Here is a 43,925-nt window from a genome sequence, read left to right on the forward strand (position 1 = left end):
TTCTCGAGCGATACAGATTCCTGGAGTTCAGACATTGCGGCGACGGACCCGGAGCCTGGCTCGCGCAGATACGTGCCGAGATCGAGGGACGCTTCTGGCTGCATCTCGGCGAGGGCTGGAGTTTTTTCGCGCCCGAGCGAGTCATACGCCGCCTGACCGCGGTGCTCGAAGCGGAACCAGAGGTCTGGCAAGTCGGGGTCAACTTCGGAGATGCAGCGAAGCTGAGTGGTACCTGCGTGGCAGAGGACGACGTGCGCCGGGCCGATGGTGCCGGCCGCTACGCCCTTACCGACGTGGTCGCAACCGGCCCGGCCATGTACGAGACCGCACGCCTGGACCGGGCAGGCGGTTTTGATCGAGACGACACGGATCCGATCGCAGGGCTCGGACGACGGGCGGCCACCGCCGGGCTGCGGACCGCGACCCTCGACGAGGTGCTCTGCATCAAGGATGGCTGGCGTTACGGCTCTTGTACGACTGTAGAAAAAATGTAACATCAGGGTATGTCGGACACGCATGTCGTCACCAATCAGGTTCCTCCGCTGGAGAACTACAACCCCGCCACGTCGCCCGTCCTGATCGAGGCGTTGATTCGCGAAGGCGGAGAGTGGGGCGTCGACGAGGTCACCGAACTCGGAGCGCTCAGCGGAACTCCGCAGGCGCAGCGCTGGGGTGAACTGGCCGACCGCAACCAACCGATCCTGCGCACCCACGACCGCTACGGTCACCGCGTGGACGAGGTCGAGTACGACCCCGCGTACCACGAACTCATGAAGGTCGCCGTCGGCCACGGTCTGCACGCGGCGCCCTGGGCCGACGACCGCGCGGGCGCACACGTGGTGCGCGCCGCCAAGACCTCGGTGTGGACGCCCGAGCCAGGGCACATCTGCCCGATCTCGATGACGTACGCCGTCGTCCCCGCGCTGCGCTCCAACCCGGAGCTCGCCGCCGTCTACGAGCCGCTGCTGACCAGCCGGAGCTACGACCCCGAGCTCAAGGTGCCCTCCACCAAGGCAGGCATCACTGCCGGCATGTCGATGACGGAGAAGCAGGGCGGATCCGACGTCCGCGCCGGAACCACCGAGGCCACGCCCAACGGTGACGGAACCTACTCACTGCGCGGACACAAGTGGTTCACCTCGGCACCGATGTGCGACGTCTTCCTCGTGCTCGCGCAGGCGCCCGGCGGACTGTCGTGCTTCTTCCTGCCGCGCGTGCTGCCCGACGGCACCCGCAACCGAATGTTCCTGCAGCGCCTCAAGGACAAGCTCGGCAACCACGCCAACGCGTCCAGCGAGGTCGAATACAACGGCGCCACGGCATGGTTGGTCGGCGAGGAGGGCCGCGGCGTGCCGACCATCATCGAGATGGTCAACCTCACCCGGCTGGACTGCACGGTGGGCAGCGCGACGAGCATGCGCAGCGGGCTTACCCGCGCCATCCACCACGCCCAGCACCGAAAGGCGTTCGGCGCGTATCTGATCGACCAGCCATTGATGCGCAACGTGCTCGCCGACCTAGCGGTCGAGGCCGAGGCGGCAACCATGCTCGCCATGCGCATGGCCGGAGCCACCGACAGCGCGGTGCGCGGTGACGAACGCGAGACGCTGCTGCGTCGGATCGGGCTGGCGGCGGGCAAGTACTGGGTGTGCAAACGCGCCACGCCGCACGCCGCGGAGGCGATGGAGTGCCTCGGCGGCAACGGCTACGTCGAGGAGTCCGGGATGCCGCGGCTCTACCGCGAGGCACCGCTGATGGGCATCTGGGAGGGCTCCGGCAACGTCAGTGCGCTGGACACGTTGCGCGCCATGGCAACTCGACCCGAATGCGTCGACGTATTGTTCGACGAGCTCGGCAAGACCGCCGGTCATGACCCGCGGCTGGACTCCCACGTGGCGACGCTGCGGACCGACCTCGACGATCTCGAGACCATCCAGTACCGCGCCCGCAAGGTTGCCGAGGACACCTCCCTGGCGCTGCAGGGCTCGCTGCTGGTTCGGTTCGGGCACCCGGCCGTCGCCGAGGCGTTCCTGGCCAGCCGGCTGGGCGATCAGTGGGGTGGAGCGTTCGGCACGCTGCCCACTGGACTCGACCTCGGGCCGATCATCGAGCGCGCCCTGGTCAAGGGATGACGCACGCGATTAGGCCCGTCGACTTCGACGACTTGAAGACGATGACCTACGAGGTCACCGACCGCGTCGCGCGAATCACGTTCAACCGCCCCGAAAAGGGCAATGCGATCGTCGCCGACACGCCGTTGGAGCTCTCCGCACTCGTCGAGCGGGCCGACCTCGACCCGGCCGTCCACGTCATCCTGGTGTCCGGGCGCGGCGAGGGCTTCTGCGCAGGGTTCGACCTGTCGGCCTACGCGGAGGGCTCGTCGTCGGCCGGTGGCGGTAATCCCTACAAGGACACCGTGCTTTCCGGCAAGACGCAGGCGATCAACCATCTGCCGGATCAGCCGTGGGACCCGATGATCGACTACCAGATGATGAGCCGGTTCGTCCGCGGATTCTCGAGCCTGATGCACTGCGACAAGCCGACGGTCGTGAAGATCCACGGCTACTGCGTCGCGGGTGGCACCGACATCGCCCTGCACGCCGACCAGGTGATCGCGGCGTCGGACGCCAAGATCGGCTACCCGCCGATGCGCGTGTGGGGTGTCCCCGCCGCCGGACTGTGGGCGCACCGACTCGGTGACCAACGCGCCAAACGCCTTCTGTTCACCGGGGATTGCATCAGCGGAGCTCAGGCGGCCGAATGGGGGTTGGCCATCGAAGCCCCCGAACCGGCCGACCTCGACGAGCGGACCGAACGCCTCGTCGAACGCATCGCCGCGATGCCAGTCAACCAACTGATCATGGCGAAGCTGGCGCTCAACACGGCGCTGCTCAACCAGGGCATCGCCACCAGTCGGATGGTCAGCACCGTCTTCGACGGCGTCGCCCGCCACACTCCCGAAGGGCACGCATTCGTCGCCGAGGCGAGGGAGCACGGCTTCCGCGACGCGGTGAAGAGCCGCGACGAGCCGTACGGCGACGCGGGACGCAAGACGTCCGGGGTCTGAATCATGTCCAGAACGCTCACTCGGATGACCGCGCGTTCGGTCGTGTTGAGCGTGATGCTCGGTGCGCATCCCGCCTGGGCCTCAGCTAGTGAATTAGTCGCGCTCACCGCGGATTTCGACATCCGCGAGCCGACGCTGCGCGTCGCCCTGACCCGCATGGTCGGCGCAGGGGACCTGGTCCGATCCGCCGACGGCTACCGGCTCTCCGACCGGCTGCTCGCCCGCCAGCGACGCCAGGACGACGCGCTCGACCCGAAGTTGCGACGCTGGGACGGCACGTGGACGACGTTGGTGATCACCAGCGTTGGCGTCGACGCGCGCAGCAGGGCGGCCTTGCGAACGACGCTGCACGACAAGCGGTTCGGTGAGTTGCGCGAAGGCGTGTGGATGCGGCCCACCAACCTCGAGGCAGAATTGCCGACGGCACTGCGTGACCGGGTCCGCGTGCTCAATGCCCGCGACGACGACCCGGCCGGGCTTGCCGCCCGGCTGTGGGACCTGGAGGCGTGGGCGAAGACCGGGCGGCGGCTGCTGAACGACATGTCAACTGCCACCGACGTTCCCGGTCGCTTCGTGGCAGCGGCAGGCGCGGTGCGTCACCTGCTCACCGACCCGGTGTTGCCTGACGAGTTGCTTCCGACACCCTGGCCCGGCGCGGCCCTGCGCCAGGCCTACCACGACTTCGCCGCGGAACTGGTTGCGCGGCGCGACGACACTTCACTGATGGAGGCGAGATGACCAAGGGTGGCGTACGGGTCGAGCGCAACGGCGCGGTGACCACGGTGATCATGGACCGACCCGCGGCGCGCAACGCCGTCAACGGGCCCGCGGCCGCGGAGCTCTTCGCCGCGTTCGACGAGTTCGACAAGGACGACTCGGCGTCGGTCGCGGTGCTATGGGGCGACAACGGAACCTTCTGTGCTGGAGCCGATCTCAAGGCGTTCGGCACGCCGGACATGAACCCTGCACATCGCACCGGCCCAGGGCCGATGGGGCCGACGCGGATGGTGTTGTCGAAACCGGTGATCGCCGCCGTCAGCGGATACGCGGTGGCCGGTGGTATCGAGTTGGCGTTGTGGTGCGACCTGCGCGTCGCCGAAGAAGACGCCGTCTTTGGGGTGTTCTGCCGCCGTTGGGGGGTGCCGCTGATCGACGGAGGCACCGTGCGACTACCGCGGCTCATCGGGCACAGCCGGGCCATGGACCTGATCCTCACCGGCCGGGCCGTCGATGCCCAGGAGGCGTTCGCCATCGGGCTGGCCAACCGCGTCGTGCCCAAGGGGCAGGCGCGGGAAGCCGCGGAGGCGCTGGCCGCCGAACTCGCCGCGCTGCCGCAGCAGTGCATGCGGTCCGACCGGCTGTCGATGATGGGGCAGTGGGGACGCTCGGAAGCCGAGGCGATCGACGTCGAGTTCGCCAGCCTGTCCCGGGTGGCCGCCGAATCCCTGGCGGGAGCAAGGCGATTCGCCGACGGTGCGGGTAGGCACGGCGCGAGCGAGTGATCCGGAGTGGCGTCAGCCCTTGGTGATCGAGTTGTTCGAGCCGACGTCGCTGACCTTGGGGTCGCCGTTGCGGTACACGACGGTGTTGTTGAGGCCGACGGTGGTGATGTCGGTCTTGACCGTATCCAGGTTGACCTTGTTGTCGGCGCCGCCGATGTTGACCGAGTCGCACGTCCCGGTCACGGTCAGCGTGTTGTTGGAGCCGCCGATCGTCAACGACTTGCCGTCCGCGCAATCGATGTTGGCCGTGGTTCCGACCGATCCGTAGTTGATGGTGTTGCCGATCTCGACCTGTGCGCCCGAGGGCCCCGCCGTCGCCGTCGGCGCGTCAGCATCGTCGCCGGAGCCACAACCCGTCAGACCGAGCAGCACGCCGCTGACGCCGATTGCCGCGACCAGTCCACGAGTGAGCGCGCGCATCTTCCCAGGCTACGCGGGAACCCGGTCGATCCGGTTGGTCATGCCGAGTTCACGACCGCGGTCCCACAGCGTGGGTGAGCCGTCGTGGAACAACACCGTCTGGTCGGATCCGTAGACCACGATGTCGTTGATGACGTTGTCGGCGATGACGACGTTCGACGAGCCCTGAACCGCGATGCCCCAGCAGGTTCCCTTGGCGGTGACGTAGTTACCCGTGCCCATCACGATCAGCGTCGACTCGTTGCAGTCCAGGGTCTGCACGATGCCCTGCCCGGAGATGTGGGTGTCGCCGTTCTTCGCCTGCGCGGCGGGGGCCACGGCCAACGTCGCGGACACCGCCAGCACGCACGCCGCGAGCGTCGTGCCAAACGCCTTGAAACTCACGATGGTCCCCTTCGCGTCCGCCGATCACAGCCCGATCGGGAGAAGCGTACGTTGCTGTGAGCCTCCAATGGCGGCGGTTCGCCATCCCGGGCGGCTCGCTCGATATCCATCGGTCGCCCAACCGGGGGCCCGCTGGGTACCGTGTGCAGCGATGAGTCGGCGGTTGAAACGGGCTTTGGCCTGGACGTACGTAGCGGTCACCGCGACGGTGACGGCCGTCGGGTGCACGCAGACCGTCGACGGCAGCGCCCAACGCGCGCGTCCCGCGGTCCCGGATCCGGGGCGCAACTACGGCTACGTCGACGACCGCTGCGGGCTGTTGCTGGACGACAGCGTCAAGGAGCTACTCCGGGCCGACAGCATCGTGCGGCCCTACAGCGGTGCGGTGTGCCAGTACGTGCTCTCCACCCCGGCTGGCCTCGTCGACGTGGTCTTCTCCTGGTTCGACACCGGCAGCTTGGAACGCGAACGCGCATTGGCCGAGCAGCGGGGAAGCCACATCACCGACAAGGACGTCGCGCGTCATCCGGCGTTCCTGGTGCAGCGCCCCGACAACGCGGCGGCGTGTTCCGCCACTGCCGCCGCCGGGCCCGGCGTGCTCAGCTGGTGGGTGCAGTTCCGGCCTCAGACCGGTGAAGATCCGTGCAAGGCCGCCGAGGACCTGCTATCCGCCACGTTGTCGGCGGACATGTGATGGCCAAGGTTGCGGGCTGGATCGCGCTGCTGGCGACGACGGCGTGCGCACTGATCGGGTGTGGGGACCCGGGGTCGCATGGTGCGAAGGGGCCGTCGACGCCGGCCGCCGTCTACAAGCCAGCCGACTGCGGCGGCGTCACGGACGCCGACGTCAAACAGGCCGTCGGCTCGACGCTGTTCACCAAAGTCGTCGTCAGCGACGCGGGCTGCTTCTGGCAGGAGAACACCGCGATCGGCACCTTCGGTATCGGCATGGGCATTTCGACGTGGTGGTACCGCGGGAGTGACCTCGACACCGAACGTTCCCTGGAACAGAAGGTGGGTCGCACGCTGACAGAGCTGTCGATCAACGGCAACAAGGGCTTCAAGGCCTACGACGACAACGCGTGCAGCATCTACGTCGCCAAGGGCAACGACGTCATCACCTGGTCGATCCAGACGGTCAACCCCGCGATGCTGCCCGATCTGTGCTCGATCACCGAGCAACTCGCCCAGCTGAGCCAGGATCGCGTGAACTGATCGGGCGCGTCGCCAACTAGAGTCATTAGTACGCTCTACCCTGGGACGACGCACCTAGCGAACAAGGAAACCGACGACATGGCACCTCGGCTGGACCAGCCCCTCGCGGGGGCCGCCAAGCGTTCGTCGGCGCGCACGACGAAGCTCAGCAGGGACGCCATCGTCAACGCCGCGCTGACGTTCCTGGACCGGGAGGGCTGGGACGCGCTCACCATCAATGCCCTGGCCACCCAACTCGGAACCAAGGGGCCGTCGCTGTACAACCACGTCGACAGCCTCGAAGACCTGCGCCGGACGGTGCGGATGCGCGTGGTCGGCGACATCATCGGCATGCTCAACACCGTCGGCGACGGCCGTACCCGCGATGACGCCGTCGTCAGCATGGCCAGCGCCTATCGCAGCTATGCCCACCACCACCCCGGCAGGTACTCCGCCTTCACGCGGATGCCACTGGGCGGCGACGACCCCGAGTACACCGAGGCCACCCGTGCGGCCGCGGGGCCGGTCATCGCCGTGCTGGGTTCCTACGGTCTCGACGGCGAGAGCGCGTTCTATGCGGCGCTCGAATTCTGGTCGGCCATGCACGGTTTCGTATTGCTGGAGATGACGGGCGTGATGAACGGCGTCGATACCGATGCCGTGTTCACGGACATGGTGGTGCGGTTGGCGGCCGGTATGGAAAGGCGCTGAGCGCTTCCGCAAGGCGTAGCGCATAACCTGCAGCGATGGCGGCTCTGACGCGCTTTGACCTGCGCCACCACGGGCGGGTATTGTGGTCGCTCGTGCCTGGCTAAGGCGCTTGCGTTCGAAGTTCCACTCGTAAGCACGCCTGCACGCCGGGCCAATTCGCATGTCCACGACGCATCGACGAGGTCGATGTTCCGGGCGCGTGCGACACGCCCGGTCGCGGGGTACGCGAGCAGGCGGAAACTGCAGTACACAGACTTGAAAACCACGAAGTAACGAAAAGCAACACACAGGAAGCCGGTACATGCCAACCATCAACCAGCTGGTCCGCAAGGGTCGCCGCGACAAGATCGCCAAGGTCAAGACCGCGGCCCTCAAGGGCAGCCCGCAGCGTCGCGGCGTGTGCACTCGCGTGTACACCACCACCCCGAAGAAGCCGAACTCGGCACTTCGGAAGGTCGCGCGCGTCAAGCTGACCAGCCAGGTCGAGGTCACCGCCTACATCCCGGGCGAGGGCCACAACCTGCAGGAGCACTCGATGGTGCTGGTGCGCGGTGGTCGTGTGAAGGACCTTCCCGGTGTGCGCTACAAGATCATCCGCGGCTCGCTGGACACGCAGGGCGTGAAGTCCCGCAAGCAGGCGCGAAGCAAGTACGGCGCCAAGAAGGAGAAGAGCTAATGCCGCGCAAGGGTCCCGCTCCCAAGCGGCCGCTGGTCAACGATCCGGTCTACGGTTCGCAGCTGGTCACCCAGTTGGTCAACAAGGTCCTGCTGGACGGGAAGAAATCGCTGGCCGAACGCATTGTCTATGGTGCGCTCGAACAGGCCCGCGACAAGACCGGCACCGATCCGGTCGTCACCCTCAAGCGCGCGCTCGACAACGTCAAGCCCGCCCTCGAGGTGCGTAGCCGCCGCGTCGGTGGCGCCACCTACCAGGTTCCGGTCGAGGTCCGCCCGGAGCGGTCGGTGACGCTGGCGCTGCGTTGGCTGGTCAGCTTCTCGAAGGCTCGCCGTGAGAAGACCATGGTCGAGCGCCTGGCGAACGAGATCCTCGACGCCAGCAATGGCTTGGGTGCCGCCGTCAAGCGACGCGAGGACACCCACAAGATGGCCGAGGCGAACCGGGCCTTCGCGCACTACCGCTGGTGATTTAGCGCCGGCAGTGCTGCCGGACGCAACTGAAACCGCAAACCAAGTAAGCGAAAGAGTGGGAACCAGCCGTGGCACAGGACGTGCTGACCGACCTGAACAAGGTCCGCAATATCGGCATCATGGCGCACATCGATGCCGGCAAGACGACGACGACCGAGCGCATCCTCTACTACACCGGTATCAGCTACAAGATCGGTGAGGTGCACGACGGTGCCGCCACGATGGACTGGATGGAGCAGGAGCAGGAGCGGGGGATCACCATTACCTCCGCTGCCACCACCTGCTTCTGGGACGGCAACCAGATCAACATCATCGACACCCCCGGCCACGTCGACTTCACCGTCGAGGTCGAGCGCAGCCTGCGCGTGCTCGACGGTGCGGTCGCGGTCTTCGACGGCAAGGAAGGCGTGGAGCCCCAGTCCGAGCAGGTCTGGCGTCAGGCCGACAAGTACGACGTCCCGCGCATCTGCTTCGTCAACAAGATGGACAAGATCGGCGCCGACTTCTACTTCACCGTGCGCACCATCGAGGAGCGGCTCGGTGCGAGGGCGCTGCCGATTCAGCTGCCCATCGGCTCGGAGGGTGACTTCGAGGGCATCGTCGACCTGGTCGAGATGAAGGCCAAGGTGTGGCGCGGCGAGACCAAGCTCGGCGAGACCTACGAGACCATCGACATCCCGGCCGAACTCGGTGAGAAGGCCGACGAGTACCGGACCAAGCTGCTCGAGGCCGTCGCGGAGACCGACGAGACCCTGCTGGAGAAGTACTTCGGTGGCGAGGAACTGACGGTCGACGAGATCAAGGGTGCGATCCGCAAGCTGACGATCAACTCCGAGGCCTACCCGGTGCTGTGTGGCAGCGCGTTCAAGAACAAGGGCGTGCAACCCATGCTCGACGCCGTCATCGACTACCTCCCGACCCCGCTGGACGTGGCGGCCGCCATCGGCCATGCGCCTGGCAAGGAGGACGTCGAGGTCGTGCGCAAGCCGTCGACCGACGAGCCGTTCTCCGCGCTGGCGTTCAAAGTCGCCACGCACCCGTTCTTCGGCAAGCTGACCTACGTCCGGGTGTACTCGGGCAAGGTCGACTCAGGTGCGCAGGTCATCAACGCCACCAAGGGCAAGAAGGAACGGCTGGGCAAGCTGTTCCAGATGCACTCCAACAAGGAGAACCCGGTGGAGTCCGCCTCGGCGGGTCACATCTACGCCGTGATCGGGCTCAAGGACACCACTACCGGTGACACCCTGAGCGATTCGAACCAGCAGGTTGTGCTCGAGTCGATGACCTTCCCTGCCCCGGTGATCGAGGTGGCCATCGAGCCCAAGACCAAGAGCGACCAGGAGAAGCTGTCCCTGGCGATCCAGAAGTTGGCCGAAGAGGACCCGACGTTCAAGGTCCATCAGGACAACGAGACCGGTCAGACCGTGATCGGCGGCATGGGCGAGCTTCACCTGGACATCCTGGTGGATCGCATGCGCCGCGAGTTCAAGGTCGAGGCCAACGTCGGCAAGCCGCAGGTGGCCTACAAGGAGACCATCAAGCGCAAGGTCGAGAAGGTCGAGTTCACCCACAAGAAGCAGACCGGTGGTTCGGGTCAGTTCGCGAAGGTGCTCGTCAACCTCGAACCATTCAGCGGTGAGGATGGCGCGACCTACGAGTTCGAGAACAAGGTCAGCGGTGGCCGCATCCCGCGGGAGTACATTCCGTCGGTGGACGCGGGTGCGCAGGATGCCATGCAGTACGGCGTGCTTGCCGGTTACCCGCTGGTGAACGTGAAGCTCACCCTGATCGACGGTGCGTACCACGACGTCGACTCGTCCGAAATGGCCTTCAAGGTCGCCGGCTCCCAGGTACTGAAGAAGGCTGCGGCACAAGCGCAGCCGGTCATCCTGGAACCGATCATGGCCGTCGAGGTCACGACGCCCGAGGACTACATGGGTGACGTGATTGGCGATCTCAACTCTCGCCGTGGCCAGATTCAGGCCATGGAGGAGCGCAGCGGTGCCCGCATCGTCAGGGCGCACGTGCCGCTGTCGGAGATGTTCGGCTACGTCGGTGACCTTCGGTCGCGGACCCAGGGCCGGGCGAACTACTCCATGGTGTTCGACTCGTACGCCGAAGTCCCGGCCAACGTGTCGAAGGAGATCATCGCGAAGGCGACGGGTCAGTAAAACCGGACCCCGTCGCCCGACGGGACCACACAACTGAAAACATCAACACTGCTTAACCAAGCACCAACACAGTCCAGGAGGACACAGAAGTGGCGAAGGAGAAGTTCCAGCGGACCAAGCCGCACGTGAACATCGGGACCATCGGTCACGTTGACCATGGCAAGACCACTCTTACGGCGGCCATCACCAAGGTTCTGCACGACAAGTACCCGACGTTGAACGAGTCGCGGGCGTTCGATCAGATCGACAACGCTCCCGAGGAGCGTGAGCGCGGTATCACGATCAACATCTCGCACGTCGAGTACCAGACCGAGAAGCGTCACTACGCGCACGTGGACGCCCCCGGCCACGCCGACTACATCAAGAACATGATCACCGGTGCGGCTCAGATGGACGGCGCCATCCTCGTGGTGGCCGCCACCGACGGCCCGATGCCGCAGACGCGTGAGCACGTGCTGCTCGCCCGCCAGGTCGGCGTGCCCTACATCCTGGTCGCACTGAACAAGTCGGACGCGGTCGACGACGAGGAGCTCCTGGAGCTCGTCGAGCTCGAGGTTCGCGAACTGCTGGCCGCTCAGGAATTCGACGAGGACGCGCCCGTCATCCAGGTGTCGGCGCTCAAGGCGCTCGAGGGTGACCCGAAGTGGGTCAAGTCCGTCGAGGACCTGATGGACGCGGTCGACGAGTCGATCCCGGATCCGGTTCGCGAGACCGAGAAGCCGTTCCTCATGCCCGTCGAGGACGTCTTCACGATCACCGGCCGCGGCACCGTGGTCACCGGTCGTGTCGAGCGTGGCATCGTCAAGGTCAACGAGGACGTCGAGATCGTCGGCATCCGGCCCACGATCACCAAGACCACGGTCACCGGTGTCGAGATGTTCCGCAAGCTGCTCGACGAGGGTCAGGCGGGCGACAACGTCGGTCTGCTGATCCGCGGTGTGAAGCGTGAGGACGTCGAGCGCGGCCAGGTCGTCGTGAAGCCCGGCACCACCACGCCGCACACCGAGTTCGAGGGCAGCGTCTACATCCTGTCCAAGGAAGAGGGCGGTCGTCACAAGCCGTTCTTCACGAACTACCGTCCGCAGTTCTACTTCCGCACCACGGACGTGACCGGTGTCGTGACGCTGCCGGACGGCACCGACATGGTGATGCCCGGCGACAACGTCGACATCTCGGTCAAGCTGATCCAGTCCGTCGCCATGGACGAGGGTCTGCGCTTCGCCATCCGCGAGGGCGGCAAGACCGTCGGCGCGGGTCGCGTCACCAAGATCATCAAGTGATCTAAGTACCAGCCGAAGAGCGGCGCTCACCCGAAAGGGTGGGCGCCGCTTTCGTTTTCGATTCGCCAGCTCAGGTTTGCGTCGCGAGCCGGTAGCGTCTCGCAAATACGGCTGCCGGCACGGGCCAGCATTCGCCGGTCTGGTTGCGCACCAGCCAATCGCCTGGGACGCCGGTGGCGACCCCTTCGAGCGTGTCGACGGCGAACGGTTCGTCGAGCTGGACCGCGGTCACCGTCGCGGTCTTGCGGAACCCCTCGTCGCCGACGGGTTCGTAGGTCGCGGCGAACACGCCCGCCGTCACCGACCACCTGTCGTCACCGTCGATGACCCACCAGTCGCCGGCGTGGGCGTTGAGTTCGTCGCCTTGCTCCGTCGTCCAGCTGGAGTCCTCGGTCACCTGGACGGCCCGCACGACCAGCACCGAGCCGTAGGTCTTGCCCCCGGCGAGCAGTGCGTCGAGTTTCTCGGGGCTGAGCGGCTTCGGCATTTCTTTGAAGGTACCCCCACACTAGGGCAGCCATACGCAAAGATGGACTGCACCAGCAGGAGGTGTCGTGGCGGATGCGATGAAATGTGGCGGCCGGTGAGTCGCGTGCGGTTGGTTGCCTTCACCGACGTCGGGCTGCGCAGAAAGCGCAACGAAGACGCCGTCCTGGTGGCGGGCTGGCTGTGTCAGACGCACGAAGGTGCGGTCGTCACAATGGATTTCGAGTCGACGGACCCGTTCGTCTGCGTGGTCGCCGACGGCATGGGTGGCCACGCCGGGGGAAACACCGCCAGCAGGACGGCGCTGAACGTGATCGCCGAGCGGTCGCCGGGGTGGCGCACCGTGGACGACGTGTCGGCAACGATCTCCTACGCCAACGACCAGGTCCGCGGCGTCGGCGCTCAGACCGATCTCGAGGGACTGGGTACCACGGTCGCCGGCCTGTGCGTCACCACGGAGGCGATCATCGTCTTCAACGTCGGCGACAGTCGGGTGTACTCGATCACCGGCGGTTGGCCGCAACAGCTTTCGCGTGACGACGCGGTGCTCGACGCGGCCGGCAACCCGACCAACGTCATCACGCAGTCGCTCGGTCAACCCGGGCCCGTCCAAACCCACGTCACCACGCTGCCGTTGCAGGCGGGCACGTACTTGCTGTGCTCGGACGGTGTCAGTGGGATGCTGACCGAAGCCGACCTGAGGGCCGCGTTTTCGGGGGCCGACCTGGCCCAATGTGCGGCCAACGTCGTCGCGGCCACGCGGGCCAACGGGGCGGAGGACAACTTCTCCTTCGTCATCGTCGACGTCCCGGGCCTCGACTCTCCGGCTCCGCCGCAAGGGCCACCCGTTGGCCGAATTCACTGACGGCGTCAGCCCTTCCGACTACGGCTGCCCAGCTGCGTTCGGCGACTCGGTCGCGGCACGACGGCGTGCGATGACGAGCACCACCGCGCCCGCGGGCAAGAGCAGTCCGGCCAACACGGCCAGGATTGCGTCGATCGCCGCGCCCGCGCCCATGCCCGTGGACTGCAGCACCTCGAGGACGGTGCTCGACGCGGCGACGCCGACACCCGCCATGGTGACCAGCGCCGTCAACGCGATGCCTGCTGCCTCGCCGGCCCGCTCGGGCCGCACGACGGCCTGGGTCGCCACCGTCGTGAACGCGTAGACCAAGCCCATCGTGAACCCACACGCGGTCAGTGCGGGCAGATACGCCACCCAGCCGTTGGACGCCGAGAGTGCCGCTAGCGACACCGCAGCGAGCATCGTGGTGAACCCCATGACGAGGACCGGTGACGCCCTAGCGGCGAGCCGACCCGAGAGCGCGCCACCGAGCGCAGCGCCCGCCGACGGGCCCAGGAACGCCAAGCCCGCCATGAGTGGGTCCAGCCCACGGACCTCCTGCAGGTACATCGTCGACAGAAAGATCGTCACTCCGTACGCGATGTTGGCGATGGTGCCTGCGAGCACCAGGACGCTGAACCGCGCGTCGCGCAGCAACGCCAGTTCGACCAGCGGGTAACGCACCCGGCGTTCGACTAACACGAACGCGGCCAGTAGCAGTAATGCGGCGACGAACGCGCCGACGGTTGACGGGGACAGCCAACCCCAACTGGGTGCCCGATCGAAAGTGATTGTGAACAGCCCGATTCCGAACGTGATGAGCGCCAGCCCCGCCATGTCGATTCGGCGAGGTGCCTCCTCGTCCGAGGATTCGGTGATGCAGCGGATGCCGAGTGCGAGCGCCAGCACCGTCAAGGGAACGTTGAGCCAGAAGATCCAGCGCCACCCCACCGTCTCGGTGAGCAGCCCGCCGACGAGCGGCCCGGCCGCGTTGCCGAGCCCCGCGATGCCGTAGGCCAGCCCGATCGCGTGGCCGGCGCGGGCGGCGGGCAGCGCGTTGGTCAGCACGCTGACCGAGACCGGGAAGATCAACGCCGCTCCCAGGCCCTGGACGGCGCGGAAGGCGATGACTGCTTCCGCCGACGTGGCCAGCGCGCACATCGCCGAGGCGATGCCGAACAACGCGATCCCGATGAGGAGTGCGCGCTTGCGCCCGAAGATGTCTCCGATGCGTCCAGCGGGCACCATGAACGCGCCGAGCACCAGCATGTAGATGCTGATCACCCATTGCAGGTCGGTGGCGTCGCTACCGAGGTCGGCGGCCATCCTTGGCAACGCCAGGTTCATCGCGAAGTAGTCGATTTGCACGCAGAACAGGGCCGTCGAGATGGCAGCGAGGATGCCGCGTGGATACGCGGTGCTCGACGGCGCGGGCACGGACCGACGATACGCGTGTTGGCAGCTGCCACACAGGTGGACAACTCGATCAAATTGGGCGGGTTGGCGCTAGTCTGACGGTCAAATCGCCGCTACTAGCCGAGGAGTCGGGCAAATGTTGATGCGTTACCTCAAGTGTCAGCTGTTCGTATTTCTGTTCGGTGGCATCGTCGGTCCGATATTCCTGGTGATCGGGCTGGCCGGGCTACCCGTCGTCGGCGAGATGTTCTTCTGGTTGGGCCTGGCCATCACGATCATCGACGTGATCGTTGCGGTGGTGTGGGCGAACCTCGGCGCCAAGTCGGCCGCCAAGACGGAGGCGCTCGAAGCCAGCGGCGTGCTGGCGGTGGGCCGCATCATGGGGATGGGGGAGACGGGGACCAGGATCAACGACGTGCCCCTGGTGAAGTTGAGGCTCCGCGTCGAAGGACCTGGGATCACCCCGTTCGACACCGAAGATTCGGTGCTGGCCCAGGTGACGCGTATGCCGATCCTGTCCCGTGGCAGCGTCGTCGTGCTGGTCGACCCGGCGACCAACCAGTACCAAATCGACTGGACGCGAAGCGCCTTGATCAGTGGCATGGTGCCCGCACAGTTCACGCTCGCCGAGGACGGCAGAACCTACGACCTGTCCGGTCAGGTCGGGCCGCTGATGGAGATCATGCACATCCTCAAGGCCAACGGCGTGCCGATGGACGGGACCATCGACATCCGGTCCAATCCGGTTGTGCGTCAACAGGTGATGAACGTGGCGCGCCGAGCCGCCAGCCAGCAGGGCCAGGGCCAAGCTCCGTCGGCGCCGCCGCTGTCGCAGCCCGCCGCGCCGGTGGGTTATCCCGCCGCGGCACCCCAGCCGTCGGTCTCACAACGACTGCAGGAGTTGGAGACGTTGCGGGCCACGGGGGCGGTCTCGGAGGAGGAGTACACCGCCAAGCGCCAGCAGATCCTCGCCGGTCTGTAGCTGGCCAACGGCTGACCAATTCCTCAACAACGGCAGGTCGACGCCGTCGGTCGGCTAGGGTTTTTCACTGGATTCAAGATCGCCGAATCGTTTCCTTGAGGAAGCCGGAGCCGATTGATGACCAGCACGACCGAAGCATCTGCCGATCCCGCGAGCGGGAAGGTCAGCCTCCCGACGCTGACCGCAATGGTCATCGGGTCGATGATCGGCTCCGGAGTGTTCCTGCTGCCGAGGCGGTTCGGCACCGAGACCGGCGTGTTGGGCGCGATCATCGCCTGGACCATCGCCGGTGCCGGAATGTTGATGCTCGCCTTCGTCTTTCAGCGGCTAGCGACTCGCAAACCCGACCTGGACGCCGGGATCTTCGCTTACGCCAAGGCCGGTTTCGGAGACTACGTCGGCTTCAACTCCGCCTTCGGGTTCTGGGCGTCCGCGTGTGCCGGGAACACGTCGTACTGGGTCGTGATCATGACGACGACGAGCGCACTGTTCCCCGCGCTCGGGGCCGGGGACACGGTCATCGCCGTCATCGTCTCGTCGGTCGGGGTGTGGCTCTTCGTCTACCTGATCATGCGCGGCGTCAAGGAGGCGGCCGTCATCAACCGCATCGCCACGGTCGCCAAAGTCGTTCCCATCCTGGTCTTCATCGTGATTGCGGCCATCGCGTTCAAGGCCGACATGTTCGCGGACAACTTCTGGGGTGGTGACGACCGCACGTTCTCGTCGGTCTTCGAGCAGGCCAAGGGCACCATGCTCATCACCGTGTTCGTGTTCCTGGGCATCGAGGGCGCCAGCGTCTATTCGCGGTTCGCCCGCAAACGTGAAGACGTCGGACGCGCCACCATCATCGGGTTCCTCAGTGTGCTCAGCGTTTTCGCACTCGTGACGTTGCTGTCCTACGGCGTCCTTCCGAAGGACGAGCTCGCAGGCGTGCAGCAGCCGTCGATGGCGTCGGTGCTGGAATCCGTCGTCGGGGATTGGGGATCGGTCTTCATCAGGGTCGGCGTCGTGCTCTCGGTGCTCGGCGCCTACCTGGCGTGGACGCTGATGTCGGCCGAGATTCTCTACATCCCCGCCAAGACCGACGACATGCCGCGTTTCCTCGCGCGCACCAACCGAAACGGCGCGCCGGTCGCGGCACTGGTGATGGCCGCAGGTCTGATCCAGGTGTTGCTGATCGTGCTGATATTCGCTTCGGACGCGCTCGATTTCATGTTGGACCTGACGGCTGCGCTGTCGCTGATCCCGTATCTGTTGGCTGCGGCCTACATGCTGAAGCTGACCGCGACGCGCGAGACTTACGAGACAGGCAAGTCCGTCGTCCCCGACATGCTCGTCGCGGCGGTAGCGACGTTCTACACCCTGTTTCTCATCTTTGCGGCGGGCCCGGACAAGCTGCTGTTGTCCTGCATCCTGTACGCCCCAGGGGCGATCCTGTACGTGATCGCGCGCCGGGAACGCAACCTTCGGTTGTTCCGTCCTGCCGAAGCGGTGCTGTTCGCGATCATCGTTGCGGGTGCGATCGCCGGGATCGTCTCCCTGGTGACCGGGGCGATCGAGATCTAGCGAGTGAAAGGCATGACATGACGAACCCGTCCGCCGCATACGGCGTGCACTCCGAGGTGGGAAAGCTGCGAAAGGTGTTGGTGTGTTCGCCCGGCCTCGCGCACGAGCGGCTCACGCCCACCAACTGTGACGACCTGCTGTTCGACGACGTGTTGTGGGTGCAAAACGCGCGACGCGACCACTTCGACTTCATGGACAAGATGCGCGACCGGGGGGTCGACGTCGTGGAACTGCACGACGTACTGGCCGACACCATGGCGATGCCCGCGGCCAAGGACTGGCTGCTGGACCGCAAGATCGTGGCCAACGAAGTCGGTCTTGGGCTCGTCGACGACACGCGCGCCTTCCTGGATTCGCTGGAACCGCGCAGACTCACCGAGTTGCTGATCGGCGGAATGTCGGTACGCGATCTGCCCAACGAACTCAGATCGTCGTACCGGGCTCTGGCGCGCGAGGCCCGCGGCGTCACCGAATACCTGATGCCACCGCTGCCGAACACCCTCTATACCCGGGATACCACCTGCTGGATCTACGGCGGGGTGACGCTCAACCCGCTGTACTGGCCCGCCCGCCACGACGAGACGCTACTGATGAAGGCGATCTACGAGTTCCACCCGGACTATGTGGGATCGACGGTGTGGTGGGGCGACCCAGAGGAGTCCTGGGGGCTGGCGACCATCGAGGGTGGCGACGTCCTGGTGCCGGGCAACGGCGTCGTCGTCATCGGGATGAGCGAACGCACGTCGCGGCAGGCCATCACACAGGTCGCTGCCAAGCTGTTCGCGGAGGGCGCCGCGGAGAAGGTGATCGTCGCGGGGATGCCCAAACTCCGCGCGGCCATGCACCTCGATACCGTCTTCACCTTCGCCGATCGCGACGTGGTGACGCTCTACCCGGACATCATCGACGCGGTTCAGACGTTCACCCTGCTGCCCACCGATCGCGCGCTCGGCGTCGAGGTCGTCGAGGAGTCCAAACCGTTCGTCGAGGTGGTGGCAGCCGCACTTGACCTGGACAAGCTCCGGATCGTCGAAACTGGTGGCAACGCATACGATTCGGAGCGCCAGCAGTGGGACAGCGGCAACAACCTCGTCGCCGTCGAGCCGGGCGTGGTGTTCGCCTACGACCGCAACACCCACACCAACTCGCTGCTGCGCAAGGCCGGCATCGAGGTCATCACCATCGTCGGTGCCGAGCTTGGTCGCGGCCGCGGCGGCGGACACTGCATGACGTGCCCGATCATCCGCGATGCGGTGGACTACTGAACCTGTGCGCGCGCCGAGACTGCTCAGAGATCGCGATTCCGCGACGATTCTGGATCTCCCCGCAGGCTCGGCGACCAGGGGGTTGGGGTTTCTAGAACACGTTCCAGTTCGGCTGCTAACCTGAGCCCTGGTTGACGAAAGGACTGGCAATGGCGGCAGGCAACGCACCGCTCGAGGGACGGGTGGCATTCATCACCGGGGCCGCGCGCGGTCAGGGTCGCGCGCACGCGGTGCGGCTGGCCGCCGACGGCGCCGACATCATCGCCATCGACATCTGCGGCCCCGTCACGGACACCGTCACCTATCCGATGCCCACGTCGGAAGACCTGGCGGAAACGGTGCGACTGGTCGAGGAGACGGGCCGCAAGGTGCTCGCGCGCGAGGTGGACATCCGCGACCTCGCCGCGCAGCAGCAGGTGGTGGCCGACGGTGTCGAACAGTTCGGTCGGCTCGACATCGTGGTCGCCAACGCAGGCATCCTCAGCTGGGGCAGGATGTTCGAGATGTCAGAAGAGCAGTGGGACAGCGTCATCGACGTCAACCTCAACGGCACGTGGCGCACCGTGCGGGCTGCCGTCCCCGCGATGATCGAAGCGGGCAACGGCGGATCGATCATCATCGTGAGTTCGTCCGCCGGCACGAAGGCCACCCCCGGCAACGGGCACTACTCGGCGTCCAAGCACGGCCTCGTCGCGATCACCAACGCGTTGGCAATCGAGGTGGGGGAGTTCGGGATTCGGGTCAACTCGATTCACCCGTACTCGATCGACACGCCGATGGTCGAGAAGGAAGCCATGATGGACGTCTTCGGAAAGTGGCCGAGCTTCCTGCACAGCTTCGCCCCGATGCCGTACAAGCCCGTCAATCACGACGGCAAGAAGGGCCTGCAGGAATTCATGACTCCCGAAGAGGTTTCGGACGTGGTGGCCTGGTTGGCAAGCGACGGGTCGGCGACGATATCCGGGTCGCAGATCGCGGTGGACCGCGGCACCGCGAAGTACTGACGAGCTAAGCGCAGAGCGAACGGCGTATCGCAGACACACGCCCGCTGGGTACGTTCGCGACATGACCTCACCGACCGCGTTGCCGTTCGACTACACCCACGACGGAATCGACTTCGCAGGCGTCATCGTGTCTGCCGAAGATGCGAACGCACCGACGGTGCTGGTGTTTCACGGCATGGAGGGCCGCAGCGACGCGCAGCTCGAGTTCTGTCACCGGCTCGCCGCGCTGGGCTACCGAGCCGTCGCCGTCGACCTGTTCGGGCGCGCCGCCACACTCGCGGGCGCCGACGCCTGCGCCGCCGCCATGACGCAGCTGATCGCGGTTCGGGACACCATGCGGGACAGGCTCATTGGCGTCGTCGACATCCTCACGAACCTGGAAGGAGTCCGGCGCGACGCGATGGCGGCCATCGGATTCTGCTTCGGCGGCCTCTGCATGTTGGATTTGGCGCGACACGGCACGCACCTGGCGGCGGTCGCCAGCTTCCACGGCATCGTTACCCCCCTCCCGCAGCCGCCCACGACGCCGATCTCCGCCAAGATCACCATCTTCCACGGCTGGGACGACCCCTTCGCGCCGCCGCACGAGATGCTGGCGCTCGCCACGGAGTTGACCGAGCGCGGGGCCGACTGGCAGCTGCACGCGTACGGCCACGCGCTGCACGCGTTCATGGCGCCATTCGCCAATGCGCCGGAGCGGGGCATCCAGTACGACGAGGCTACGGCCCGACGCGCGTGGGAGAGCCTCCTCGACTTCCTCCGGGAGACGTTCGGCTAGTTGGGGAGCACGAGCACCGGCACGGGGCTGTGCCGCACGATCTTGGTGCCCTTGGAGCCGAGGAACACTCGCGCGATCGCGCCCTGGGGCGACGTGCCAAGCGCAAGCAGTTCACCATCGAGCCACTCCGCCGCGTCGAGCGCCTGATCCCAGCCGTTGCCCGTGACCACCTGCAGCACCACGTCGCTACCGACGACGCCGTTGGTCTTCAAGGCCGCCAACGCCTCTCGGGATGCGCTGGCCCACGACTGCAGGATGGTGCTCTCGGCATCCAGGCCGACCTCCGGCGGGTACATGGTGCGGCCCCGCACCGCGAACGTGATCACGCGCATGGGGACCTCGAGCTGCGCGGCCAATTCGGCTACGCGTTCGACAACGTGGGTTGAGTCCTCGGTACCCGGGTAGGCGCAGGTGATCCGGGTCAGCCCGTGCGACTTCGACCCGCGGTAACCACGTGGGCTGATCGCCAGCGGCACCGGCGCCGAGTGCAGCAGCCGGTCGGCCGTCGACCCGACGACGACCTGTCCGAGGCTGCCGTCCGCAGCCGAACCCAGCACCAGCGCTTCGGCTTTCAGTTCTTCCACGGCGTCCAAGAGCCCGCCGGCCGCCGAACGGTGGGCGTACTTGTGGAAACTGACCTCGAGGTCGGGGGCCAACGATGCGATGCACTGCTTGGCCTGCGTTGCCGAGTCGGCCGCGACCCGGTCGGCGTACTGGGCGTACTCGGCATCGATTCGGGCGGGCGACGGCGTGGACCACGGCTTGGGCACCACGGTGACGACCGCGAGCGACGTCTTCAGCGTCCGCGCCGCTTCCACCCCGAGGTGCAGCGCGGAGATGCCTGCCTTCCCGGCGAGGTACCCGACGATGACGGTCACGGCTTGTCCTTCGGCGTGATGATCTCGACGTCCTCGACTCCCGGTGCGGCGGAGGTGATGATGCCGTCGCCGCCGTCGTTGAGTGCGCTGTGGTGCCGACCCCAGAGTAAGTAGAACGCCCACACGACAAACACCCACGCGCTGAACGCGATCCAGGTGTACCAGTGCAGGCTGATGAGAATGTAGCCACATGCCAGCACTGACAGGATCGGGACGATCGGGATGTGGATGTTGCTACTGCTCGTCCGAATGATGTAGTAGAACGGCACCTTGAACCCGCGCGGCAGATTGGGCTCGCGCACCCGCAGGATGACGACGCCGATCGACACCACGATGAACGCGGTCAGCGTGCCGATCGAGACCATGTCGATCAACTTGTCCAACGGGATGAACGCGGCCAGCAGACTGACCACGACGGCGACGATGATGGTGTTGTTCACCGGCGTCATGCTCTTGGGGTTCACCTTGGCGAACATCGACGGCAGCAGGCCGTCGCGCCCCATCGCGAACAGGATGCGGGTCTGGCCGTACATCGTGACCAGAGTGACCGAGAAGATCGAGATCACCGCGCCCGCGGCCAGCACCGTGCTCCACCCGGTGCCTCCGGTGACGTCGTCGAGGATCTGGGCAAGCCCGGCGGCCTGACCGTCGAACATCTCCCACTTCTGCGCGCCGATGGCAGCGATGGCCACCAGGACGTAGACGCCGGTCACGATCAGCAGGGCCGCAATGATGGCCCGCGGCATGGTTTTCTGCGGGTCCTTCACTTCGTCGCCCGCGGTGGATACCGCGTCCAAGCCTATGAAGGAGAAGAAGATCGTCCCAGCCGCCGCCCCGATGGCGGCGACGCCGAACGGCGCGAAGTTCGCGAAGTGGTCTGCGTTGAAGGCGGTGAACGCGATGATCGCGAACAGTCCCAGCACGCCGAGCTTGATGACCACCATGACGGTGTTCACCACCGCGGACTCACTGGCACCGCGGATCAAGAGCAGCGCGCACAGCACCACCAGAACGACGGCGGGCAGGTTGATCCAGCCCTGCACGTGGCCTTCCGCGACCTCGTCCCATGGCGCCGCGATGATCTGGTCCGGCAGCTGCCAACCGTTGAAGACGTTGGCGAACAACTTGTTCAGGTACTGGCTCCACCCGACGGCGACAGCGGCGGTGGACACGCCGTACTCGAGCAGCAGGCACGCTGCGACGCCCATGGCGACGAACTCGCCGAGTGTGGTGTAGGCGTACGAGTACGTCGAGCCGGAAACCGGGACTGCCGAGGCCATTTCGGCGTAACAGATCGCGGCGAGGCCGGCCGCGATGCCCGCGATGATGAACGAAACGACGACCGAGGGACCGGCGATCGGCACCGCGTCCTGCAGGACGAAGAAGATGCCGGTGCCGACGGTGGCGCCGACGCCGAACATCGTCAGCTGGAACACCCCGATCGTCCGCTTCAGGTGGTCGTCGGCGCCGTGCGCGACAGCTGCGCCAATGACGGGGCGGCGGCGCAGCATTTGTTCGGGCAGGTTCACCGTCGGTGAGGGAGATGCCATGGTGCCTCCTCAGGCAGACTCAGGCGTGGGTGGGGTGGGTAAGCGCGTCGGTCAGTACTGCGGCGAACTGATCGACGGCCCAGTCGATCTCCTCCTCGGTGATCACGATGGGTGGGGCGAATCGCAGTGTTGAACCGTGGGTGTCCTTAACGAGAACACCGCGCTCGGCCAGGCGCAAGCTGAGTTGCTTGCCTGAACCGAAGCTCGGGTCGATGTCGACACCGGCCCAGAGGCCCAGCCCGCGCACGGCCAGCACGCCGTGCCCAATCAGCCCTCGCAGCCGGTCGTGCAGGTGACGACCGAGTTCGGTTGAGCGGGTTTGGTATTCGCCGCGCTGAAGCATCGCCACGACAGTGGTCCCGATGGCTGCGGCCAGCGGATTGCCGCCGAACGTCGAGCCGTGCTCACCGGGGTGCAGGACCCCGAGCACGTCGCGGTTGGCCACCACCGCCGACAGCGGGACCACGCCTCCGCCGAGGGCCTTGCCGAGCAGATAGACGTCGGGCACGACGCCCCAGTGCTCGCAGGCGAACGTCCGGCCCGTGCGCGCGAGCCCGGACTGGATCTCGTCGGCGATCATCAGCACGTTGCGCTCGGTGCACAGTGCGCGAACGCGGGGGAGGAAGTCGTCGGGCGGCACGATGACGCCCGCCTCACCCTGGATGGGTTCGAGCAGCACGGCCACGGTGTGCTCGTCGATGGCCGCCGCCAATGCGTCGGCATCCCCGAATGGCACCGAGCGGAAGCCCGGGGTGTAGGGACCGAAGCCACGGCGTGCGGTCTCGTCGTCGGAGAAGCTGATGATCGTGGTGGTACGACCGTGGAAGTTGTTGCGCGCCACGACGATGTTGGACTGCCCCTCGGGCACGCCCTTGACGTCGGTGCCCCACTTGCGCGCGACCTTGAGTCCACTCTCGACGGCCTCGGCGCCGCTGTTCATCGGCAGCACCATGTCCTTGCCGCAGAGCGCCGCCAGTGCGGCGCAGAACGGACCAAGTCGGTCGGAGTGGAAGGCGCGGCTCACCAGCGTGACGGTGTCGAGTTGCGCGTGCGCCGTCGCGGCGATCTCCGGATTGCGGTGTCCGAAGTTCACCGCCGAGTAGGCGGCCAGGCAATCCAGGTAGCGGCGGCCCTCGACGTCGGTGATCCAGACGCCCTCGGCGGAGGCAGCGACGACCGGCAGCGGGGAGTAGTTGTGCGCGGCGAAGCGGTCGTCCACCGCGATGGCCGCCGCGGTGGACGACCCCACTGCGGAGTCCGAAGGAGCCGTCACGGTATCCAGAATGGTCACCTATACACCTCCAGCGTGCAGCATTTGACGGATCCGCCACCCTTGAGCAGCTCGGACAGGTCGACGCCGATCGGTTCGAAACCGGCCTCGGTCAATTGCTTGGCAAAGCCGGTGGCCGCCGCGGGGAGCACGACGTGCAGACCGTCGGAGACAGCGTTGAGCCCGAGCACGTAGGCGTCGGCAGTGGCGACCTCGATGGCGTCGGGGAAGAGCTGCTGCAGCCGCGCGCGGGCGTCGGCGCTGAACGCAGGCGGGTAGTAGGCGACGGTGTCGTCGTCGAGCACAGCCAACGCGGTGTCGAGGTGATAGAAGCGCGGATCGACGAGCTCGAGGCTCACCACCGGCATCCCGAGTAGCTTGGCCACCTCGTCGTGTGCGGCGAGTTCGGTGCGAAAGCCGTAGCCGGCCAACACCGTTGAACCGATCACCAACAGGTCGCCCTGGCCCTCGTTGACGTGCTTGGTGTGCAGCGGCTCGAAGCCGTGGTCGGTCATCCACTGCGCGTAGGCGATTGCCTCGGGTGCTCGTTGCGGGTAGGCGAAGCGTGCGACGACGGCCTTGCCGTCGACGATCAGTCCACCGTTGGCGGCGTACACCATGTCGGGAAGCCCGGCGACGGGCTCGACGAGCTCGACGTTGTGGCCAAGCGACCGGTACGCGTCGCGCAGACGCTCCCACTGGCGAACGGCGACGGCGGTGTCGACCGGGGTGGACGTGTCCATCCAGGGGTTGATCGCGTACTCGACGGTGAAGTGCGCGGGAGCGGTCATGGCGTAGTGGCGGAGTCGGGCTGAACGGGATCGCTGCGTCGTTGCGGCGACATCAAATTCCGGGGTGGCCGGCACCGCGCGAGCGGCGAGATCTGAAATCGTCATGAATCAACGATATGGAGTGGCGTTCACGCAATCAATCACCACTCATTGCGTGTCTAGCCTTGATCCATTGTGTGAAGCGTAGAATTGCGGCGATTTCTTGCGTGACGACTGACGGGAGTGCGAAATGGACCGGTTGGACGAGACGGACGAGCGGATTCTGGCCGAGCTGGCGGAGCACGCCAGGGCCACGTTCGCCGAGATCGGCCAGCGCGTGAACCTGTCCGCTCCAGCGGTCAAACGCCGTGTCGACCGCATGCTCGACAACGGCGTCATCCGTGGCTTCACCACCGTGATCGACCGCAACGCGCTCGGCTGGAACACCGAGGCCTACGTGCAGGTGTTCCGCCACGGCACCGTCGCGCCCGACGAGCTGCGAAAGGCGTGGGTCGACATCCCGGAAGTGGTCAGCGCGGCCACCGTCACCGGCACCGCGGACGCGATGCTGCACGTGCTCGCCCGCGACATGCGCCACCTGGAGGAGGCGCTGGAGCGCATCCGGGCGGCCGCTGACGTCGAGCGCAGCGAAAGCATCGTGGTGCTCACCAACATCATCGACCGGATGCGGGGCTGATGAGCGCTTGCGCGAAGAAGAGAGTGGCCTGAGCGGCCCAACCGCAGGGTGGCGGACCTTCGGCCGGGGCCATCGTGTAAGAAAGCCGACGTGACTACTAGTGGGGGCATCGTCATCGTCGGCGGCGGATTGGCGGCCGCGCGTACCGCGGAGCAGCTGCGTCGCGCCGAGTACGCAGGCGCGATCACGATCATCAGCGACGAGGACCACCTGCCGTACGACCGGCCACCGCTGTCCAAGGAAGTGCTGCGTGACGAGACCGACGACGTCTTCCTCAAGCCCGCCGAATTCTACGAAGAGAACGACATCACCCTGCGGCTGGGCGCAGGGGCGACGGGGTTGGACACCGCCGCGCAGACCGTGACGCTGGCCGACGGCGAGGTGATCGGTTACGACGAGCTAGTGATCGCGACGGGCCTGGTGCCCAAGCGCATTCCGTCGCTGCCGGACCTCGAGGGCATCCGCATGTTGCGCACCTTCGACGAGAGTCTGGCCATGCGGCAGCACGCGGGCGAGGCCTCGCACGCCGTCGTCATCGGCGCGGGCTTCATCGGTTGCGAGGTCGCCGCCAGCCTGCGCAAGCTCGGCGTCGCCGTGACGTTGGTCGAGCCCCAGCCCACGCCCCTGGCGTCGGTGCTCGGTGAGCAGATCGGCGCGCTGGTGGCCAGGCTGCACAGCGCCGAGGGTGTCGACGTGCGCTGCGGCGTTGGCGTGTCCGGCGTGACGGGTACCGAGCACGTCGAGAAGGTGACGCTGTCCGACGGGACCGAGTTGGACGCCGACCTGGTGGTGGTCGGCATCGGCTCACGGCCGTCGACCGGCTGGCTGGACGGCAGCGGCGTCGAGGTCGACAACGGCGTGGTGTGCGACGCGGCGGGCCGTACGTCCGCGCCGAATGTATGGGCTATCGGCGACGTGGCGTCCTGGCAGGACGTCGCGGGACACCAAGTGCGCGTTGAGCATTGGAGCAACGTTGCCGAGCAGGCCCGGGTCATCGTGCCCGCGATGCTAGGCGCCGACGTGCCGTCGGCCGTCGTGGTTCCGTACTTCTGGAGCGATCAGTACGACGTCAAGATCCAGTGCCTCGGTGAGCCCGAGGCCAACGACGTCGTGCACGTCGTCGAGGACGACGGCCGCAAGTTCCTGGCCTACTACGAGCGCGACGGCGTCGTCGTCGGTGTCGTCGGCGGTGGCATGCCGGGCAAGGTGATGAAGGCGCGCACCAAGATCGCGAACGGCGCCCCCATCGCCGACGTGCTCCCCGCTCCCTAGCGATTTCGGCGCGGTTTTCACCCGCTGAAGGGCGAAAAGCGCGCCGAAATCGCAAGGGGGGCTAGAGCTCGCCGAGGTAGAAGCGGCTTCCCTGGTCGTCGGTGCACTGTGCCGAGCGTCCGTAGGACTGCTGCGACGGCTCGTCGATGACGGCGCCGCCCGCCTCGCGCACGCGGTCCACCGCCGCCACGATGTCGGAGACCGTCCACATCGGCACCGTCAGGTGCTGGGTGCTGCCGCCTGCGACACCGGCCATCGGGTGCGTTGCGGCAATTTGCCAGCCATCGTCGATCCGGCCCGGCTCGTACGTCCAGAACAGCATCCGGCTGTAGAAGGCCTTGAATGCGGCGGAGTCGGCGACCTCGTAGGTGATGTACGAAAGTTCACCGGGCCCAGCGCCGTTGAGCTCTGGGCGCGGCTCGCCGGGCTCCGGCTGGTACACCGTGAACGCCACCCCCGCCGGATCCGTCGCGCCGAGGAAGGCACCGAAGTCGAACTGCTGGGCGTCGTCGATCTGGCCGCCACCATCGAGGATCGACTGCCGGGTACCCGGCAGGTCGGTGACGGCGTAGCAGCAGAACAGCGTCGGCGGGCCTGGCACCGAGAACAGCCCGATGCGCTGGCTGGTGTTGGTGACCTGGTGGCTGGCGGGGTCGTAGATCCACCCGAGCACGTGGCCGTAGAAGGCGGCGGCGCGGTCGGCGTCGGGCGTCCACACCGACACATAGCCCACGTCGCCGTGCTGGATCGGAGTGGCCGCGCCGGTCACCGGACCGCTCAGCATCCAGCGGTGACCGAAGGGGTCGACGATGGCGGCGCTGCGCGAACCGTAGTTCTCATACGCCTCGGTCTGGACGTGGGCGCCGGCGCTCCTGGCTCGTTCCAGCGCAGTGTCGGTGTCGGCGACGTTAAGCATGAGGCTCACCGAGACAGCGTGTGGGACAGGCGCTTTCAGACCGATCTCGGGGAACTCGTCGGCGAGGTAGAGCACCCCGCCAGCAAGCGCCAGTTCGGCGTGTCCGATGCGACCGTCGTCCATCACGATCGGTTCGCCCACCACCACTGCGCCGAGTGCGTCGACGTACCAGGCGATGGCGTCGCGGGCTGAGGTCACCGCGAGATAGGGGATGGCCGCGCCGCGGGGAGGCGCCGCCGCGACGGCGGATTCGGTCGCCTCGTTCAGTTCGGCGATGGCGGTATCGGTACCAGTCATGACAACTCCCTCGGTTCGATTGGGCAGTGCGAGTGCAGATTCCAGCCGCGAGCGCAGCCGCGCCACGAAGTCGGGATCCGGAGCAACCGGTAGGTCGACGCCGTGCAGCACGGTCAGCGGGTCGTGGCTGTTCAGTGGTGTCATGACGCGCTTCTCCCTTCCGGTTCCGGGTACTCCTTCTTGAATGCGCGCCGAGCACGCACCAAAAGTGCTTCGGTGGCGTGCACCGTCCGGCCGATCAACTCGGCGCACTCACCCACCGAGCAGTCGTCCAGGTAGCGCAGCACCAGCACCGTGCGGTGCTGTTCGGGCAATCTGGCCAGCACGCTCTCGGCGACGATGCGGTCGAGCTCGGCGTCCCAGTCGTCGGCCGGCTGGACGGGCTCGGGCAGTTCGGCCACCGGAATCGTGAATCGGTCGTGGCGCCGTCGGTAGTGATCGGCCAGTTTGTGGCGCGCCACCCCGATCAGCCAGGGCATGGTCATCGGTGGCGGGGAGTCCTTGCGCGCGGCATCCATTGCCGCGAGGAAGGTTTCCGAGGTCAGGTCCTCGGCGGTGGCCCGGTCGGGACACCTGCGCACGAAGTACCCGTACACCGATGGCACCGCGTCGTCGTACAACGCCAGCAGCGCGCGGGGCGCATCTTGGCTGTCCGAGGTGGCGGTCACACCCCTATCGTCGCCATTGAGGGCCAAACTCCGACGCCCGATTGGCAATTATCTTCGGTCGAGCTCGGCCAGGCCCGTGCTGACCGTGTCGTACGCGTCGCCGAGCGACTGCGCCAGCGACACCGACTCGTCGGCCAGCCAGTGCTCGTACGCCGAGAGCGCGACGCCGAGCATGGTCCAGGCGGTCGTCTGGGGCACCAGGTCGGTCGGATTGACCCCGAGCCTGCGGGCCACGAATGCGGCGACGACGGCACGCCAGCCCGCGTACATCGTCATGGAGTGCGCCTGCAACGCCGCCGCCTCGAGGATCACGCGCATGCGTTGGCGGTGACGCGCCGTCTCTGCTTCGCCGAAGCTGTTGAACGCCAACAATACCGACCGTAGTGCAGTGCTGACGGGTACGTCGGGGGGCACCTCGTCGAGCAGGTCGCGCATCAGCTCGAGGTGGGCATCGAAGTCGCCCCACGGGATGGCGTTCTTCGACGAGTAGTACCGGAACAGCGTGCGCCTTGCGATGCCCGCCGCACGTGCGACGTCGTCGACGCTGACGTCGTCGAAGCCGCGACTGGCAAACAGGTCCAGGGCGACGTCGGTGATGTGGTCCTGTGTCGTGGAGCGGCGCCGTCCCACGCGGGCCGACTCGGCTGCCATCACATCCGCCCTTCCATTTCGGCACTCGATGCCATATTCTTGCGACCTCGGTCACATTTGTACAGACCCACGACCCGAAAGGTGGACCACATGGAGCAGGATCAGCAGGCCGTCACGCAAGGTGAGGCCCAAGAAGAGCTCGTCACCGAGACCCTCGTCGAAGAGGTCTCGATCGACGGCATGTGCGGGGTCTACTGACGGTGACGGCGCCCGTCGAGGGTGCCCTGATGGAGACTGCAGCATTCGATCCCGATCGCGGCTGGAGGCTGCACCCCCAGGTGGCGGTGCGGCCCGAGTCGTTCGGTGCGCTGCTGTATCACTTTGGCACCCGCAAACTCTCGTTCCTGAAGAACACGACGATCGTCGAGGTGGTCAACTCGCTGGGTGACCACCCCGATGCTCGTTCTGCGCTGCGTGCGGCCGGAATCGAGGACGACCGGCAGGCGCCTTATCTGCACGCGCTGAGCGTGCTCGTCACGTCCAAGATGTTGGTTCCCGAGGAGTCCGCATGACGACCATGCAGCCGGTCCCGAGGCTGATCGACCAGTTCGAGCGCGGGCTCGACGCCCCCATCTGCCTGACGTGGGAGCTGACGTACGCGTGCAACCTGTCCTGCGTGCACTGCCTGTCCTCGTCGGGCAAGCGCGACCCGCGTGAGCTCTCGACGCGCCAATGCATGGACATCATCGACGAGCTAGAGCGCATGCAGGTGTTCTACGTGAACATCGGCGGTGGCGAACCGACTGTGCGCCCGGACTTCTGGGAGCTCGTCGACTACGCCACGGCGCATCACGTCGGCGTCAAGTTCTCGACCAACGGCGTGCGCATCACGCCGGAGGTGGCAGCGAAGCTGGCCGCCAGCGACTACGTCGACGTCCAGATCTCGTTGGACGGCGCGACCGCCGAAGTGAACGACGAAGTCCGCGGACCCGGCTCGTTCGCGATGGCGATCCGTGCCTTGGAGAACCTCGCCGCGGCGGGCTTCAAGGACGCCAAGATCTCCGTCGTCGTGACGCGCCACAACGTCGACCAACTCGACGATTTCAAGGCGCTCGCCGACAAGTACGGGGCCACACTGCGCATCACGCGGCTGCGGCCGTCCGGCCGCGGCGCCGACGTCTGGGACGAGCTGCACCCGACCTCGGCGCAGCAGGTCCAGCTGTACGACTGGCTGGTCGCCCACGGCGAGCGCGTGCTCACCGGCGATTCGTTCTTCCACCTGTCCGGGCTGGGCGAGCCGGGCGCGCTGGCGGGCCTGAACCTGTGCGGCGCCGGTCGCGTGGTGTGCCTCATCGACCCCGTCGGTGACGTCTACGCCTGCCCGTTCGCCATCCACGACAAGTTCCTGGCCGGAAACATCTTGCGCGACGGCGGTTTCGACACGGTGTGGAAGCACGCACCGCTATTCCGTGAGCTGCGCGAGCCGCAGTCGGCGGGCGCGTGTGCCAGCTGCAATCACTACGACGGCTGCCGTGGCGGCTGCATGGCGGCCAAGTTCTTCACCGGCCTGCCGCTCGACGGGCCCGACCCGGAGTGCGTCCAGGGCTACGGCGAGCCCGCGCTGGCAGCCGAGCGCGACAAGCCCAAGTCCAGCGTCGACCACTCCCGCAGCGGCGGGCGCAAGGCCCCGGTTCCCCTCACACTGCTGGCTCCGCCCAAGAAATTCTGCAACGAAAGTCCTGTCTGACCATGGCCCGCGACAAATGGTTCGAAACCGTCGCCATCGCTCAACAGCGAGCGAAGAAGCGTCTGCCCAAGTCCGCTTACTCGTCGCTGATCTCCGCCAGTGAGAAGGGCGTGTCGGTCTCCGACAATGTCGAGGCCTTTGCGGAGCTAGGTTTCGCCCCGCACGTCATCGGCGCCACGGAGAAACGCGAACTGGCGACAACGGTGATGGGACAGGACATTTCGCTGCCCGTCATCATCTCGCCAACCGGGGTCCAGGCGGTTCACCCGGACGGTGAAGTGGCGGTGGCCCGGGCCGCGGCCGCCAGGGGCACCGCGATGGGGCTGTCCTCATTCGCCAGCAAGCCCATGGAGGAAGTCACCGCCGTCAACGACAAGGTCTTCTTCCAGATCTACTGGCTGGGCAGCCGCGACGAAATCGCCGAGCGGGTGCAGCGCGCCAAGGATGCGGGTGCGGTCGGCCTGATCGCGACCACCGACTGGAGTTTCAGCCACGGCCGCGACTGGGGTAGCCCCACGATCCCCGAGCGGATGGACCTCAAGACGATGCTGCGGATGTCGCCGGAGGTGCTAACGAAACCCCGATGGCTGTGGAGCTTCGGCAAGCATTTGCGTCCGCCGGACCTACGGGTTCCAAATCAGGGCCGGCGCGGCGAGCCAGGCCCGACGTTCTTCGAGGCCTATGGCCAGTGGATGGGCACCCCGCCGCCCACGTGGGAGGACATCGCCTGGCTGCGCGAGCAGTGGGGCGGGCCGTTCCTACTCAAGGGCATGGTCCGCGTCGATGACGCCAAACGTGCTGTGGATGCGGGTGTTTCAGCAATCACGGTGTCCAATCACGGCGGCAACAACCTGGACGGTACCCCGGCGGCGATCCGCTGCCTGCCGGCGATCGCCGAGGCGGTCGGCGATCAGGTGGAGGTGTTGCTCGACGGTGGTATCCGCCGAGGCAGCGATGTGGTCAAGGCGCTCGCACTCGGCGCCCGTGCCGTCATGATCGGTCGGGCCTACTTGTGGGGGCTCGCCGCCGAGGGGCAGGCCGGCGTGGAGAACGTACTCGACATCTTGAGTGGGGGCATCGACTCTGCGCTCCGCGGACTCGGCAAGGCATCCGTCCACGACCTCGTTGCTGGCGACGTGTTGGTGCCTGCGGACTTCGTGCGGGCGCTCGGCGTCCCCACGGGCCAGGACTCCTGATCGGCGGCAGTCACGACGTCCCCAGCAGGGTGGGACAGACGTGGCTGACGAGACTGGCGTGATGACGCGCTGACGTCAGGCGGGGAAAGTGCGGAAATCAATTGCTGCGCATACGCCAACAACCGGCGCACGCCAGGTGAATTCGGCCTACCATCGGCGGGTGGCTTTCCCCAGTGCGCTTGGGAACTCGACGACGAGGCAGCTGCGCCACTTGTCGCCCGCGTTGATTATCCCGCTCGGCTCGACCGAGCAACACGGACCGCACCTGCCGCTGGACACCGACACCCGCATCGCGGTTGCCGTTGCCAGCGGCGTTGCTGAGCGTGTCACTGGCGACTGGCTGTTGGCACCGCCCATCGGCTACGGTGCCAGCGGTGAGCACGAGGGCTTCCCCGGTACGGTGTCGATCGGTAGCGCTGCGCTGCAGCTCCTGCTCGTCGAGTTCGGCCGCTCGGCCTGCAACTGGGCGTCGAAGCTGGTGTTCGTGAACGGACACGGTGGCAACGTCGAAGCAGTTGCTGGCGCGACGACTTTGCTACGCGAGGAAGGTCGGGACGTCGCGTGGTGCTCGTGCACCGTCGTAGGCGCCGACGCTCATGCCGGGCATACCGAAACCTCTGTATTGCTACATATTTCGCCGCACGACGTCTGGGTCGACGAATGCGTGCCCGGAAACGACGAGCCGTTGGCCGATCTCATGCCGCGACTTCGGCGCGGTGGGGTGGCAGCGGTCAGCCCGGGCGGAGTACTGGGCAACCCCACCACCGCGTCGGCCGCCGAGGGCGCCCGCATCTTCGCCGAGATGGTCGAGACCTGCGCGCGGCGCATCGCGGCGTGGGCTCCGGACCGCGCAGGGATGTTGCAGTGACGGGACCGGTGCGGGGGGATGCGGCAGTGACGGGACCGAGACTGCCCGACGGGTTCGCCGTCCAGGTGGACCGCCGCGTGAAGGTACTCGGGGAGGGCTCGGCCCTGCTCGGCGGATCGCCCACCCGACTGCTCCGGCTCGCGCCCGCGGCGCAGACGATGCTCAGCGGCGGCCGCCTCGAGGTCCACGACGCGCAGAGCGCCCAGCTCGCCAGGACGTTGCTTGACGCGACGGTGGCCCATCCACGTCCGGCGAGCGGACCCTCGCACCGCGACGTGACCGTCGTCATTCCTGTGCGGGACAACGCCTTTGGGCTGGTACGGTTGGTCCGTTCCTTGCGCGGGATGCGCGTAGTCATCGTGGACGACGGTTCCTCGGTGGCAGTGCGTGAAGCGGACTTCGAGGGCCTGCACTGCGACATCCGGGTGATCCGGCACGCCCGCAGCAAGGGGCCAGCGGCTGCCCGCAACACCGGGCTGGCGGCCTGCGAGTCCGACTTCGTGGCGTTCCTTGACTCCGACGTGGTGCCCCGGCGCGGCTGGCTGGAAGCGCTGCTCGGGCACTTCTGCGATCCGACCGTGGCGCTGGTCGCACCGCGGATCGTCGGACTGCGCGAGCCCGACGGCCTGGTGGCCCGCTACGAAGCAATACGATCGTCGCTCGACCTCGGCCAGCGCGAGGCGCCAGTGGTGCCCTACGGCACGGTGTCCTACGTACCCAGTGCCGCGATCATCTGCCGGCGCGGCGTACTGAAGGACGTCGGCGGGTTCGACGAGACGCTGATCTCCGGCGAGGACGTCGACCTGTGCTGGAGGTTCATCGAAGCGGGGGCACGCCTGCGCTACGAGCCGGTCGCTCTCGTCGCCCACGACCATCGCACACAACTTCGAGAGTGGTTCGTGCGCAAGGCATTCTATGGCTCTTCCGCGGCTCCGCTGTCGGTGCGTCATCCCGGCAAGACGGCCCCGCTGGTGATCTCCGGCTGGACTCTGTTGGTGTGGGTGCTGCTGGCGATGGGGTCTGGCGTCGGGTACTTCGCGTCGACGGTGGCCGCGGCGGTCACCGGCCGCCGCATCGCCATCTCGCTGAAGTCCGTCGACACCGAACCCAAGGAAGTGGCCGCGGTCGCCGCCCACGGCCTCTGGGCGGCGGCGCTGCAGCTCGCCTCGGCGATCTGCAGGCACTACTGGCCCATTGCGCTCATCGCGGCCGTGCTCTTCCGCCGCTGCCGTCAGGTGGTGCTGGTCGCCGCCGTGGTCGACGGCGTCGTCGACTGGGTGAGCCGCGACCGCAACGCGGACGACGACACCAAGCGGGTTGGCCTGTTCGCGTACATGCTGCTGAAGCGCCTCGATGACATCGCCTACGGACTCGGACTGTGGACCGGCGTCGTGCGCGAACGCCACCTCGGTGCGCTCAAGCCGCAGATCCGGACCTGACACCACATTGTCGAACGACGTGCTGATCGTCGGCGCGGGCAGCGCCGGTTGCGTTCTCGCCGAACGCCTTTCGCTTGATCCGAACTGTCGGGTGACCCTCGTCGAGGCCGGGCCGGGTCCGTCGGATCCCCTGGTGATGGCGCAGATCAGCGACGGGTTGCGACTTCCCATCGGGGAGGCGAGTTCGGTGGTCCGGCGCTATCGGACGACGCTCACCGACTCGCCTCTTCGCGATGCCGTGATCATGGGGGGCGCGGTGGTCGGCGGCTCGGGTGCCGTCAACGGTGGGTACTTCTGCCGGGGGCTGCCTACGGACTTCGACGCATGGAACCTCCGTGGCTGGGCGTGGGCCGACGTGCTCCCGCACTTCCTCGCCATCGAGACCGACGTCGACTTCGACGGTCCGCTGCACGGGTCGGCTGGACCGATGATCATCCGCCGGGTCACCGAATTCGAAGAGGGCGCAGCGGCTTTCATCAAGGCGGCCCGCGATCTCGGGTACGCCTGGATCGACGATCTGAACGGCGCCGACGGCGCGCTGCCCGGTGTGGGCGCCGTACCCCTGAACATCGACGGCGGCACCCGGGTGGGGCCGGGCGGCGCGTTCCTTGGGCCCGCGGTCAACCGGCCGAACCTGACGGTGTTGGAGAAGACGCGCGTCGTCGGCCTCCGGATCGTGGACGGCAAGGCGTCCGGAGTCGAGTGCATCGGCCCATCCGGTCCAGAGCTGCTCGGAGCCGACCGAATCGTGCTGTCCGCCGGTGCTATTGGCTCTGCACATCTGCTCATGCTGTCGGGCATTGGACCGGCGTCGGCGCTGCGATCGTTTGGCATCCCCGTGCGGGCGGACCTGCCCGTCGGCGCCCGCTGCGCCGACCATCCGGAGTGGGTGCTCCCGGTGGACTGGCCCGCGGCGCCGGGCCGGCCCCCGCTCGAGGCCGTGCTCACCACGTCGGACGGGCTGGAACTGCGGTCCTACACCACCGGGTTCGGCGCGATGACCGGACGCCCTGGCTACGACCCCGCCGACCGACCTCACCTCGGCGTCACTCTGATGCGTCCACACAGCCGTGGCCGGGTCACGCTGGCGTCGGCCGACCCCGCCGTGGCTCCGGCGATCGAGCATCGGTACGACAGCGAGCCTTCCGACGTGGCAACGCTTGAGGCCGGTGCGGCGCTCGCACACGACCTTGCGGGCACGGGTTATGAAGCGCGCGAATCGTTCTGGTCGACATCCCAGCATTTATGCGGGACCGTCCCCATGGGTGCCGACGATGGCGGTTCGGTGCTCGACGAGCAGTGCCGGGTGCGGGGGATCGACGGCCTGTGGGTGGTCGACGGGTCGATCATGCCGAGCATCACCAGCCGCGGCCCGCACGCGACGATCGTGATGATCGGCCACCGCGCGGCCGAGTTCATTGGGCGCTGAGGCCGTTCAGCGTCACCAGAGCTTGGGCCAGCAGCGTCGCCGCGACGACACCGTCGATCACGGGCACGCCGAGGCGCCGGGTGAGCGGTACGGCGAACTTGGCCATTGCGGCACAACCCAATACGATCGCGCGACTGCCGTCCTCGGCCAGCGCCCGCTCGCACAGCTCGCCAATCGGCCCGATGGTGGAAGGGTCGGAGTCGATGGTCAGCACGGGGATGTCGGACGCGTACACCCCGAGGCATTGGTGAGGCGTGTAGGCCTTCGCCAGTTCCCAGGCCCGCGGAACCGTGGCCGACATGGACGTGACGACGGAGAAGCCACCCGCGGACAGCGCAGCGGCGTGCATCGCGGCTTGCGCGATGCCGAGCACCGGGACGTCGACGAGTGCGCGCGCTTCATCCAGTCCGGGATCGCCGAAGCAGGCGATGACGTATGCGTCCGGGCGGTCGTGCTCGCGCGCTGCGGCGCGCTCGAACTCCGCGAGAAGGTGAGGCACACAGCGGTGTTCGTCGTCGTCGCTCTCGATGCTGGCGGGACCCTCGCTGGGGTTGAGCGCCTCGACGACCGTCTCGACGCTCGCCACCGCCCTGGCATTGGCCTCGATGTCCCGGGTCATCGAGGCCGTCGTGTTCGGGTTGACCAACAGCAGGCGCACGCTGTCAGCCTAGGGCTAGGTCAGGCTCGGTGCCTGCCGGGCGAACGCGCGGTGCGCAGCGCGCGGACGATGCGGAGCTGCTCGTCGCCGCGGCCCGGTGCCCACGTACCGATCACGAAGGCGCTGACGGTGACCAAGGCGGCGAGCACCAACAGCGACGAAGCCATGGCGTCGACGAACGCGGCCTTGCTGAGCTCGGCGAGCTGAGCGCCCTGGGGTCCGAGCCGCGCGGCGACTTCGAGCGCCTGCCCTAGTGAGTTGGTGGCCGCGTCGCCGACCGGGGCGGGGAAGGCGGCGAGCTTCGGCGTCAACGCATCGGCGTACTGGGCGGCGAGCATCGAGCCGGCCAGGGCGATGCCGAGCGCGGCCCCGATCTCTCGGGTGGTGTCGTTGACCGCCGAGGCGACGCCCTGCTTGTCATCGGGCGCGGTGTTCATGATGGCTGAAGTCGTTGGAGCGGTGCAGAACCCGATGCCGGTGCTCATGACCAGCATCGGCCACGCGGTGTCCCAGTAGGACGACCCCACTTCCATCCAGGACAAGCAGACGAGGCCGACGGCGATGAGGATCAGCCCGGTGAACACGACGGTGCGCAAACCGAGTCGCGGCAGGTACCAGAAGGAGAGCACGGATAGGACCAGCGTCGGCCCGATGAGCGGGCTCAGCGCAAACGCGGTCTTGATGGCGCTGTAGCCGAGGATCAGCTGCATGTACTGCATCACCAGGAACATGAAGCCGAACATCGAGAGGAAGAACAGGGTGATCGTCGCGGCTCCGGTCGTGAACGCGGGCACGGCGAAGAGTCGGACGTCGAGCAGGGGATGACGCAGCCGCATTTCGAGCGCGCCGAACCCCACGGCCAGCACGAGTCCGACTCCGATGCAGCCGAGTACGAGCGGGTCGGTCCATCCGCGCGCGGGGGCTTCCAGGATGCCGAAGACCAGCGCGGCAACGGATCCGCCGATGAGCACCGCGCCGACCCAGTCGAGCGGCGCGTGCTCGGGATCCTTGGACGTCGCGACCGTCAGTGTGAGCACGAACAGCACGAGCGCCGCTCCCGCGAAGCACCAGAAGATCGAGTGCCACGTCCAAAGGTGCAGCAGGGCGCCCGAACCGAGCATGCCGACGACGGCGCCACCGCCGGCGACGCCCGCCCAGATGCCAACGGCCTTGTTGCGCTGGTCCTTCGGATACGCGGCCGTCAGCAGTGACAGGGTCGCCGGCATGACGAACGCCGCCCCGCCGCCTGCCACACCGCGCGCGACGATGATGTGCATGGGATCCGACCAGATCGCGGGTGCCACCGACGCCACCGCGAACACCGCGAGGCCGAACAGCATCGCGCCGCGTCTGCCGTAGCGGTCGCCGAGCGCGCCCGCGGGCAGCAGCAGGCAGGCCAGCACCAGGGTGTAGCTGTCGACGATCCAGGTGAGCTCGGTCTGGGTGGCCGACGTGACCCGTGCGATGTCGGGCAGCGCGGTGCTGAGCGCGACCATCGAGGAGATGACGAGCAGGACGCCGAGACACACCACCGTCAGCAGCCAGATGCGTGGCCTATTGGGCAGGCCCGCGAGCCCAGGGTCGATATCCTGGTTCGGCTCGGTGAGGGTGTCGACCACGCGGCACTCCTATTGACGGTTACGATGGTTTCGAGACTCGTCGTCTCCAACCGAGACTAACAGTCTTGTTTCCCTGGGTGGAGGTATTCGAACGATGGCGACGGTGCGTACCGATCCGCGGCCGGCCCGGTCGCGCGCGCGATTGCTCGACGCGGCGACGACGTTGTTGCGGTCGGGCGGGCCCAGCGCCGTCACCGTGGACGCGGTCACCCGCGCCTCCAACGTCGCGCGCGCGACGCTCTACCGCCACTTCCCGAGCGGAAATGATTTGTTGGCGGCTGCCTTTCACGCACTGATCCCACCGGCTCCGATCCCGCCCGACCGGGGCTCGCTGCGCGACCGTTTGCTTGCGGCGCTGCACGGGTTCTCCGACCTGATCGCCGAGACGCCGATCAGCATCGCCGCGATGTCGTGGCTGGCGCTGGGCGGCGACCTGGAGCAGATCCGTTGGGGCAAGGACAAGCGGACGGCTGAGAGCACCGAGGTGCAGACGCTGCGGGAGCGGGTGGCCGAACAGTACGCAGCCCCCTTCGACGCGATCTTCGACAGTCCCGCCGCGATTGCCGCGCTCGGAGAGCTCGACCGGACCCGCGCGGTGGCGCTGCTGCTCGGCCCGATCGTGCTGGGCAAGCTCAGCACGTTGCCGAACTTCGACTACCGCGAGATCGCCGAGGACGCCGTCGACGGCTTCCTGGCCACGCACGCCAAGCAGCCGCCCGTAATCACCTCAGCGAGTAGCGAATTGGAAGGTGCTTGAGCCCACCGACGAACGTCGTCGCGCTGAGCTCCGGCTTGCCGGCCAACTCGATCGACTCCAGCCGGCCGATCAGTTCGGTGAAGAGGCTGTTGATCTCCATGCGGGCCAGCGCCGCGCCGAGGCAGAAGTGGATGCCGTACCCGAAGGCCACGTGCTTGTTTGGGTCGCGGGCCACGTCGAAGCGGAACGGGTCGGTGAACACCTCCTCGTCGCGGTTGCCCGAGACGTAGGCCAGGTACACCGCGTCGCCCTTGGCGATGTCGACGCCGCGGATGGTGGTGTCGGCGGTGGCGGTGCGCATGAATTCCTTTACGGGAGTGGACCAGCGGATCATCTCCTCGACCGCGGTGCCCATCAGCGCGGGGTCGTTGCGCAACCTGTCCAGCTCGCCGGGGTTCTCGATCAGTGCGTGCAACCCGCCCGAGATCGCATCCTTCGTGGTGTCGTGGCCGGCGCTGGCGACGATGACGTAGTACGACGCGGTGTCCACGTCCGACAGCGGTTCGCCGTCGATGCGGCCGTTGGCGATCGCCGACGCGAGGTCGTCTGTCGGGTGCTCGCGCCGAGACGCCGTCAGCTTGGTGAAGTATTCGAAGAAGTCGAACAGCACCGCCATCTGATCCTCGAGTGACCCGCCGTCGCGCTTGTACTCGTCGTCGTCGCCGCCGAACATTTCCTGCGTCAGCTTGTGCATTCGTCCGAAGTCGGACTCGGGCAGGCCGAGCAGCGACATGATCACGTACAACGGGAAGTCGACCGCGACCGCGGTGACGAAATCGCATTCGGGCCCGATCTCGGCCATCTTGTCGACGTAGCGCTTGGCCAACTCGTCGACGCGTACCTTCAGGTCGCGCATCGCCTTCGGGCGGAACCAGTCGGCGCCGATCTGCCGCACTTTGCGGTGGTGCGGATCGTCCATGTGGATGAGGGTGCGCAGCCCAAGGCCTGCCGCGAGTTGCTCCTTGGCCAAGTCGTCGGCCGCGGCGGAGGCCAGCACCGGTCGTGGCTCGCTGATGAAGAGCTCGTTGGCGCGCTCGATGGCCATGATGTCGGCGTGCTTGGTGATCGCCCAAAAGGGCCGGTACGGCGGATTGTCCACCCATACAACGGGATTGTTTGCCCGAAGATGGGTCAGCGCAGCGTGGAGCCGGGCGTCGTCGGCGTATGCCTTGGGATCGGCCAGCACGTTGGCGGCGTCATCCTTCGTCGGCGTGCTCATTCGGGCTCCTCACTCGCGGATGCGACTTGACGGGTGTCAATTCCAGTCTAGGTGGGTGGGGCTATTTCGATGGCCGGATTGCTGGATCCCGTCGTCAGTAGGCTCGGTGTCCATGCGATCCACGTCGGTTGGGCGACTCGCCCGGAGTGCGCTCGCGCTGGCCGCCGTCGCGACGATGACGCTCGGCTGTGCGCGCGGCGACGGCGCGGCACCGCAGCCCGCGCCGCCGGCCGACCCCGCGCTGGTGCAGACAGCGACGGGGCAGGTGCGCGGACTCGTCACCGGCGATCACCGGCTGTTCGCGGGGATTCCCTACGCCGCGCCGCCCGTCGGCCCGCTGCGGTGGCAGCCGCCAAGCCCGCCGCCGTCGTGGTTCGGGGTGCGGGACGCCACCAAGTTCGGGTCGCGTTGTGTGCAGGACCTTTCCGGCGATCTGGAACTCGGCAGGCAGACTGCGGAGGACTGCTTGACGCTCAACGTGTGGACCCCACCGCCGTCGAACGAGCCACGGCCCGTGATGGTTTGGATCCACGGTGGCTCATTCGTCAACGGCAGCGGTGGCATCTACGACGCGCGCTGGCTGGCCGGGCGAGGCGACGTCGTCGTCGTGACGCTGAACTATCGCCTTGGCGCCCTTGGCTTTCTCGCACATCCGGCGCTGGGACCCGCGGGCGCCGTCGGCAACTATGGGCTGGCCGATCAGCAGGCGGCGCTGCGTTGGGTGCGTGACAACATCGCCGCGTTCGGTGGCGATCCGGACGAGGTGACGATCGCGGGTGAGTCGGCGGGCGGGATGTCGGTGTGCGACCACCTCGTCGCGCCCGGGTCGGCGGGGCTGTTCCGCGCGGCGATCATTCAGAGTGCGCCGTGCCAAGCGCAACTCGCACTACCCGACGCCGAGCGGATCAGCGCCGACTATGCGCGCGACGTCGGGTGTGGCGATCCGGCCACGGCCGCCCAGTGCCTGCGCGCGCTGCCGGCGGAAAGGCTGCGAAAACCGGTGTGGTACGCCCGCATCGGCGAGGACACGCTGAGTGGACCGGTCACCGGAACCACGGTGCTACCCGTCGACCCGATGACCGCGTTCGGCTCGGGCGGTGCGGCGAAGGTGCCGATGATGATCGGTGGCAATCACGACGAGTTCACGCTCTTCGTCGCGCTGCAATACCTTCAGTCGGGCAAGCGATTCCCCGCCGAGGCGTATCCCGGCCTGCTGTCGGATACATTCGGGCCCGACGCCGACGCCGTGGCCGCCCACTACCCGCTGGAGCGTTACGGCGGCAGCGCGGCGCTGGCGTATTCGGCCGCCGTGACGGACGGCGTATTCGCCTGCATCGCCGACCGCATGAGCGACGAGCTCGCAGCCACCAACCCCGTCTACGCCTACGAATTCAACGACCCCGCGCCGCCGACGCCGGACCCCTTGCGTACGTTGCCGTTTCCCGTCGGCGCCAGCCACTCGCTCGAACTGCGCTACCTGTTCGACGTCGGAGGAGCTCCGCCGCTCGACCCCGCCCAGCAGGTGCTGTCGAACCAGATGATCGACTACTGGAGCGAGTTCGTGGCGACGGGTGCACCGGACGTCGACGGACAGCCCGAGTGGCCAGAGGTGGGCCACGACCCTGGCGCGGAAAATCGGTTGTCCCTGCAGCCCGACGGCAGCAGGCTGGAGTCCGGCTTCGAAGAGGCCCATCAGTGCAAGTTCTGGGCAGAGCTCGAGAGGTGACGAACATGCCGACTCCCGACAAGGACGCCTTCGCTCAGGCGTGGGTGCAGGCGTGGAACGCCCACGACGTGGAGGCGGTGCTCGCGCACTTCCACGACGACGTCGTCTTCACCTCACCGGTAGCGGCCCGGCTGCTGCCCGAGACCGGGGGCGTGGTGCGGGGCAAGGCCGCGCTTCGCGACTACTGGGTGACCGCGCTAGGCGTGCTGCCCAATCTGCACTTCGAACTCGTCGCGGTCTACGAGGGTGAGTCGATGCTCGTCATCAACTATCGAAATCACCGCAGCCAGTTGGTCAACGAGGTACTGGCGTTCGACGGCGACCTCGTCCGCGAAGGCCACGGGACGTACCTGAACTAGATGCGCCTGCGACGACTAGCTCGGTGTCACCCATGTGGTGATGTCGGCATGGACGACCTCGACGCCGTCGCGATCGGTGACGCTTACCGGAACGACGACGTCGACACCCTCGGTAATGGCAGTGAAGTCCGGGGGTTCGATCCGCGCGGTGGCACGTAGCGACGTCGTGGCCTTCTGTAGGTACTGAACGTTCATCGCCTTGGGAATCCATCGGTGACTGGTCGGCACGGTGGCCTCCATGAGCATGCCCATCGCCATCTCGGCGGCGTTGCACGACGCGATGGCGTGCACGGTGTGCAGGTGGTTGTGCACGAAGAGCCACTTGGGCACGTCGACTTCGGCCAGGCCCGGCTCCATGCGCCTGACGTGAGGGAGCACCGAGGCGAAGTACGGCACCCGGGCCATCGCGGCGACCGAGAACAACCGGCTGCCCGCGGGCAGCCCGGCCAGCCGTTGCCACGCGCGGTAGGTAGGCGTTGTCGACGTCATGATGTCGTCACCTCATCATTGTTCGCGAATGTGCATCTGGCCCCGCCGCCGTCGCGACGAGGGCTACGCTTCGGCGGCGCAACTAGGGGGGCCACGAAATGTCTGACAGAGATGACGTGCTGGGTGCAGTGGTGCGATACGTCGAAGCGTTCAACAACGGCGACCCGGCGGCGATGGGAGCGACGTGCGCTGACCCGATGCAGATCCTCGATGGAATGTCGCCTCATGTGTGGCAGGGACCGACTGCGGCTGAAGACTGGTGGCGCGACGTCCTTGCGGAGGGGGAGCACTTGGGGGCGTCGGGCTACCACATCGAACTCGCCGAGCCACGACACGTCGACGTCGGCGATGACTTCGCCTACGTGGTCGTTCCGGCGACGATGACATTCGATCTGCGCGGTCAGCGGATCACCCAGACCGGGTCGGTGTACACGGTGGCACTTGGCAAAGTGGGCTCGGACTGGCATCTCAGGGCGTGGGCGTGGGCCAAGGGCGCTTAGTGGCAAGACCTCGGCACTCTTGACGAAGAACCACTTCGGCACGTCGACTTCGGCCAGGCCAGGCTCCATGCGCTTGACGTGAGGGAGCACCGAGGCGAAGTACGGCACCCGGGCCATCGCGGCGACCGAGAACAGCCGGCTTCCGCCGGGCCGCTTCGATAGTCGCTGCCACGCGCGGTAGGTGGAACTAGTAGTCGTCACGGATCGATCTTACTCGTGAGTAAGTTCAGGGTTCGAAATCGATCCGCAGAAAAAGTGTCCGGATCGGTTCGCCCGGTCGCTCCTAGCTGACGAACGCAGCCCACCGAGGGCAGCGACAACGTCAAGGAGAGCAACATGAAGGTCCCATCCACCACCCGCAAGCTGACCCGCTTCCAGTACGCGGCGACGCTGCTCGGCGCGCTGGCCGTCGTCGTCATCGCCCCGGCGACCGCCCACGCCCAGCCGATTGGCCCCAGCGGCGGCGGATGCACCTACACCGACGCGGACGGGTACGACATCCCGATCGACGATGGCCAGGATGTCTTCGTCGACGGGAAGATCGTCTCCTGCCGCGGTGGAACGATCGTCATCACGACTGCGCCGAAGCGCGGCGTCGGCAACATCCGGCCGAACCTCGGCTCCAAGCCGCCGGTCCTGGCCCAAGTGCGCTGAAGCTGGACGCACGCAACAGTCGGGCCCCCCCCCCCCCGGGGGGGGGGGGGGGCGGCCCCGCCCGCCCCGCCGCGACCCCCGGCGCGTGGTCGGCACGAGGCCCCCGCCCGGGGGGGGGGGGGGGTCCGACGGGGGGG

47 protein-coding genes and 1 pseudogene (1 of these 48 running past the window's edge) are annotated in these 43,925 nt (G+C 67.1%); 32 read left to right on the top strand and 16 right to left on the bottom strand.

All coding sequences use genetic code 11. From position 1 onward, the window contains the following. The 5 genes in view from SLQ33_RS26050 to SLQ33_RS26070 are tightly spaced (at most 24 nt apart) and all read left to right on the top strand, a layout consistent with a single transcriptional unit that may run on beyond the window. On the top strand, positions 1-494 hold the 3' portion of the coding sequence (locus tag SLQ33_RS26050; protein ID WP_319456780.1) for a glycosyltransferase. It extends 1,318 nt beyond the left edge of the window; 494 of the gene's 1,812 nt are visible here — the last part of the coding sequence; the start codon falls outside the window, past its left edge; it ends in the stop codon at positions 492-494. A 9-nt stretch (positions 495-503) separates the two neighbouring features. Then, positions 504-2,132: an acyl-CoA dehydrogenase family protein gene (locus tag SLQ33_RS26055; RefSeq protein ID WP_319456781.1), complete on the top strand. Its 1,629-nt coding sequence runs from the start codon at positions 504-506 to the stop codon at positions 2,130-2,132. Further along, complete coding sequence (locus SLQ33_RS26060; RefSeq protein ID WP_319456782.1) at positions 2,129-3,067, top strand: crotonase/enoyl-CoA hydratase family protein; 939 nt, start codon at positions 2,129-2,131, stop codon at positions 3,065-3,067. Before SLQ33_RS26055 ends, SLQ33_RS26060 begins: the two co-directional genes overlap by 4 nt. A gap of 24 nt (positions 3,068-3,091) precedes the next feature. Further along, a complete protein-coding gene (locus SLQ33_RS26065; RefSeq protein ID WP_319456783.1) occupies positions 3,092-3,805 on the top strand; it encodes a PaaX family transcriptional regulator C-terminal domain-containing protein in 714 nt (237 codons plus the stop codon). Then, positions 3,802-4,569 carry a crotonase/enoyl-CoA hydratase family protein gene (locus tag SLQ33_RS26070; RefSeq protein WP_319456784.1) on the top strand — a complete coding sequence of 256 codons (768 nt, stop codon included), beginning with the start codon at positions 3,802-3,804 and terminating at the stop codon, positions 4,567-4,569. The genes SLQ33_RS26065 and SLQ33_RS26070 overlap by 4 nt, the downstream gene beginning before the upstream one ends. A 12-nt stretch (positions 4,570-4,581) precedes the next feature. Here SLQ33_RS26070 and SLQ33_RS26075 read toward each other — a convergent pair whose 3' ends face one another. Together SLQ33_RS26075 and SLQ33_RS26080 are read right to left on the bottom strand one after the other, a co-directional pair. Further along, positions 4,582-4,989: a DUF3060 domain-containing protein gene (locus tag SLQ33_RS26075; RefSeq protein WP_319456785.1), complete on the bottom strand. Its 408-nt coding sequence runs from the start codon at positions 4,987-4,989 to the stop codon at positions 4,582-4,584. Positions 4,990-4,998: 9 nt separating this feature from the next. Next, positions 4,999-5,373: a DUF3060 domain-containing protein gene (locus tag SLQ33_RS26080; RefSeq protein WP_319456786.1), complete on the bottom strand. Its 375-nt coding sequence runs from the start codon at positions 5,371-5,373 to the stop codon at positions 4,999-5,001. Between the two features lie 151 nt (positions 5,374-5,524). Here SLQ33_RS26080 and SLQ33_RS26085 point away from each other — a divergent pair, with 151 nt between their 5' ends. The 7 genes from SLQ33_RS26085 to tuf all read left to right on the top strand — a co-directional run bounded on the left by SLQ33_RS26085 (position 5,525) and on the right by tuf (position 11,878). Beyond that, positions 5,525-6,067: a DUF3558 domain-containing protein gene (locus SLQ33_RS26085; RefSeq protein WP_319456787.1), complete on the top strand. Its 543-nt coding sequence runs from the start codon at positions 5,525-5,527 to the stop codon at positions 6,065-6,067. Beyond that, a complete protein-coding gene (locus SLQ33_RS26090; protein WP_319456788.1) occupies positions 6,067-6,588 on the top strand; it encodes a DUF3558 domain-containing protein in 522 nt (173 codons plus the stop codon). Before SLQ33_RS26085 ends, SLQ33_RS26090 begins: the two co-directional genes overlap by 1 nt. A gap of 78 nt (positions 6,589-6,666) precedes the next feature. Then, complete coding sequence (locus tag SLQ33_RS26095) at positions 6,667-7,278, top strand: TetR/AcrR family transcriptional regulator (RefSeq protein WP_319456789.1); 612 nt, start codon at positions 6,667-6,669, stop codon at positions 7,276-7,278. Positions 7,279-7,579: 301 nt separating this feature from the next. Continuing rightward, a complete protein-coding gene (gene rpsL / locus SLQ33_RS26100; RefSeq protein WP_319456790.1) occupies positions 7,580-7,954 on the top strand; it encodes a 30S ribosomal protein S12 in 375 nt (124 codons plus the stop codon). Continuing rightward, positions 7,954-8,424 carry a 30S ribosomal protein S7 gene (gene rpsG / locus SLQ33_RS26105; protein ID WP_317158523.1) on the top strand — a complete coding sequence of 157 codons (471 nt, stop codon included), beginning with the start codon at positions 7,954-7,956 and terminating at the stop codon, positions 8,422-8,424. The genes rpsL and rpsG overlap by 1 nt, the downstream gene beginning before the upstream one ends. A gap of 71 nt (positions 8,425-8,495) precedes the next feature. Further along, positions 8,496-10,598 (top strand): elongation factor G, encoded by a 2,103-nt coding sequence (fusA, locus tag SLQ33_RS26110; RefSeq protein WP_319456791.1) that lies wholly within the window; start codon positions 8,496-8,498, stop codon positions 10,596-10,598. A gap of 89 nt (positions 10,599-10,687) precedes the next feature. Then, positions 10,688-11,878, top strand: coding sequence for an elongation factor Tu (gene tuf / locus SLQ33_RS26115; protein ID WP_319456792.1), 1,191 nt, complete (start codon positions 10,688-10,690; stop codon positions 11,876-11,878). Positions 11,879-11,948: 70 nt separating this feature from the next. On the opposite strand, the gene SLQ33_RS26120 is transcribed toward tuf, so the two are convergent. Further along, positions 11,949-12,365, bottom strand: coding sequence for a hypothetical protein (locus SLQ33_RS26120; protein ID WP_319456793.1), 417 nt, complete (start codon positions 12,363-12,365; stop codon positions 11,949-11,951). A gap of 96 nt (positions 12,366-12,461) precedes the next feature. On the opposite strand from SLQ33_RS26120, the gene SLQ33_RS26125 reads away from it, so the two are divergent. After that, the gene (locus SLQ33_RS26125) at positions 12,462-13,229 is read left to right on the top strand and encodes a PP2C family protein-serine/threonine phosphatase (RefSeq protein ID WP_319456794.1); all 768 of its coding nucleotides are present in this window, start codon (positions 12,462-12,464) and stop codon (positions 13,227-13,229) included. A gap of 18 nt (positions 13,230-13,247) precedes the next feature. Here SLQ33_RS26125 and SLQ33_RS26130 read toward each other — a convergent pair whose 3' ends face one another. Beyond that, complete coding sequence (locus SLQ33_RS26130; RefSeq protein WP_319456795.1) at positions 13,248-14,645, bottom strand: MFS transporter; 1,398 nt, start codon at positions 14,643-14,645, stop codon at positions 13,248-13,250. A 115-nt stretch (positions 14,646-14,760) separates the two neighbouring features. On the opposite strand from SLQ33_RS26130, the gene SLQ33_RS26135 reads away from it, so the two are divergent. The 5 genes from SLQ33_RS26135 to SLQ33_RS26155 all read left to right on the top strand — a co-directional run bounded on the left by SLQ33_RS26135 (position 14,761) and on the right by SLQ33_RS26155 (position 20,219). Further along, entirely contained in the window at positions 14,761-15,606 is an 846-nt protein-coding gene (locus SLQ33_RS26135) for an SHOCT domain-containing protein (RefSeq protein WP_319456796.1), read from the top strand. A gap of 117 nt (positions 15,607-15,723) precedes the next feature. Next, a complete protein-coding gene (locus tag SLQ33_RS26140) occupies positions 15,724-17,172 on the top strand; it encodes a basic amino acid/polyamine antiporter (RefSeq protein ID WP_319456797.1) in 1,449 nt (482 codons plus the stop codon). A gap of 17 nt (positions 17,173-17,189) precedes the next feature. Further along, entirely contained in the window at positions 17,190-18,437 is a 1,248-nt protein-coding gene (gene arcA, locus SLQ33_RS26145) for an arginine deiminase (protein ID WP_319456798.1), read from the top strand. A 149-nt stretch (positions 18,438-18,586) separates the two neighbouring features. Continuing rightward, a complete protein-coding gene (locus SLQ33_RS26150; RefSeq protein WP_319456799.1) occupies positions 18,587-19,441 on the top strand; it encodes a mycofactocin-coupled SDR family oxidoreductase in 855 nt (284 codons plus the stop codon). A 61-nt stretch (positions 19,442-19,502) separates the two neighbouring features. Then, positions 19,503-20,219 (top strand): dienelactone hydrolase family protein, encoded by a 717-nt coding sequence (locus tag SLQ33_RS26155; RefSeq protein ID WP_319456800.1) that lies wholly within the window; start codon positions 19,503-19,505, stop codon positions 20,217-20,219. Here the strand turns inward: SLQ33_RS26155 and SLQ33_RS26160 are convergent. The 4 genes from SLQ33_RS26160 to ddaH are packed head-to-tail and all read right to left on the bottom strand — an operon-like array spanning position 20,216 to position 24,813. Further along, positions 20,216-21,097, bottom strand: a complete 882-nt coding sequence (locus SLQ33_RS26160; RefSeq protein ID WP_319456801.1) for a universal stress protein — start codon at positions 21,095-21,097, stop codon at positions 20,216-20,218. The two genes, SLQ33_RS26155 and SLQ33_RS26160, sit on opposite strands and share 4 nt — an antisense overlap. After that, complete coding sequence (locus SLQ33_RS26165) at positions 21,094-22,647, bottom strand: amino acid permease (protein ID WP_319456802.1); 1,554 nt, start codon at positions 22,645-22,647, stop codon at positions 21,094-21,096. The genes SLQ33_RS26160 and SLQ33_RS26165 overlap by 4 nt, the downstream gene beginning before the upstream one ends. A gap of 19 nt (positions 22,648-22,666) precedes the next feature. Continuing rightward, positions 22,667-23,938, bottom strand: coding sequence for an ornithine--oxo-acid transaminase (gene rocD / locus SLQ33_RS26170; RefSeq protein WP_319456803.1), 1,272 nt, complete (start codon positions 23,936-23,938; stop codon positions 22,667-22,669). Next, the gene (gene ddaH, locus SLQ33_RS26175; protein WP_319456804.1) at positions 23,935-24,813 is read right to left on the bottom strand and encodes a dimethylargininase; all 879 of its coding nucleotides are present in this window, start codon (positions 24,811-24,813) and stop codon (positions 23,935-23,937) included. The genes rocD and ddaH overlap by 4 nt, the downstream gene beginning before the upstream one ends. 124 nt (positions 24,814-24,937) lie before the next feature. Here ddaH and SLQ33_RS26180 point away from each other — a divergent pair, with 124 nt between their 5' ends. Together SLQ33_RS26180 and SLQ33_RS26185 are read left to right on the top strand one after the other, a co-directional pair. Next, complete coding sequence (locus SLQ33_RS26180) at positions 24,938-25,384, top strand: Lrp/AsnC family transcriptional regulator (protein ID WP_319456805.1); 447 nt, start codon at positions 24,938-24,940, stop codon at positions 25,382-25,384. Between the two features lie 90 nt (positions 25,385-25,474). After that, positions 25,475-26,656, top strand: coding sequence for an NAD(P)/FAD-dependent oxidoreductase (locus SLQ33_RS26185; RefSeq protein ID WP_319456806.1), 1,182 nt, complete (start codon positions 25,475-25,477; stop codon positions 26,654-26,656). Positions 26,657-26,717: 61 nt separating this feature from the next. On the opposite strand, the gene SLQ33_RS26190 is transcribed toward SLQ33_RS26185, so the two are convergent. From SLQ33_RS26190 to mftR, 3 genes are read right to left on the bottom strand one after another with little or no spacing between them, the layout of a single operon-like run. Continuing rightward, complete coding sequence (locus tag SLQ33_RS26190) at positions 26,718-28,013, bottom strand: VOC family protein (RefSeq protein WP_319456807.1); 1,296 nt, start codon at positions 28,011-28,013, stop codon at positions 26,718-26,720. Continuing rightward, positions 28,010-28,537 (bottom strand): sigma-70 family RNA polymerase sigma factor, encoded by a 528-nt coding sequence (locus SLQ33_RS26195; protein WP_319456808.1) that lies wholly within the window; start codon positions 28,535-28,537, stop codon positions 28,010-28,012. The genes SLQ33_RS26190 and SLQ33_RS26195 overlap by 4 nt, the downstream gene beginning before the upstream one ends. 48 nt (positions 28,538-28,585) lie before the next feature. Further along, entirely contained in the window at positions 28,586-29,188 is a 603-nt protein-coding gene (gene mftR, locus SLQ33_RS26200) for a mycofactocin system transcriptional regulator (protein WP_319456809.1), read from the bottom strand. A gap of 90 nt (positions 29,189-29,278) precedes the next feature. Between mftR and mftA the strand changes: the two genes are divergently transcribed. The 7 genes from mftA to mftG all read left to right on the top strand — a co-directional run bounded on the left by mftA (position 29,279) and on the right by mftG (position 35,807). Next, entirely contained in the window at positions 29,279-29,386 is a 108-nt protein-coding gene (gene mftA / locus SLQ33_RS26205; RefSeq protein WP_319456810.1) for a mycofactocin precursor MftA, read from the top strand. Positions 29,387-29,415: 29 nt separating this feature from the next. Beyond that, the gene (gene mftB, locus SLQ33_RS26210) at positions 29,416-29,700 is read left to right on the top strand and encodes a mycofactocin biosynthesis chaperone MftB (protein WP_319456811.1); all 285 of its coding nucleotides are present in this window, start codon (positions 29,416-29,418) and stop codon (positions 29,698-29,700) included. After that, a complete protein-coding gene (mftC, locus tag SLQ33_RS26215; protein WP_319456812.1) occupies positions 29,697-30,875 on the top strand; it encodes a mycofactocin radical SAM maturase in 1,179 nt (392 codons plus the stop codon). Before mftB ends, mftC begins: the two co-directional genes overlap by 4 nt. A gap of 2 nt (positions 30,876-30,877) precedes the next feature. Continuing rightward, positions 30,878-32,071 (top strand): pre-mycofactocin synthase MftD, encoded by a 1,194-nt coding sequence (gene mftD, locus SLQ33_RS26220; protein ID WP_319456813.1) that lies wholly within the window; start codon positions 30,878-30,880, stop codon positions 32,069-32,071. Between the two features lie 136 nt (positions 32,072-32,207). Then, positions 32,208-32,939 carry a mycofactocin biosynthesis peptidyl-dipeptidase MftE gene (mftE, locus tag SLQ33_RS26225; RefSeq protein WP_319456814.1) on the top strand — a complete coding sequence of 244 codons (732 nt, stop codon included), beginning with the start codon at positions 32,208-32,210 and terminating at the stop codon, positions 32,937-32,939. A gap of 26 nt (positions 32,940-32,965) precedes the next feature. After that, a complete protein-coding gene (gene mftF / locus SLQ33_RS26230) occupies positions 32,966-34,378 on the top strand; it encodes a mycofactocin biosynthesis glycosyltransferase MftF (RefSeq protein ID WP_319456815.1) in 1,413 nt (470 codons plus the stop codon). 7 nt (positions 34,379-34,385) lie between these two features. Beyond that, positions 34,386-35,807: a mycofactocin system GMC family oxidoreductase MftG gene (mftG, locus tag SLQ33_RS26235; RefSeq protein ID WP_319456816.1), complete on the top strand. Its 1,422-nt coding sequence runs from the start codon at positions 34,386-34,388 to the stop codon at positions 35,805-35,807. Here mftG and SLQ33_RS26240 read toward each other — a convergent pair. Both SLQ33_RS26240 and SLQ33_RS26245 read right to left on the bottom strand, forming a co-directional pair. Further along, entirely contained in the window at positions 35,794-36,465 is a 672-nt protein-coding gene (locus tag SLQ33_RS26240; protein ID WP_319456817.1) for an aspartate/glutamate racemase family protein, read from the bottom strand. The genes mftG and SLQ33_RS26240 overlap by 14 nt on opposite strands. A 20-nt stretch (positions 36,466-36,485) precedes the next feature. Next, complete coding sequence (locus SLQ33_RS26245) at positions 36,486-38,084, bottom strand: MFS transporter (RefSeq protein WP_319456818.1); 1,599 nt, start codon at positions 38,082-38,084, stop codon at positions 36,486-36,488. Positions 38,085-38,178: 94 nt separating this feature from the next. Here SLQ33_RS26245 and SLQ33_RS26250 point away from each other — a divergent pair, with 94 nt between their 5' ends. Further along, on the top strand, positions 38,179-38,841 hold the full coding sequence (locus SLQ33_RS26250; protein ID WP_319456819.1) for a TetR/AcrR family transcriptional regulator: 663 nt from the start codon (positions 38,179-38,181) through the stop codon (positions 38,839-38,841). On the opposite strand, the gene SLQ33_RS26255 is transcribed toward SLQ33_RS26250, so the two are convergent. Continuing rightward, positions 38,807-40,060: a cytochrome P450 gene (locus tag SLQ33_RS26255; protein ID WP_319456820.1), complete on the bottom strand. Its 1,254-nt coding sequence runs from the start codon at positions 40,058-40,060 to the stop codon at positions 38,807-38,809. The genes SLQ33_RS26250 and SLQ33_RS26255 overlap by 35 nt on opposite strands. A gap of 112 nt (positions 40,061-40,172) precedes the next feature. On the opposite strand from SLQ33_RS26255, the gene SLQ33_RS26260 reads away from it, so the two are divergent. After that, positions 40,173-41,786, top strand: a complete 1,614-nt coding sequence (locus SLQ33_RS26260; protein ID WP_319456821.1) for a carboxylesterase/lipase family protein — start codon at positions 40,173-40,175, stop codon at positions 41,784-41,786. A 5-nt stretch (positions 41,787-41,791) separates the two neighbouring features. Then, positions 41,792-42,145: a nuclear transport factor 2 family protein gene (locus SLQ33_RS26265; RefSeq protein WP_319456822.1), complete on the top strand. Its 354-nt coding sequence runs from the start codon at positions 41,792-41,794 to the stop codon at positions 42,143-42,145. A gap of 15 nt (positions 42,146-42,160) precedes the next feature. Here SLQ33_RS26265 and SLQ33_RS26270 read toward each other — a convergent pair whose 3' ends face one another. After that, positions 42,161-42,634 carry a hotdog fold domain-containing protein gene (locus SLQ33_RS26270; protein WP_319456823.1) on the bottom strand — a complete coding sequence of 158 codons (474 nt, stop codon included), beginning with the start codon at positions 42,632-42,634 and terminating at the stop codon, positions 42,161-42,163. Between the two features lie 98 nt (positions 42,635-42,732). Between SLQ33_RS26270 and SLQ33_RS26275 the strand changes: the two genes are divergently transcribed. Next, complete coding sequence (locus SLQ33_RS26275) at positions 42,733-43,134, top strand: nuclear transport factor 2 family protein (RefSeq protein ID WP_319456824.1); 402 nt, start codon at positions 42,733-42,735, stop codon at positions 43,132-43,134. A gap of 21 nt (positions 43,135-43,155) precedes the next feature. Here the strand turns inward: SLQ33_RS26275 and SLQ33_RS26280 are convergent. Beyond that, positions 43,156-43,335, bottom strand: a pseudogene (locus SLQ33_RS26280) (DUF4442 domain-containing protein); the annotation flags it as partial. Between the two features lie 135 nt (positions 43,336-43,470). Here SLQ33_RS26280 and SLQ33_RS26285 point away from each other — a divergent pair. After that, a complete protein-coding gene (locus SLQ33_RS26285; RefSeq protein ID WP_319456825.1) occupies positions 43,471-43,788 on the top strand; it encodes a hypothetical protein in 318 nt (105 codons plus the stop codon). Positions 43,789-43,925: the final 137 nt, after the last annotated feature.

The organism is Mycobacterium sp. RTGN6 (assembly GCF_033804605.1).
Lineage (GTDB): Bacteria > Actinomycetota > Actinomycetes > Mycobacteriales > Mycobacteriaceae > Mycobacterium.

Coding starts and splice junctions, on each gene's coding strand:
- SLQ33_RS26055 (WP_319456781.1), top strand. CDS start 504: ATGTCGGACACGCATGTCGTCACCAATCAGGTTCCTCCGCTGGAGAAC.
- SLQ33_RS26060 (WP_319456782.1), top strand. CDS start 2,129: ATGACGCACGCGATTAGGCCCGTCGACTTCGACGACTTGAAGACGATG.
- SLQ33_RS26065 (WP_319456783.1), top strand. CDS start 3,092: ATGACCGCGCGTTCGGTCGTGTTGAGCGTGATGCTCGGTGCGCATCCC.
- SLQ33_RS26070 (WP_319456784.1), top strand. CDS start 3,802: ATGACCAAGGGTGGCGTACGGGTCGAGCGCAACGGCGCGGTGACCACG.
- SLQ33_RS26075 (WP_319456785.1), bottom strand. CDS start 4,989: ATGCGCGCGCTCACTCGTGGACTGGTCGCGGCAATCGGCGTCAGCGGC.
- SLQ33_RS26085 (WP_319456787.1), top strand. CDS start 5,525: ATGAGTCGGCGGTTGAAACGGGCTTTGGCCTGGACGTACGTAGCGGTC.
- SLQ33_RS26090 (WP_319456788.1), top strand. CDS start 6,067: ATGGCCAAGGTTGCGGGCTGGATCGCGCTGCTGGCGACGACGGCGTGC.
- SLQ33_RS26095 (WP_319456789.1), top strand. CDS start 6,667: ATGGCACCTCGGCTGGACCAGCCCCTCGCGGGGGCCGCCAAGCGTTCG.
- rpsL (WP_319456790.1), top strand. CDS start 7,580: ATGCCAACCATCAACCAGCTGGTCCGCAAGGGTCGCCGCGACAAGATC.
- rpsG (WP_317158523.1), top strand. CDS start 7,954: ATGCCGCGCAAGGGTCCCGCTCCCAAGCGGCCGCTGGTCAACGATCCG.
- SLQ33_RS26120 (WP_319456793.1), bottom strand. CDS start 12,365: ATGCCGAAGCCGCTCAGCCCCGAGAAACTCGACGCACTGCTCGCCGGG.
- SLQ33_RS26135 (WP_319456796.1), top strand. CDS start 14,761: ATGTTGATGCGTTACCTCAAGTGTCAGCTGTTCGTATTTCTGTTCGGT.
- SLQ33_RS26140 (WP_319456797.1), top strand. CDS start 15,724: ATGACCAGCACGACCGAAGCATCTGCCGATCCCGCGAGCGGGAAGGTC.
- arcA (WP_319456798.1), top strand. CDS start 17,190: ATGACGAACCCGTCCGCCGCATACGGCGTGCACTCCGAGGTGGGAAAG.
- SLQ33_RS26150 (WP_319456799.1), top strand. CDS start 18,587: ATGGCGGCAGGCAACGCACCGCTCGAGGGACGGGTGGCATTCATCACC.
- SLQ33_RS26155 (WP_319456800.1), top strand. CDS start 19,503: ATGACCTCACCGACCGCGTTGCCGTTCGACTACACCCACGACGGAATC.
- SLQ33_RS26165 (WP_319456802.1), bottom strand. CDS start 22,647: ATGGCATCTCCCTCACCGACGGTGAACCTGCCCGAACAAATGCTGCGC.
- ddaH (WP_319456804.1), bottom strand. CDS start 24,813: ATGACGATTTCAGATCTCGCCGCTCGCGCGGTGCCGGCCACCCCGGAA.
- SLQ33_RS26180 (WP_319456805.1), top strand. CDS start 24,938: ATGGACCGGTTGGACGAGACGGACGAGCGGATTCTGGCCGAGCTGGCG.
- SLQ33_RS26190 (WP_319456807.1), bottom strand. CDS start 28,013: ATGACACCACTGAACAGCCACGACCCGCTGACCGTGCTGCACGGCGTC.
- mftR (WP_319456809.1), bottom strand. CDS start 29,188: ATGGCAGCCGAGTCGGCCCGCGTGGGACGGCGCCGCTCCACGACACAG.
- mftA (WP_319456810.1), top strand. CDS start 29,279: ATGGAGCAGGATCAGCAGGCCGTCACGCAAGGTGAGGCCCAAGAAGAG.
- mftB (WP_319456811.1), top strand. CDS start 29,416: ATGGAGACTGCAGCATTCGATCCCGATCGCGGCTGGAGGCTGCACCCC.
- mftC (WP_319456812.1), top strand. CDS start 29,697: ATGACGACCATGCAGCCGGTCCCGAGGCTGATCGACCAGTTCGAGCGC.
- mftD (WP_319456813.1), top strand. CDS start 30,878: ATGGCCCGCGACAAATGGTTCGAAACCGTCGCCATCGCTCAACAGCGA.
- SLQ33_RS26250 (WP_319456819.1), top strand. CDS start 38,179: ATGGCGACGGTGCGTACCGATCCGCGGCCGGCCCGGTCGCGCGCGCGA.
- SLQ33_RS26255 (WP_319456820.1), bottom strand. CDS start 40,060: ATGAGCACGCCGACGAAGGATGACGCCGCCAACGTGCTGGCCGATCCC.
- SLQ33_RS26260 (WP_319456821.1), top strand. CDS start 40,173: ATGCGATCCACGTCGGTTGGGCGACTCGCCCGGAGTGCGCTCGCGCTG.
- SLQ33_RS26265 (WP_319456822.1), top strand. CDS start 41,792: ATGCCGACTCCCGACAAGGACGCCTTCGCTCAGGCGTGGGTGCAGGCG.
- SLQ33_RS26270 (WP_319456823.1), bottom strand. CDS start 42,634: ATGACGTCGACAACGCCTACCTACCGCGCGTGGCAACGGCTGGCCGGG.
- SLQ33_RS26275 (WP_319456824.1), top strand. CDS start 42,733: ATGTCTGACAGAGATGACGTGCTGGGTGCAGTGGTGCGATACGTCGAA.
- SLQ33_RS26285 (WP_319456825.1), top strand. CDS start 43,471: ATGAAGGTCCCATCCACCACCCGCAAGCTGACCCGCTTCCAGTACGCG.